41 protein-coding genes, 1 pseudogene and 1 other annotated feature are annotated in these 47,987 nt (G+C 37.3%); of the genes and pseudogenes, 41 read left to right on the top strand and 1 reads right to left on the bottom strand.

What is annotated here, in order from left to right; all coding sequences use genetic code 11:
* Positions 1-329 precede the first annotated feature (329 nt).
* Positions 330-539, top strand: a binding site (T-box leader).
* A gap of 124 nt (positions 540-663) precedes the next feature.
* The 31 genes and pseudogenes from C8C76_RS10440 to C8C76_RS10290 all read left to right on the top strand — a co-directional run bounded on the left by C8C76_RS10440 (position 664) and on the right by C8C76_RS10290 (position 36,456).
* Entirely contained in the window at positions 664-1,878 is a 1,215-nt protein-coding gene (locus C8C76_RS10440) for an argininosuccinate synthase (RefSeq protein WP_108141393.1), read from the top strand.
* Complete coding sequence (argH, locus tag C8C76_RS10435; RefSeq protein WP_108141391.1) at positions 1,879-3,285, top strand: argininosuccinate lyase; 1,407 nt, start codon at positions 1,879-1,881, stop codon at positions 3,283-3,285.
* 138 nt (positions 3,286-3,423) lie between these two features.
* Entirely contained in the window at positions 3,424-4,650 is a 1,227-nt protein-coding gene (locus C8C76_RS10430; protein WP_258222477.1) for a M48 family metallopeptidase, read from the top strand.
* A 24-nt stretch (positions 4,651-4,674) separates the two neighbouring features.
* Complete coding sequence (locus C8C76_RS10425; RefSeq protein WP_181248195.1) at positions 4,675-5,220, top strand: ECF transporter S component; 546 nt, start codon at positions 4,675-4,677, stop codon at positions 5,218-5,220.
* Between the two features lie 52 nt (positions 5,221-5,272).
* Entirely contained in the window at positions 5,273-6,121 is an 849-nt protein-coding gene (locus C8C76_RS10420; RefSeq protein ID WP_108141385.1) for a PfkB family carbohydrate kinase, read from the top strand.
* 132 nt (positions 6,122-6,253) lie between these two features.
* Positions 6,254-7,309 carry an HD-GYP domain-containing protein gene (locus tag C8C76_RS10415; RefSeq protein WP_108141383.1) on the top strand — a complete coding sequence of 352 codons (1,056 nt, stop codon included), beginning with the start codon at positions 6,254-6,256 and terminating at the stop codon, positions 7,307-7,309.
* 225 nt (positions 7,310-7,534) lie between these two features.
* Positions 7,535-9,730, top strand: a complete 2,196-nt coding sequence (locus C8C76_RS10410; RefSeq protein ID WP_108141381.1) for a cell division FtsA domain-containing protein — start codon at positions 7,535-7,537, stop codon at positions 9,728-9,730.
* 95 nt (positions 9,731-9,825) lie between these two features.
* A complete protein-coding gene (locus C8C76_RS10405; RefSeq protein ID WP_108141379.1) occupies positions 9,826-10,809 on the top strand; it encodes a type I phosphomannose isomerase catalytic subunit in 984 nt (327 codons plus the stop codon).
* A 67-nt stretch (positions 10,810-10,876) separates the two neighbouring features.
* Positions 10,877-11,515 carry a hypothetical protein gene (locus tag C8C76_RS10400; RefSeq protein ID WP_108141400.1) on the top strand — a complete coding sequence of 213 codons (639 nt, stop codon included), beginning with the start codon at positions 10,877-10,879 and terminating at the stop codon, positions 11,513-11,515.
* 34 nt (positions 11,516-11,549) lie between these two features.
* Positions 11,550-12,326, top strand: coding sequence for an IclR family transcriptional regulator (locus tag C8C76_RS10395; RefSeq protein ID WP_108141377.1), 777 nt, complete (start codon positions 11,550-11,552; stop codon positions 12,324-12,326).
* Between the two features lie 124 nt (positions 12,327-12,450).
* The gene (locus C8C76_RS10390; RefSeq protein WP_219909383.1) at positions 12,451-13,491 is read left to right on the top strand and encodes an acyl-CoA dehydratase activase-related protein; all 1,041 of its coding nucleotides are present in this window, start codon (positions 12,451-12,453) and stop codon (positions 13,489-13,491) included.
* Positions 13,492-13,498: 7 nt separating this feature from the next.
* Positions 13,499-14,584: an acyl-CoA dehydratase activase-related protein gene (locus C8C76_RS10385; RefSeq protein WP_108141375.1), complete on the top strand. Its 1,086-nt coding sequence runs from the start codon at positions 13,499-13,501 to the stop codon at positions 14,582-14,584.
* Positions 14,585-15,550: pseudogene (locus C8C76_RS10380) on the top strand (acyl-CoA dehydratase activase); the annotation flags it as partial.
* A gap of 284 nt (positions 15,551-15,834) precedes the next feature.
* Positions 15,835-17,226, top strand: coding sequence for a class II fumarate hydratase (gene fumC / locus C8C76_RS10375; protein WP_108141371.1), 1,392 nt, complete (start codon positions 15,835-15,837; stop codon positions 17,224-17,226).
* 496 nt (positions 17,227-17,722) lie between these two features.
* The gene (locus C8C76_RS10370; RefSeq protein WP_108141369.1) at positions 17,723-19,012 is read left to right on the top strand and encodes an HD-GYP domain-containing protein; all 1,290 of its coding nucleotides are present in this window, start codon (positions 17,723-17,725) and stop codon (positions 19,010-19,012) included.
* 31 nt (positions 19,013-19,043) lie between these two features.
* On the top strand, positions 19,044-19,664 hold the full coding sequence (locus tag C8C76_RS10365) for a hypothetical protein (RefSeq protein ID WP_108141396.1): 621 nt from the start codon (positions 19,044-19,046) through the stop codon (positions 19,662-19,664).
* 23 nt (positions 19,665-19,687) lie between these two features.
* On the top strand, positions 19,688-20,515 hold the full coding sequence (locus C8C76_RS10360) for a DUF6544 family protein (protein WP_181248194.1): 828 nt from the start codon (positions 19,688-19,690) through the stop codon (positions 20,513-20,515).
* Between the two features lie 218 nt (positions 20,516-20,733).
* Positions 20,734-21,906 carry an FprA family A-type flavoprotein gene (locus tag C8C76_RS10355; RefSeq protein ID WP_108141365.1) on the top strand — a complete coding sequence of 391 codons (1,173 nt, stop codon included), beginning with the start codon at positions 20,734-20,736 and terminating at the stop codon, positions 21,904-21,906.
* Between the two features lie 214 nt (positions 21,907-22,120).
* Entirely contained in the window at positions 22,121-23,260 is a 1,140-nt protein-coding gene (locus tag C8C76_RS10350; protein WP_108141363.1) for an aminotransferase class V-fold PLP-dependent enzyme, read from the top strand.
* 67 nt (positions 23,261-23,327) lie between these two features.
* Entirely contained in the window at positions 23,328-23,927 is a 600-nt protein-coding gene (gene yedF / locus C8C76_RS10345; RefSeq protein ID WP_108141361.1) for a sulfurtransferase-like selenium metabolism protein YedF, read from the top strand.
* Between the two features lie 75 nt (positions 23,928-24,002).
* Positions 24,003-25,043, top strand: coding sequence for a selenide, water dikinase SelD (gene selD, locus C8C76_RS10340; RefSeq protein ID WP_108141359.1), 1,041 nt, complete (start codon positions 24,003-24,005; stop codon positions 25,041-25,043).
* The gene (locus C8C76_RS10335; protein ID WP_108141357.1) at positions 25,034-25,306 is read left to right on the top strand and encodes a DUF3343 domain-containing protein; all 273 of its coding nucleotides are present in this window, start codon (positions 25,034-25,036) and stop codon (positions 25,304-25,306) included. The genes selD and C8C76_RS10335 overlap by 10 nt, the downstream gene beginning before the upstream one ends.
* Before the next feature lie 126 nt (positions 25,307-25,432).
* Positions 25,433-26,881: an NAD(P)/FAD-dependent oxidoreductase gene (locus tag C8C76_RS10330; protein WP_108141355.1), complete on the top strand. Its 1,449-nt coding sequence runs from the start codon at positions 25,433-25,435 to the stop codon at positions 26,879-26,881.
* A gap of 116 nt (positions 26,882-26,997) precedes the next feature.
* Positions 26,998-27,336 (top strand): hypothetical protein, encoded by a 339-nt coding sequence (locus tag C8C76_RS10325; protein ID WP_108141353.1) that lies wholly within the window; start codon positions 26,998-27,000, stop codon positions 27,334-27,336.
* Positions 27,337-27,567: 231 nt separating this feature from the next.
* Positions 27,568-28,137 (top strand): TetR/AcrR family transcriptional regulator, encoded by a 570-nt coding sequence (locus C8C76_RS10320; protein ID WP_108141351.1) that lies wholly within the window; start codon positions 27,568-27,570, stop codon positions 28,135-28,137.
* Between the two features lie 259 nt (positions 28,138-28,396).
* Positions 28,397-28,714 (top strand): cupin domain-containing protein, encoded by a 318-nt coding sequence (locus tag C8C76_RS10315; protein WP_108141349.1) that lies wholly within the window; start codon positions 28,397-28,399, stop codon positions 28,712-28,714.
* Between the two features lie 119 nt (positions 28,715-28,833).
* The gene (locus tag C8C76_RS10310; protein WP_181248193.1) at positions 28,834-31,164 is read left to right on the top strand and encodes an efflux RND transporter permease subunit; all 2,331 of its coding nucleotides are present in this window, start codon (positions 28,834-28,836) and stop codon (positions 31,162-31,164) included.
* Positions 31,154-31,936, top strand: a complete 783-nt coding sequence (locus C8C76_RS10305; protein ID WP_166637111.1) for an outer membrane lipoprotein-sorting protein — start codon at positions 31,154-31,156, stop codon at positions 31,934-31,936. The genes C8C76_RS10310 and C8C76_RS10305 overlap by 11 nt, the downstream gene beginning before the upstream one ends.
* Positions 31,937-32,083: 147 nt before the next feature.
* Complete coding sequence (locus C8C76_RS10300) at positions 32,084-33,373, top strand: IS110 family transposase (RefSeq protein WP_108141343.1); 1,290 nt, start codon at positions 32,084-32,086, stop codon at positions 33,371-33,373.
* A 437-nt stretch (positions 33,374-33,810) separates the two neighbouring features.
* Positions 33,811-34,959, top strand: coding sequence for a hypothetical protein (locus tag C8C76_RS10295; protein ID WP_108141341.1), 1,149 nt, complete (start codon positions 33,811-33,813; stop codon positions 34,957-34,959).
* A gap of 150 nt (positions 34,960-35,109) precedes the next feature.
* Entirely contained in the window at positions 35,110-36,456 is a 1,347-nt protein-coding gene (locus C8C76_RS10290) for an alpha-glucosidase/alpha-galactosidase (protein WP_108141339.1), read from the top strand.
* A gap of 107 nt (positions 36,457-36,563) precedes the next feature.
* Here the strand turns inward: C8C76_RS10290 and C8C76_RS10285 are convergent, their stop codons facing one another.
* Entirely contained in the window at positions 36,564-37,379 is an 816-nt protein-coding gene (locus C8C76_RS10285) for an aldo/keto reductase (protein ID WP_108141337.1), read from the bottom strand.
* A 239-nt stretch (positions 37,380-37,618) separates the two neighbouring features.
* Between C8C76_RS10285 and argC the strand changes: the two genes are divergently transcribed.
* The 10 genes from argC to C8C76_RS10235 all read left to right on the top strand — a co-directional run bounded on the left by argC (position 37,619) and on the right by C8C76_RS10235 (position 47,858).
* Positions 37,619-38,716, top strand: a complete 1,098-nt coding sequence (gene argC / locus C8C76_RS10280) for an N-acetyl-gamma-glutamyl-phosphate reductase (RefSeq protein WP_108141335.1) — start codon at positions 37,619-37,621, stop codon at positions 38,714-38,716.
* 99 nt (positions 38,717-38,815) lie between these two features.
* Positions 38,816-39,685, top strand: coding sequence for an acetylglutamate kinase (gene argB / locus C8C76_RS10275; protein ID WP_108141333.1), 870 nt, complete (start codon positions 38,816-38,818; stop codon positions 39,683-39,685).
* Between the two features lie 99 nt (positions 39,686-39,784).
* Positions 39,785-40,981 carry an aspartate aminotransferase family protein gene (locus C8C76_RS10270; protein ID WP_108141331.1) on the top strand — a complete coding sequence of 399 codons (1,197 nt, stop codon included), beginning with the start codon at positions 39,785-39,787 and terminating at the stop codon, positions 40,979-40,981.
* 161 nt (positions 40,982-41,142) lie between these two features.
* Entirely contained in the window at positions 41,143-43,047 is a 1,905-nt protein-coding gene (locus tag C8C76_RS10265; RefSeq protein ID WP_108141329.1) for an SEC-C metal-binding domain-containing protein, read from the top strand.
* A gap of 153 nt (positions 43,048-43,200) precedes the next feature.
* Positions 43,201-43,752 carry an ECF transporter S component gene (locus C8C76_RS10260; RefSeq protein ID WP_108141327.1) on the top strand — a complete coding sequence of 184 codons (552 nt, stop codon included), beginning with the start codon at positions 43,201-43,203 and terminating at the stop codon, positions 43,750-43,752.
* Positions 43,753-43,956: 204 nt separating this feature from the next.
* Positions 43,957-44,694, top strand: coding sequence for a hypothetical protein (locus C8C76_RS10255; RefSeq protein WP_108141325.1), 738 nt, complete (start codon positions 43,957-43,959; stop codon positions 44,692-44,694).
* A gap of 2 nt (positions 44,695-44,696) precedes the next feature.
* Positions 44,697-45,275, top strand: a complete 579-nt coding sequence (locus C8C76_RS10250) for a hypothetical protein (RefSeq protein WP_243733920.1) — start codon at positions 44,697-44,699, stop codon at positions 45,273-45,275.
* 251 nt (positions 45,276-45,526) lie between these two features.
* Entirely contained in the window at positions 45,527-46,129 is a 603-nt protein-coding gene (locus C8C76_RS10245; protein ID WP_108141323.1) for an HAD family hydrolase, read from the top strand.
* Between the two features lie 5 nt (positions 46,130-46,134).
* Positions 46,135-46,791, top strand: coding sequence for a DUF47 domain-containing protein (locus tag C8C76_RS10240; RefSeq protein ID WP_108141321.1), 657 nt, complete (start codon positions 46,135-46,137; stop codon positions 46,789-46,791).
* 23 nt (positions 46,792-46,814) lie between these two features.
* On the top strand, positions 46,815-47,858 hold the full coding sequence (locus tag C8C76_RS10235; protein WP_108141319.1) for an inorganic phosphate transporter: 1,044 nt from the start codon (positions 46,815-46,817) through the stop codon (positions 47,856-47,858).
* Positions 47,859-47,987: the final 129 nt, after the last annotated feature.

The following is a 47,987-nucleotide window of genomic DNA, read 5'->3' as shown; positions in this document are numbered from 1 at the left end:
AATTTCAAACTGCATTCATGCTAATTTTTAATTTTGCATTACCATTAATGTTAATATATGCCATTTGTATTACCCACACTAAATAGCGAAGAGCCTATCAGAAAATATTACCAGAGACAATGATACTAGTAATTGTTATTGCTTTATAGATATAGTATTTTCAAATACCAAGTATAGTGATTAAGATTAGATTATGATAAATAATTCACTATAACCAGGTCCAAAACGACGAGGTCCAAAAAGGTGATTTTGGACCTGGTTCAATAAAATATCACAAAATCTCTTGCAATCAGCAATTAAATACTATATAATACTTAAAAATAAACATAAATAAACCTGTGAGCAGAAGAGTAAGAATTTTTGTGGAGTCAGCGAATCGAGGATGGTGAGAGCTCGAGCGAAACCTGGTTCTGAAGCGCATCTGTGAGGTTTTTTTCTGAACTCAGTAGGAAAAAACGTAGAACTGCGTTAAATTAGCTGAAAGTGGATAATTATTTTATCAAGCAGAGTGGTACCACGGATATTAACCTGTCTCTATTATATGGAGGCGGGTTTTTGTAGTTTTTAGCAGCTTTTTTGCTGAAAATATATTTAAAGAAAATTGTTGGTCTGATTTGTTGAGGATTGAAAAGAGAGCAGAAAATCTAAGGAGGAATATTTAAAATGGCAGAAAAAGAAATTAAGAAAATTTTGTTGGCGTATTCAGGTGGACTTGATACTTCAGTGGCGATTAAGTGGCTGCAGGACAAATATGATGCAGAAATTATTACTTATACCGCTCATTTAGGCCAGCCTCAGGACTGGGATGCAGTTGAGGAGAAGGCTCTGGCAACAGGTGCTTCTAAGGCTTATATTGATGATATTAGAGAAGAGTTTATTACCGATTATGTTTACCCTGCACTTAAAGTAAACGCAATGTATCAGGAGAAGTATCCCCTGGCAACAGCACTGGCTCGGCCGCTGATTTCTAAGAGAATGGTAGAAATCGCAAAAAAAGAGGGAGTAGATGCTTTAGCTCACGGCTGTACAGGTAAGGGTAATGACCAGGTTCGTTTTGAAGTTTCCTTTAAAGCTCTGGCTCCAGAAATGGAAATTATCGCACCTTTAAGAGACTGGGAATTTGTTTCCAGAGATGCAGAGATTGAATATGCAGAAGCAAATGGAATTCCGGTTAAGGCAACCAAAGACAGTCCCTACAGTATCGACCAGAACTTATGGGGAATCAGTATTGAATGTGGAGTGCTTGAAGATCCCTGGGCTGAGCCACCTGCAGATGCCTATCAGTGGACTAAAGATGTAGATGATACTCCAGATCAGCCGAAATATATTACAATTGATTTTGAAAAAGGTGTTCCTGTAGCAATTGACGGAGAAAAAATGTCCCCAATTGACCTGGTAGAAAAGTTGAATGCAGTTGGTTCTGAATACGGAGTCGGCAGAATCGATATGTTAGAAGACAGACTGGTTGGAATTAAATCCAGAGAGATTTATGAAGCACCAGCCGGTGAAATCTTAATTACTGCTCACAAAGCTTTAGAAGATTTAACTTTGGACCGCGATACCAAAAATTACAAAGCTGAAATGTCAGCTAAATACGCTGAATTAACTTATAACGGCCTCTGGTTCTCACCATTAAGAGATGCTTTAGATGCCTTTGTTGATAAATCTCAGGAAACAGTAACCGGAACAGTTAAAGTTAAGCTTTACAAAGCAAACTGTACCCTGGCAGGTAGAAAATCGGAGTATTCATTATATGATCACGGACTGGCTACCTATGATGAAAGTGATAATTTTGATCATAAATCAGCTCCCGGATTTATCAACCTCTGGGCTTTACCCTTACAGGTAGCAAATCAGAAAAAGAGAGAAGAGAAGTAGATGGCAAAAAGTAAATTATGGGGAGGAAGATTTGAGGCAAATACATCTGAGCTGATGGATCAATTTAATGCTTCTCTTCCTTTTGATATAAATTTAATGGAATATGATATAGAGGGCAGCTTAGCCCATGTTAAAATGCTGGGTAAACAGGAGATTTTAACTGCTGCCGAGGTGGAAAAAATAACTGAAGGCTTAAAGGATGTCAAAAAAGATCTTGAAGCTGAATTAGAAGCGGGAACTTTTGATTTTAAGGAAGCCGAGGATATTCACAGTCTGGTGGAAGCCCGACTGACTGCTAAAATTGGTGCAGTCGGAGGTAAACTCCATACTGGCCGCAGCCGGAATGATCAGGTTGCAGTTGATATGAGGCTTTACTTAAGAGATCAGACCGAACAGATAATGGAAATGATTCTTAAGTTTATGCAGGTGCTGCTTGAGCTGGCAGAAGAGCATGCAGAAACTGTAATGCCCGGTTACACTCACCTGCAGCGGGCTCAGGCTTTAACCTTTGGTCATCACCTGCTTGCCTATTATTTTAAGTTAAAGCGGGACTATCAGCGTTTTCAGGATGCTCTAAAAAGAATCAATGTCTCACCATTGGGTTCTGGAGCTCTGGCCGGCAGCTCATTTAATTTAGACCGTGATTTTACGGCTCAGGAGCTTGGCTTTGAGCGGGCCTGCGAAAATTCAATGGATGGAGTCAGTGATCGGGATTTTGTGCTGGAATTTCTTTCTGTTGCTTCGAATCTGATGCTGCATTTGAGCCGCTTAAGTGAAGAAGTGATCCTCTGGAATTCAAAAGAATTTTCCTTTATCGAGCTTGCCGACCAGTACACAACCGGCAGTTCAATTATGCCGCAGAAGAAAAATCCGGATCTGGCCGAACTGGTTAGAGGTAAAACTGGACGGGTTATCGGCAGCTTAAATCAGCTGCTGCTGACCATTAAAGGACTGCCGCTGGCTTATAATAAGGACCTCCAGGAAGATAAAGAAGGTCTTTTTGATAGTGTTGATACACTTCAGGTGATTTTAGAATTATATCCGGAAATGTTAAAGACTATGACAGTCAAAAAAGAAGCGATGCAGCAGGCTGCAGCTACAGGATTTTTAAATGCAACCGAGCTGGCTGATTTTCTGGCTGAAAATGGTATTCCCTTCCGTCAGGCTCATCAAATTGTCGGAGAGGCTGTTTTATTTGCCTCCCAGAAGCAGAAAGAGCTCGATCAGCTTGGGCAGCCGGAATGGGAAGAAATTTTAGGAGACTACCTTAAGGTTGATGCAGATAAATTAAAAGAAAAGTTAGCTGTCAAAGCTGCAGTTAATTCGCATGCAACTAAGGGTGGTCCGGCATTCGAGGAAAGTAAACGAGTTATCAAAGAAGAAAGAAAGTTTTTAGCTCAGAAATAAAAATAGTTAAATAGAAAATTATTCAAAAATAGCCTCTGATTTAGTGAGCAAAATAATTCTAAATTAGGGGTTTTATTTTTGCCGAAAAAGTATTACAATAGATATATAAGTAAACTACTAAAGATTGGAGGGTTTAAAGTGAGAAAATCAAATTTTGCTTTAGATAAAGTTTTGACAGTAATTTTAACAGTCTTTTTAATTAGTATCATTAGTATTTCAACTGTTTCAGCTTTTTCTGATTATGAAAAAGATGTAGCTGAGAGATTATATAAAGATTTAGATGAGGAATATAGAATTACAGAATTTAGAGCTGGCAGTCTGGAGTATGAAACTCTTAAAAGATTAGAGGCAAATGTGGTAGCAGATAAATTTAAGGATGAGGAATTTAAGGTCCACCATATTGACGATCAGACGATTAATGCCTATTATATAGGTGATGGTAATATAATGCTTTTTGAGGGACTGCTGCAGAAATTAAGCACCGAAAATCAACTGGCTGGTCTGATTGCACATGAGATGGGACATGCTGTAGAAGAACATCTAACTGAGGATTTAGAACGAAACCTGGGGCTATCACTATTAAATCTGCTTTTCAATCATTTTACAGATAATGATTACCAGACAATGACCAATGTTGCTCAAAATTTAATTGCCAATGGTTATTCCAGAGAACAGGAGCAGGAATCAGATATCTATGCGGTCGACTTAATGATGCGCAGTGGTTATGATCCCAAGGGATTAATTGAGCTGATGCAGATTTTTAAAGAAAACAGTAATAATTTTAAGCTCTTAGAATTCACTCAGACTCATCCAATTCCGGAAAGTAGAATTGAATATCTCAAGGAATACATTGCTCAGCAGAAGTCAAAAAAGGCTGCTGAAGATAATAATCGAGAAGGCAGTGATCAGGGCTTAACCATGCCTGAGAGAAACGAGTTTAGTCACTTTGAAAACAGTTTGATTTCCTTTTCCTATCCAAAAAACTGGAATTTAAATGAAGCGAGGGTTTTAAAACAGGAGGTCAAATTTAAATATCAGCTGAGTGCTGAAAACTTAAATGCAGAAATCTATTTTGAAGATTTGAGTGCCAAAAACTTTATGGAAACGGCTCGCAAACAGTTTAATTATGCTGCCATCGAGGCTGAAGAAAATGGCTATCAGGTGGAAAAACGAACTATTGCAGATGATCAGCTTGATATTTATCAGCTGCAGTTAAACCGCAGTCAGGAATATAAGCTTGATTATTTTATTAGTCAGAAAGATCAGCAGCAGCTTTTAAAATTGAGTTTTGAACCTGGTGCTGAAAATAGGGCTGAACAGCGTCAGCTAATAGAAAAACTGATTGAAAGTATTCAATTTAAATAATATATAAAATTTGGAGTGGTCACTTTGAAAAATAAAACAAGAAAGTTAGTCTGGGCAAGTTTTTTATTAATTCTGGGTCTGATTTTACCGCGGCTGGTTAATCTGGCTGGAAGTCCAACTCTGGGAAATTTAATTTCTCCGATGCATATTCCGGTATTTTTAACAGCTCTAATTTTAGGACCCTTTTACGGAACTTTAATCGGTTTTATTACCCCGCTGTTCAGCACTCTGCTTTTTGCAATGCCGCCAGTGATGCCGCCGATTACCTTTCTCATGGCTTTTGAACTGGCAGCCTTTGGTTTAGTTGCTGGCTATCTTTATTCTAATAAATCTCAAAATATGTATTTGAGTTTAATTGCTGCTATGATTTTGGGACGTTTTGTTTATGGACTGGCGTTAATAGCTGTTGGACCAATCTTTGATTTTAATCCGCCTTTTATTCCTTTTATGCAGGGGGCATTTGTAACTGGAATTCCAGGAATCGTTATTCAGCTGGTAGTTATTCCATTAATTGTTGAAAAGATCAAACCGATTAAGGAATTTGCAGAGTTTAATAGGAAGGTTAAATAAGTTTAGGCTGAATAATTTCAACTAAAACAATCAAAACTGAGGAGGAATAATTATGCAGTATGATATATTTTCTGTAGGTGATAATATAGCAGACTATTACCCGGAGGAAAAGAGAGTTTATGCCGGGGGAGGCGCCTACAATACGGCTGTGATCGCCAAACGACTGGGTGCTAAAGCAGCTTATTATGGAGTTTTTGGGACAGATAAGAATGCTAAATTTTTATATGAAACTTTAAAAAAAGAAAAGGTTGCCTATCCTGTTAATGATATTAGAAAAGGAAGGAATGCACTTTCAATTGTCCGCCGTCAGGGTTCGGAAGCGGTTATTGAGGCTGTTGACAAGGGAGTATATAAAAATTTAAAAATCAATAAAAATGTGCTGGAGATTATCAAAAATTCTAAAATTGTCCACAGTAATATTTATTCCTATTTTGAAAATTACCTACCAAAGCTGCACTATAAGACTAAACTGTCATTTGATTTTTCTTACCTCAGAAACAGGGAATATATTGAGGATATTATCCCCAGAGTAGATATTGCTTTTTTCTCAGAAAGTAAGAGTCAGGAGGACCCGGAAGCCTTTTTAGACTGGCTTTCTCAGTTTGAGCTTGAGGCTGTTATTTTAACCCTGGGTGAAGACGGGGTTCTGATGCAGCTTGGAGAAGAAATAATTAGAGAAAAGTCCCTGCCTGTTGAAGCAGTTGATACTCTGGGCGCAGGTGATGCCTTAACAGCAGCTTTTTTAACTTCTCTGGCAAAAAACGAAAAAGATTATCATCAAGCTCTGGCTGAAGGATTGAAAACAGCTGCTAAATACTGTAAAATAAGAGGAGCTCTGGGGGTTTCTGAGTCGAGAGAAGAGGAGCAGATAATCCATAAAAATGTTCACCAGAAAAAATAATATCTGTTTAATAGTTAAAATAAATTAATTAAGCTTTATTTTAGCAATTTAAGAGGGATTAAACAATTTTTATAGAAAATATATTTTAGGGAAAATTATTTTAACTATTTTGGGGAAAGGATTATATAGTATATGCGCTTAGTCTTAACAGAAAATCTAAAAGAAGATATGGAATTAGCCAAACCAATTTATGAAAATGGAAATATACTACTAAATAAAGGTGTTAATAATTTATATAAATATAAAAGTAAGCTGCTAGAGCTGGGGATAAAACATCTTTACATTGAAGATAGGTATTCATATGATATTGAAATCAATGATGCAATTAAAGACAGCACCAGGCGCACCGGAAAGAAAATAGTTACCAATACCTTTGACAGGATCAAAAATGGTTTTATAGATTTAAATACTAATGACTTAAAGAATGTTGTTGAAGATATTACTGATGAGCTGGTTCTAAATGAGGATGTTTTATTAAATCTAGTAAGTCTAAAAAGCACCAGTGATTATACTTATGAGCATTCAGTAAATGTTAGTGTGGTCTGTATAGCCCTCGGTAAAATGCTCGGTTACAGTAAAAGTGAGCTTTTTAAACTTGGAATGGGAGGGATGCTGCATGATATTGGTAAGACTCTTATTCCTGAGGAAATTTTAAACAAGCCGGCTAAATTAACAGATCATGAGTTTGAAATAATAAAAAATCATCCGGAGTTAGGATTTAACTACCTGCAGCAGATTGAGTCAATTAGTCCCCTGTCAAGAATAGTTGTTTACTCACATCACGAGCGGGTTGACGGTTCCGGCTACCCTAGAGGGCTTAAAGGTGATGAGATCCACGAATTTGCCCGGGTAGCTGCTATTGCTGATGTTTTTGATGCCTTAACCAGTGATCGAGTTTACAGAGATAGATGGCCGACCTATAAAGCAGCTGAGTATATTATGAACCATACAGAACAGCTCTTTGATTATCAACTGGTTAAAAAGTTTTTGCCTCAGGTTTCTTTTTATCCCAATGGTTCGGAAGTGATTTTAAGCAGTGGGCATCGGGCGGTAGTCAGAACTCAGAATGTAGGGTTTCCGACCAGACCGGTTCTCAGATTAATCGAAGATGATGAAGGTAATGAGCTGGATAAGGAACTGGATCTTTTAAAGCACATGAATATTGTAATTACTAAGGTGATTGTTTAATATATTTTCTAATAAAATACTTTGGTTTAAATAAAAATTTAATCCGATTTTTTAAGCTATCTTTCTAAGTTGATTGGGAAGATAGTTTTCTTTATTTAAGCAGCTTCAGATGATTTTTCTTCGATTAATTTAAAGGGATATCTACCTGAATATAGAATATAATTAGCAGGTAGGAAAATTAAATTTACTTATTTTTATTAAATGTTTACAGGGAGGAATATCTTTATGACCAGTGAGATTACCTTTGCTCTGGATATTGGCACCAGAACAATTGTTGGAATTTTAATAAAAGAAACTGAAACTGGCTATCAAATTGTTAATTCTGCTGTGCGAGAACATCAGACCAGAGCAATGCTTGATGGTCAAATACATAATGTGGCCCGGGTGGCAGAAGCTGTGGCCGAAGTAAAAAAGGAACTGGAAGAAAAATCCGGGCTGACTTTAAAAAATGTGGCCATTGCAGCTGCGGGAAGAGCTCTAAAAACAGTAACTAAAAGCCATAATATTGAGCTGGAAAGAAGCAGATATATAGAAGAAGAAGATCTCAAAACTCTGGAATTAAAAACTATTCAGAAGGCTCAGGCTGAGCTCAAAAACGATCAGCAGCAGGAGCAGGCTTATCAAAGTCAGGGGCTGGAAACTAAGAAAAATAAAATTAAGGCAGTAGATTACCACTTTGTTGGCTATACAGTCCGCAAATACAGGCTGGACGGAATGGAACTGGGTCATCTTTTAGGACAGCGGGGTAAAAATATGGAAGTTGAACTTGTTGCTACCTTTTTGCCCAGAATTGTTATTGATTCTCTGCTTTCTGTAATTAACAGAGTTGGTCTGGAAGTTGAACACCTGACTCTGGAGCCAATTGCTGCTTCTCAGGTAGTAATTCCAGAGGCGATGAGTAATTTCAATCTGGCTCTGGTTGATATAGGAGCCGGTACTTCTGATATTGCGATTACTAGGAGTGGTTCTATTTCAGGTTATGCGATGGTACCGGTGGCCGGTGATGAGATAACAGAGATTATCTCAGAAAAGTTTTTAATTGATTATAATAATGCAGAAAAGGTAAAATGCAGTCTCTTAGAAGATGAAGTTTTAGCAGTCAAAACTATTTTGGGTGAGAGTCTGGAATTAAATAAAGATGAGGTTCTGGCTGCAGTTGAAGAACAGCTGGAGCAGCTGAGCAGCTCGATTGCAGAAAGTATTCTTGAAATCAATTCTGCACCTCCACAGGCTGTGATTTTTATTGGTGGTGGAAGTCTGACACCAGGGCTGAAGGAAAAGTTTGCTGAAAAAATTGATATAATTGAAAGCAGAATTGGAATCAGAAAAAGAGAAGACTTAAATAATATTGAAGGAGAGATAAGCGGGATCAACACTACCCAGACTTTAACTCCACTTGGGATTGCAGTCAGCACCAGGGAAACACAGAGTAAGGCAGTTTTTATTGAGGTAGAGGTAAATGGAGATCGAATTAATCTGCTTACTCTCTCCCAACCAACAGTTGCCGATACACTGCTGGCAGCTGATATCGAAATGGAGCAGCTCAGTCCTCGACCGGGAATGGGACTTACTGCGACAGTTAATGGTGAGCTTAAGACTGTCAAAGGTGAGCTGGGAACTGCGGCTAAGATTCTGCTTAATCAGGAAGAGGCGAAACTGAAGCAGCGGGTAACAAATGGTGACCGAATCAGTTTTAAAGCCGGCAGACCCGGCCAAAATGCTGAAGCAGAGATTAAGGATGTTATCCCGGCTGCAGATTTGTGCAGCTATCAGATCTATTTAAACGGCACTAAAAATAAAGTTGGGACCAGAGTTTTTCAGAATGGCAGTCTGGTAAATTTAGACCAGGATTTAGTTGACGGAGCTGAGATTGAATATACAGTTCCAGAGACTGTAAGGGATGCCCTGGCCCAGCTGCTGGAATTACCTGCTGGTAGTTTTAAAAATGAAAGCATAAAATATAATTTCAACGGTAGAGAAGAGGAAGCAGTAATCTCTCGTTATTCTGTGACTACAGCTGAAGGCAAAAAAGTTGATCTTGATCGTCCTTTAGAAGCTGGTTTAAAACTTCAGATTGAAGAAAAAGAAGACGAGAGTCTGACTATCAGGAATTTACTGCGGAAAAAAGGTAATCAGGAAATTGATTTTTATTTCAACGGCAGTGAACTGAGTGTTCCCAACCAGCGCTGGGAAGTAGAGGTTAATGGAGAAAGTGTAGATTTAACTTACAAAATTCAGGCTGGAGATCAGATCAGAGCTTTTTCGCGCACTTTAACTGTTGAAGGAGTATTTGATTATATTAATTATGGGATCTCAAAGCAGCTGCAGCAGAAAATGCAGTTGATTTTAAATGGTGAACCTGTTAATCTTTCTGCAAAGATAAATGATGGTGATAAATTAAAAGTTAAACTGAATGCTTAAATAAAGCAGGGCTAAACTGTTTGTTTATAATAATTATTTATGTTTTTAGACTTAAACATTAATATTTTTTAAATATAGATTGGGAGGAATAATATATGTTTTATCCGCTAAAATTTGATCACAAATATATAGAAAAAATCTGGGGAGGAACGAAACTTCAAAATTATAGAGATGATCTGCCAGAGGTAGATGGTCAGATTGGAGAAAGCTGGGATGTTTCTGCTCAGGAAGCAGGAATGAGTATTGTTCAAAATGGAAAGCTTGCCGGAAAAACCCTAAAAGAATTAACAGCAATGTATCCACAGCAGATTCTGGGTGAGGAAATAGAGGCAGAGGAATTTCCGCTTTTATTAAAAATCCTTGATGCACAGGCTCAGCTTTCAATTCAGGTTCATCCAGATGATGAGTATGCTGCTAAATACCCGGGTGAGGCTGGTAAAACAGAAGCCTGGTATGTAATTGATGCTGATGAAGATTCTTATTTAGTAATTGGAACTGAAGACTGCTCAGAAAGTGAATTCAAAAAAGCAGTCCAGAATGATGAGATTAATCAGTATGTTAAAAAGATTAAAGTTGAAAAAGGCGATGTCTTTTTTATTAAGGCCGGGCTGCTCCATGCGATAGGAGCTGGAATTATGCTGGCCGAAATTCAGCAGAGCAGTGATACAACTTACAGAGTTTATGATTACGGCCGCGGCAGGGAACTGCACCTGTCAAAGGCAATGGATGTTATTGATTTTAAATTAAGTTCAGAAAAGAGAAAGGGTCTTAAAGTCTGTGGTGATGATTATGATTACAGCTATTTCTGTTTGAATGATAAATTTGCCCTTGATATTATCGATGTAAAGAAAGCCTATCGGGATCAGGGTGATCAGCAGAGATTTTATATCCTGACAGTAGTCGAAGGATCAGGCAAACTAATCTATGGTGATCAGGAGCTTGAATTAGATGAAATTGAAAGTGTGCTGATTCCAGCTTATTCCGAAGAATTTAGAATCGAGGGTAATTTAAAATTAATGAAAAGTTATGTCCCTGATCTAGAAAAAAACCAGGATCAGATTTTATCAATTATTGAGTAAATGCTATTTTGTTAAGTTGATTTATTCTAGCAGGAAAAGATTTATCTAAATAATGAAAGGAAATTTTATGGATCAGGAAAAGATACAGCTTTATCTGACACGATTTTTTCTCTTTTTGCTTTTTGCCGCAGTAGTTGGTAATTTTATAGCTGAAAACTGGCTTAACCTTTTTACTTCAGTACTGGCAATTATTTTGATCTATCTACCATCTTACTTAACTGATAAGAATTATCTGCAGATTCCTACCGGTCTTCAGTTCATTATCATCGTTTTCATATTTGCTTCAATGTATCTGGGGGAACAGCGAGAGTTTTATTACCGCTTCTGGTGGTGGGATAGTATGCTGCATCTGATTTATGGGATGGGCATGGGTTTTATTGGCTTTGTAATGGTCTATGTTTTAAATAAAAATGAAAATATTGATGTGGTTTTAAGTCCAATTTTTGTAGCAGTTTTTGCTTTTTCATTTGCAGTAACTATTGGTGTTTTCTGGGAGATTTTTGAATTCTGGATGGATACTATTTTTGGCTTAAATATGCAGAAATCAGGTCTTGTCGACACCATGTTTGATCTGATGGAAGACTGTGCTGGTGCTTTGATCACCTCAACTATTGGCTATTTTTATATTAAAACTAAAAGGCCGTCACGGTTTCAGAGATATTTGAGCGAGGTATTAGAGAAGAACAGCAAATTTTTCAAAAAATAAACTATTGTATTTTGAGATTAGAAAGGAATGAATCATGGCTTCTAAAAAACCAAACCAGTTAATAAAGTCGCTTGATAGAGCACTTGATATTTTGGAATTAATAGTAGGAAAAGAGAATGGAATGGGAGTAACTGAAATCAGTCGGGAGCTGGATATTCACAAGAGCACAGTTTACAGGCTTTTGGATACTCTTAAATTTAGGGGTTATCTGGAAAAGAATGAAGATAACCATAAATATATTGCAGGGATTAATTTATTTGAATTAAGTTCCAAAGTTTTAAATGATATTGACAGTAGAATCAGAGTGCGCCCCTATTTAGAAGAATTGATGCAGAAAACTAAAGAAACCATTCACCTTGGGATTTTGGATTCTGGAGAGGTTATTTATCTGGATAAGGTTGAGAGCACGGCCACAATTCGCATGTATTCTCAGGTTGGAAAAAGAGTTCCGGCTCATTCGACCAGTCTGGGTAAGGCAATTATGGCTCACCTGCCTGAAAAAAAGGTGAGGGAGATCTTAGAGGAAAAAGGAATGGAAAAAAATACTGAAAATACTATTACCAGTGTTGAAGAATTTTTAAGCCATTTAAAAAAGGTAAAAAAGCAGGGTTATGCAGTTGATGATGAGGAGCAGGAAGAAGACATTCGCTGTATTGCTGGCCCGATTTTTAATCATCGGGGAGAGGTTGTGGCGGCTTTTAGTATTTCAGCGCCAATAACCAGAATGACAGAAAGCCGAATGAATGAACTGGCAAAATTGGTGGTCGAATATTCACAAAAAATGTCCAGATCCCTGGGATATAGTAATTAGATTAAAAAGAGCTATTTTAATTGATGGCTCTGATTGTATTTAATTGGCTTGAAATTATTTAATAATTGCTATAAAATATTTATAAATTATAAATAATTCTCAACAGAGATTCTGGAGGTTAAATATGAAAAATATAAAAATAGGAATACCCAGAGCTCTACTTTATTATTATTATTTTCCTTTCTGGCTTAAACTTTTTTCGGAACTGAAGCTGAAGGTTGTAATTTCAGATAAGACCTCAAGGGATTTGTTAGACAGGGGGGTAAAAAAATCATTATCTGAGATTTGTGTGCCAATTAAGGTGATGATTGGTCATGTGTTAAATTTAGACAAAAAAGAAGTTGATTACATTTTCCTGCCTCGATTTAGAACTATTAGAGAAGATGTAGTCTTATGCCCCAAGTTTTTAGGGCTGCCGGATATGATCAGACATTCTCTACCTTCTTTGAAGGCGGAAGTGATTGCAGATATCATTGAAGCTGAAAGTGATGATATTTCTCAATTTTCCAATCACAAAAAACTGGCAGAAGAGCTCAAAATTCCTAAAAAAGAGATGGAGACTGCTCTCAAAAAAGCAGCAGAGTTCTGGCAGCGGTACAGAAATTTACTTTATAAAGGTTATTTAGTTGATGATTTTTTAGGAGTAGAAAAAATTGAGGTGCTGGAAAAACTTATTTCAAAATTTGAAAATAGTTCAAAACTGCCTCAGAGTCAAAAAGAGGAACTGAATTCTTCTACAACTGAGGAAGTTGTTGATATTGCTCTGATTGGTTATGTCTATGATGTTTATGATCAGTACATAAATATGGATATCACTAATAAACTTAAGGAAATGGGAGTGCGGGTTCATACTTTTTCTATGGTCAGAGAAGATATTATTGAAAAGGAGCTTGCTGAGCTGAGAAAGCCCATGTTCTGGGAATTTACCAATAAGCTTTACGGAGCAGCCGAGCATTATTTTAAGAAGCAGGAAATAGATGGAGTGATTCATCTTACTGCCTTTGGTTGTGGGCCGGATTCGATGCTGGGGCAGATTCTCGAAATTGATGCTAAAGATTATGACAAAGCTTTTATGACCTTAAGAATTGATGAACAGACTGGAGAAAGCCATATTATTACCAGAATTGAAGCTTTTATTGATTTACTCAGATTAAAAAAGGAGTAGTAAAAAGATGAGATTATCCTTTCCTTATATGGGGCCAACAATTGTCTATAAAAAGCTTTTTGAATTACTGGGTCATGATGTTGTTATGCCGCCAAAACCAAATAAAGAGATTATTGATCTGGGAGTAAAACACAGCCCTGAGTTTGCCTGTTTTCCTTTTAAAGTGATAACAGGCATTTATTTAAAGCTGATGGAAAAAGATGTGGATACTCTGGTGACCAGCGGCGGACATGGTCCCTGTCGTGCTGGCTATTATGGTGAAGTACATAAAAAAATTCTTAGAGATTTAGGTTATGATCAGGTAGAAATTATTGTGATTGATTCTCCGCGTGATGATTACCGCTACTTTTATGAGATTGTAAAAAAGCTTAAGGGCAGCAGTTCCTGGCTGCAGGTGGCCCGGACAATTAAAATTGTTTATGAGCTGACTAAAGCATTAGATGAAGTAGAAAAGCAGGTAGAAGTTTTAAGAGCATATAATGAGAATGGAGTTATCAATAGAATCTGGCTGGATGCTCAGGAAGAATTTTATCAGATTAAATCCGCCAGGGATATTGAAAAAACTAAAAATAAATATTTAACTAAACTAAATGAATTTAAAGATTCAATTCCTGCTGAAGAAGATCGCTATCGAATAGGCATTATTGGAGAAATTTATGTGGTCCTGGAGCAGTCAATCAACAATCAGATTGAGGAAAAAGTCAATTACTTTGGTTTTGAAGTTGAGCGCTCCCAGTATTTAACTGACTGGATTAGAGAAAATGCCTTTCCTTTTACCGGTAAAGAGCTTGAGGAGATAGAAAAAAAGGGAGAAGAATTTATAGAGATTGAAATTGGGGGTCATGCCCGGGGTAATATCGGACATGCTATTGATTTTAAGGAGAGAGGATTTGATGGGATTATTCATCTTAAACCCTTTGGCTGTCTGCCGGAGCTTGTTTCACAGAGTGTAATTGACGACCTTTCTGAAAAATATGAGATTCCAGTCTTAACAATTTCTATCGATGAGCAGACCGCTGATGCAAATGTACTAACCCGAGTAGAAGCATTTTTGGATATGATCAAAGAAAAAGATATGAGGGAGGTCATGTAGATGCAAAATCTTTACCTGGGAGTAGATATTGGTTCAGTTAGTATAAATATTGTTGCAGTAGATGAAGATAACCGGCTTGTTTTTAAGCTTTATACCCGCAACTCAGGTAGTCCAATTGATCTGGTTAAAGAAGGACTTAAAGATTTTAAGGACGAAGTTGATTTAGCTAATTATGAAATCAGTGGAGTTGGAGTTACCGGGAGTGGCAGACAGTTAATTGCTTATGTTCTCGGAGCTGATACAGTTAAAAATGAAATAACTGCTCATGCCAGAGCCTCAACCTATTATTATCCTGATGCCGGAACTATTTTTGAAATTGGTGGTCAGGATTCTAAATTAATAATTGTAGAAGATGGAATTGCGGTTGACTTTGCCATGAATACTGTCTGTGCAGCTGGAACCGGATCTTTTCTGGACCATCAGGCAGAAAGACTGGGAATTCAGATTGAAGAATTTGGCAGCCTGGCTCTGGAGGCAGAGCGGGATGTTAGGATTGCCGGCCGCTGTACTGTTTTTGCTGAATCTGATATGATTTCAAAACAGCAGTATGGCTTTACCAAACCAGAAATTATTAAAGGTTTATCGGAAGCACTGGTCAGAAATTATATGAATAACCTGGTTAGAAATAGAGTCTTAGAGGGTAAATTTATTTTTCAGGGCGGAGTTGCAGCCAATATCGGTATCAAATCTGCTTTTGAAGAAGAGATTGAAGCTGAAGTAATTGTTCCTGAACATCATGATGTAATGGGTGCGATTGGAATTGCAATGCTGGCTAAAAGAGATATTAAGCGTAGTGGAGAGAAAACAAATTTTAGAGGTTTTGATTTAACTGAGGAAAAATTTGAAACTATAAGTTTTGAATGTGAGGACTGTGCAAATAACTGTGAAGTGATTAAAGTTATTGCAGATGGAAGGGTTATTGCAGTAACTGGTGACCGCTGTGGCAAGTGGGCAGCTTCTCTAATTACTGCTCAAAATCCGGCTGCTGCTGATATGAAAGAAAGTTCTCAAAAGCAGGAAGCCGAAGCTGAAGAAGAAACAAATTTATATAAGGTAGACCCGGAAAAGGAAAAGCAGGTAATGCGTGAGTTAGAAGAGCTGGAGCTGGAAGATGAGAAAAAAGAAGAGGAAAAGGCAGCTGAAGAAGCAGAAATTGCTCAGAAATCAGAAGCAGCTGATAGTGACGAAAAAGATGATAATGTTTATGTTTAAGTCTTATGTTTAAGTCAAAAATTTAAATGAGGTGTTTTATGGAATACAGAATTGAGAAGGATAGTTTGGGGGAAGTAAAAGTACCGGCTGATAAACTTTATGGAGCACAGACAGCAAGGGCTGTAGAGAATTTTCCAATTGGTGAAGAAAAAATGCCGCTAGAAATAATTCGAGCTTATGGGATTGTCAAAAAGGCGGCTGTGCTGGCCAACCATGAGCAGGGATTGATCAGTAGAGAAAAAAGAGATTATGTTTTAAGGGCAGCTGAGGAATTAATAGCTGGGGAACTGGATCAGCATTTTCCCATTTCTCTCTGGCAGACCGGTTCCGGTACTCAGACCAATATGAATGTCAATGAGGTGCTGGCAAATAGAATTTCAGAGCTGGCAGGAGAAGAGCCGGGAAGTAAAAAGCCAGTTCATCCCAATGATGATGTTAATATGTCTCAGTCATCTAATGATACTTTTCCAACTGCGATGGCCCTGGCGGCTGTCGGCAGAGTGGAAGACTTTTTGCTTCCGATTTTTGAAGATTTGAAGGAAGTGCTGGCAGAGAAGGCGGAAAAATATGCCGATTTGGTTAAGGTGGGGAGAACCCACCTGATGGATGCAACCCCAATTACACTGGGACAGGAGTTTGCAGCTTATGCCTCTCAGCTAAGCGATATTACTCAGATGCTCAAAGATAGTCTTAAATATTTAAAAAAACTGCCTCTGGGAGGAACCGCTGTTGGTACGGGTTTAAATACCAAAGCAGGCTTTGCCGAAAAAGCAGTTAAGTATATTAATCTGGAAACAGAAAATAATTATGTGGCTGCTGAAAACAAATCTGCCGGAATTGCAGCTCATGATAGTTTTGTTAATTTGAGTGGGGTTTTAAAAACAGCAGCTTCTTTTTTAATGAAGCTGGCCAATGATACCCGCTGGCTGGCCTCCGGTCCCCGCTGTGGTGTCGGTGAGATTAATATTCCTAAAAATGAGCCCGGCAGTTCAATAATGCCGGGAAAAGTAAATCCAACTCAGGCAGAAGCCTTATTTCAGGCGTCAGCTCAGGTAATGGCCAATGATACAGCTGTTAATCTTGGTGGAGGCAGCGGCAATTTTCAGCTCAATGTTGCTAAACCTCTAATTATTTACAATATACTGCAGTCAATCAGACTGCTCGGTGATGCTGTCAGTTCCTACAATCAGCGCTGTTTAAAAGGAATTGAAGCCAATAAAGATCAGATCGAGTCCTATCTGGAGAGCTGTTTAATGCTGGTTACTGCATTGAACCCGGTAATTGGCTATGATAAAGCAGCAGAGATTGCTCAGAAGGCCTTTAGAGAGGATTCAAGCCTAAAAGAAGCTGCAGTAAGTCTTGGCTATTTAACTGCCGAGGAATTCGAAAAACACGTGGATCCTAAAAAGATGACCGAACCGAATCTTTAAAACGTACACGCACCGTGAACCACCCGATTTATGTCGAAATATGTAACCCGCGCTGAATTAGTAATTTTTATTAAAATAAAAGTAGTAAGCTGATAGGTTCTGAGAATTTTTCTCAGGACTTTTTCTTTTGGAATATACTATAATATTATAAAAATTAATGGTAATCCTTATTAATAAAGCTATTAAAGCACTTTTTTTGCTCTAAAAAAGAGGACTTCTGCCAATAATATTGAATTATATTAAAGAGTAATCTGGCAGCAGAGAGAGACTAGCTTAAATAAAATGAGCCGAGCTTACCTTCGTAAATGAGCTTAGAAATACAAATAACGAAGGGAGCTGAATCTTAATGAAAAAGTTTTATGTTGCTATCACAACAGCTTTAATTACATTTGGTACAGCTATTTCTGTATTAGCTGAAACCAGTCACTGGAGATAAAATAGTGGTTAAAATTTTTATTCTGCTGCCGGATATTTAAAAAGAATGTGAGGGTTCATAATGAAGAAAAAACTAAAAATTTATCTTGCTTTTATTTTTATAATAACTATCTCACTTGGATTAAGTTTAGCATTTATATATATTAAAGATTTCAATTTGGGTGAAATTATATTTTTAATTATTTCTTTACTGGTAGTTAATAATATGAGTATGTTTTTTAATTCTTTAACAGAAATTAATACTTCTATGAATCTTCCCATAGTAATTATTGGCTTTATGTTTTTAAATCCCTTCTGGACAGCTATTTTGTCAGCAATTGGCTCAATTGAATTTAGATTGTTGAAAAGAAACTTTGTCTGGTATAAGTTTCTGTTTAATAGATTTGTTTTATTTTTAGCTGCAGCTTCTGGAGCATTTTCATTTAAACTGGCAAGGCCACTTTTAGATAGTGGATCTTTCCCTTTTTTATCAATTTTACTGGCAAGTATTATTTATTTTATAATCAATAACACTTTAGTTTATATAGTTATTAGGATTGCAGAAAATGATGTAAATAATCTTTCATTAATTAGTTATTTTAGAGAACTTTCGAAAAATTTAATTACATCTTATTTTGTAGGTCTTATTTTATTAGCCTCTTATTTTTATTTTGGAAAGATATTATTTGCTCTTGTAATAATTTTATTATTTATAATTAAAGATTTTTTCTATTCTCGACTACAACAACTGAACTCCTATACTCAAATAATCGAAAGTTTCTTAAAAGTAATTGACTCAAAAGACCATTATACTGAAGGTCACTGTGAACGAGTGGCTAAATATACATATCATCTATGTGATGAAATGGATTTATCATGGGCTAAATCAGAAAAAATAATAAGTGTTGCTAAAATTCATGACATAGGTAAAATTTATGTTGACGATGATATTTTGCGAAGTTCAGATAAATTAAGCGAACAGGAATATCAAGAAATTAAAAGACATACAGAATATGGATATCAACTTTTAAAGGATATAGATATTTTGAATAAAGAATTAGATGTAATTAAATACCACCATGAACGCTGGGACGGTAGAGGATACCCTGAAGGTCTGAAAGGAAAAGAAATCCCGGTAGGAGCCAGGATTTTAACGGCCTGTGATTCACTGGATGTAATGATTACCGGCAGAACATATAAACCGCCGATGACCAAAGAAGAAATCATTGAGGAATTTAAAAAATGCGCCGGGGGACAGTTCGATCCGGAAATTGCCGAGAAAATGATTAAATTAATCAGAGATGGATATTTTGATGATAAATTTAAAAGTGAAGAAAAAATCAGGAAATTAGAGTTGTCGCTTGAATATTAAACCGAAAAAGTTAAAAAGGGGAGAGCTGAATATGAATACAGAAATAAAAAAATTGATTCAGGAACTTGAAGGGGTAGTCTCCTGTAATTTAACAGGTGCAGATCAGATAGACGAAATCCACATTATAGCTGATAAGAAAAGAGATCCTAAAAGGATTGTTAGAGATGTTGAAACAGTCTGTCTGGTGCACAAAGATTTTAAAATAGACCATAAAAAGATCAGTATTGCCAGGATCGACAGTAATTTTGCAGAGGCTGCTGACACATTTTCCAGCGAAAGAATAGAACTGGTTTCAATTTATACTGAAAATAATCGCTCCCGCTGTAATGTGGAAATGAAAATCAATGGGCAGGAAATCAAAGAAAGTTTTGAAGCTCAAATTGGAGAAAGCATAGAAAAATTGATTGGAAGATCTGTTTTAACTATTTTAAATAAATATTTAGATTTTAAGCTGCAGCTTATTGTTGATGATATTTTTACGATCAAAGGCAAAGAGGAGCTGGTAATTGCTGAAATTTCAATGTATAACCCCGAAAACAATTTAAAACAGGAAAAATTAGTTGGAGCTGTTCATGTAAATAATAATATTTCCTTAGCAATTGCAAAGGCCTGTTTAAAAGCCGTTAATAGAAAGATCTGTTATTTTATCTAAAATAATAAATAGAGGTGATTATCTTGCTAAAAAAAATATTGATTCTAGTACTTTTAATAATAATTTCATTCTCAATATATACAGTATTGGCCAATCTCTATCTTGACCGCCAGTATGAGCAGGATGTCAGCTCTATGCAGAGACGATATACACTCAGTGATAATCTTTCGATTCCAAATCCAAATAGTATTTCTATTCCTTCTTCCTTAAGAAGATATATTCAGGCCAGTATTCCGGATCACAGAAATTTATCAACTTATGTTAATCTCAATTATTCTGGCAAATACCGTAAGGATAAATATGGTGAGATGTTTGATTTTAAAGTCAAATCATTTTACAATTTAAAAAACGAGGAGTTTGTCAGTGAGTGGTTTATTGATGAAAATCGGGTTACTTTTAATAAATTGCGAGAGGTATCGATTGGAGATAAACAGATTTATGAATTCAAATATATGGGAATTAAAAATAATCAGGAAGTTTACGGACAGAGTGCTCTACCTTTTCTAAAGAGCCGGATGATTATTGATGCAGTTTATTTTCCTTATTATTATTTAGCAAGCGGCAGTATAGATTATAGATACATGAGCAATAACCGGACACTTCTGGAGTTGAATACTACTTCTGGAAAACTTAATTATGTTCTTGATTTTAATGAACAGGGAAAATTAATTTCTATTACGACTGATGAATTTAATTTCGATGGAAACAGAGTTAGCCTCAAAGCTTATTATGATGATTATATAGATTATCAAAATTATAATCTGCCGGCTTCAATAACTGTGGAAATTGAAAATAACTTTGATAAATATGTTTTATATGAAGCCAATCTAGATAGTGTTACCTATAGATAAATAAAAAATAATTCTAATGCCTTTTGATTTGAATTTAAATCAGGGCATTTTTTCTGTGACATAGCTCACAGAACTAATAAAATAAAAGGCATATAATAAACTTGACAAAAGAAGTCGGAATTAATATAATATGTATTGACAGGCTAATTCTGTCTGTACATATTTATAATTATTATAATAACTTTCAAAAAGTATAAGAATATAAGGAGGAGTTTTAAATGTTTAGAAAAGTTAAAGATGATATTTACAGTGTGGGAATTATTGACTGGCACCGCAAGTTGTTTGATGAGTTGATTCCTCTACCTGATGGTACAAGTTATAACTCGTATTTTGTTAAAGGTGAAGAAAAGAATGCAATTATTGATACAGTAGAGCCTGATTTTGTTCAAGACTTTTTAGATAATTTAGATGATCTCGGGGTGGAAAAAATAGATTACATTATTTCCAACCATGCCGAGCAGGACCATTCAGGGTCTATTCCTCATTTATTAGAGAAGTTTCCGGAAGCTGAGGTTTTAAGTTCCAAAAAAGCAAAGCCAATGCTTTTAGACCTGCTTGATCTTGATTCTGATCAGATTAGAGTAGTTGAAGATGGTGAGACTGTTGATTTGGGTGGCCGCACCTTAGAGTTTATTGATACTCCCTGGGTTCACTGGCCTGAAACCATGTCAACCTATCTGCAGGAAGAAAATATTTTATTCCCCTGTGATTTCTTTGGCTCTCACCTGGCAACCAGTGATCTATTTGTAGAAGATCATAGTGAGGTTTATAAGGCTGCCAAAAGATATTATGCTGAGATTATGATGCCTTTTAGAATGATTATCAAAAAGAATCTGGCTAAATTAGAAGACTATGAGATTGACATGATTGCTCCCAGCCACGGTCCTATTTATGATAATCCAGAAATGATTTTAGAAGCCTATCAGGAATGGGTTAGTGATGAGGTTAAGCCAGAAGTTGTAGTGCCCTATGTTTCAATGCACGGCAGTACTGATGATTTAATAAAATACTTTATCAGTCGGTTGATTGATGAGGGAATTAAAGTTAAACCCTTTAATCTGGCCGATGTTGATTTAGGTGATCTGGCAATTTCACTTGTCGATGCATCAACTGTAATCTTTGGTTCTCCAACCGTTTTAACCGGACCACATCCATCTGCAGTATATGCAGCTTATCTGGCCAATGTCTTAAAGCCAAAAACCCGTTATGCTTCGATTATTGGTTCTTACGGCTGGGCAGGCAGAATGACTGATAAGCTCTTAGAGCTAATGCCTAACTTAAAGGTAGAACTCTATGATCCAGTTGTTGCAAAAGGCCACGGGGCAGAAGAGGATTATCAGGAAATTGACCGTCTGGTAGAAGAAGTAAAAGCTGACCTGGAAAATCTTTAGAAAATATAAATAAAGTTCGCTTTAATTGAATAATCTCCAAGAGAAGGCTCCTGTCTTAGCGCAGGGGCTTTTTTATGTTCATTTATGTTCACGCACCGGGTGCGTGAACATAAATGAACATTTTCAGTCAGATAGCTAAATTTAAATAAAGGTTTTTCAGGCTATAAAAAGAATTAATTATTTAAGACAGTTTTTAAAAGGCGGTGTAAATTTAATGATATATTTTAATAATGCTGCTACCAGCTGGCCCAAACCGGAGTCTGTTTATCAGGCGGTGGACACATTTTTTAGAAACTCAGGCATGAATCCCGGTCGTTCAGGTTCTGGGAAAAGTATGGATGCAGCCAGAAAGGTTTTTGCAGGCAGGGAAGAAGTGGCTGATTTTTTTGGAGTTAATGATTCTGCTCATATAGTTTTCAATTCTGGAGCAACTGAATCTTTAAATACTGTAATTAAGGGTGTTTTAAAAAGAGGAGATCATGTTATAACTTCAAAGATGGAACATAACTCGGTGCTGAGACCGCTGGAGCGCTTAAAAATTGAGAAAGCAATTGAAGTAGATTACATAGATATAGACCCGGAAAGTGCAGAAATTGATTATCAGGGAATCATAAATGCTGTTAAAGATAATACCCGTTTAATTGTAATTTCTCATGCCTCCAATGTTCTGGGGACAGTTAATGATCTTAAAAAAATTGGAGAAATAGCTGCTGCAGAAAAAATATTGTTTTTAGTTGATGCAGCCCAGACAGCGGGAGTGATTCCTATTGATGTGGAGGAGCTGAAAATTGATTTTCTAGCAGTCCCGGGCCACAAGTCATTATTTGGACCACCAGGAGTTGGTGCTTTATATGTTAGAGATCCCAAGTCTATGCTGCCTTTAAAAGAAGGTGGAACCGGAACAAATTCCTTAAGCATTACTCAACCTGAAATAATGCCGGATTATCTGGAGGCAGGAACCCTTAATACACCTGGAATAATTGGTCTGGCGGCAGGAATTAAGTTTATCAAAAATGAAGGCCTTGCCAGGATTCATCAACGGGAGATGACTCTGCTTGAGCGGCTGATTGCCGGTTTAACTGATCTACCTGAGATAAAACTTTACGGAAAAAAAGAGACTAAAAATAGAACAGCTGTGACAGCATTTAATCATCAGGGTTTGAGCTCCAACCAACTGGCCTTTAAACTGCAGCAGGAATATGATATTCAGCTGCGGGGCGGCCTGCACTGTGCTCCTTTATTACATCAGAGTCTGGGCACAGATAAAACTGGAATGCTGAGGCTCAGCCCCGGTTATTTTAATACTGAAGCCGAGGTAGATAAATTTTTAAATATAATAGAAACGATTAAGTAATTTAATTTACTTTAAATAATTAACAGATCAAATTTAAAAATCCAAATTCTAACTGGAGGAATTAAAAATGAAAGAAATAGATGCACGTGGTTTAGCCTGCCCCAAGCCGGTTGTGCTGACCAAAAAAGCGATGGCTGATAATGATGAAATTTTAACTGTAGTTGATAATAGAACTGCTTCGGAAAATGTTGCTAAACTGGCTCGTAAAATGAAGGCAGAAGTTACGATTGTAGAAGAAGCTGAAGATTACTTTAAAATTATGATTAAAAAAACTGCCGCTGATAAAGTAGAGGATAAAGCTGGTGCAGCTGTCGGCTCTGAGTCTGAATCTCAGCAGGGAAAAGTTTATTTAGTAGCCTCTGATACCTTAGGTGAAGGGGATGAGGAGCTTGGTAAAATTTTGATTAAGGGTTTTCTTTCAACTCTACTAGATATTAAGCCCCAGCCTAAAAAAGTAATTTTCTTAAATGCCGGAGTTAAGCTGGCTGTTTTAGAAAAGGATGTGACTGCTGTTTTAGCTGATTTAGAAGCAGCAGGGGTTAAAATCCTACTCTGTGGAACCTGCCTGGATTATTACAATTTAAGTGATCAGGTTGAAGTTGGAGAGGTCAGCAACATGTATGAAATTGTTGACAGCCTCAACAGCAGCAGTACTGTCAGAGTTTAATTTGCTATTTTCTTTCATTAATTATATATTTATAGATGTAGATTTAAAGAAATAGTAAAGAAAGTTGGTGATATTATGTCTCAGATCAAATTAACTGATTACAGCAAAACTTCTGGTTGAGCAGCCAAGATGGGCCCTAAGGCTCTGGCGCAGGTTCTGCGTCGCGTTAATTTTCCGGCTGATCCGGAAAAACTTTTAATCGGTCTTGATAAGGCTGATGATGCTGCTGTCTACAGTCTAACAGATGAGATAGCTTTGATTCAGACGCTTGATTTCTTTACCCCGGTAGTGGATGATCCCTATCTATTTGGACAGATTGCTGCTGCTAATGCCTTAAGTGATGTTTATGCAATGGGCGGCCAGCCTATTTTAGCAATGAATATAGTTGGTTTTCCTTCCTGTCTGGAAGCAGAAATTCTTTCGCAGATTCTGCAGGGAGGTGCTGATAAAGTTAAAGAAGCAGGTGCCAGCTTATGTGGCGGTCACACCGTTGTTGATGAAGAGCCCAAATATGGACTTTCGGTAACCGGGACTGTCCATCCAGATAATTTACTCAGCAACTCCGGTATAAAAGAAGGTGATCTCATTCTTTTAACAAAGCCGCTGGGAACTGGAGTTATGGTTTCAGCAATTAAGGGTGGTTTCACTAAAAGTGATGAAAATAATCCGGCAGTAAAATCAATGTTAACATTAAATAATACTGCTTTAAAATATTTTGACCAGTATCAGATCAATGCCTGTACAGATGTAACCGGTTTTGGTTTGATTGGACATCTGCTTGAGATGTCAGAAAACAGCAGTCTGGAAATCACAATTGAGGCTCCAGAGATTCCAATTTTTGAAGGAGTAAGAGATTTTGCGGAATCCGGACTTTTACCCGCAGGTGCCTATAAAAATAGAGATAATTATGAGGGATTTGTCAGTGAGAGCGGAAAAAGAGACCAGACTCTTTATGAATTAATGTATGATCCGCAGACCTCAGGTGGCCTTTTAATTTCAGTTGCCAAAGAAGATGCAGCTGAGCTTTTAATTGATCTCTACGGAGAAGGTCTGGATGTTGCTGTGATTGCGAAAGCTAAAAAAGGTCAAAAAGGAGTTAAAATAGAATGGGAGTAAAGCAGGATAAGTTGATTTTATTTCAGTCGACTCATCATTCAATCAAGGCTGAAAAAGTTTTTATGGATAATGATTTACTTTACAGGATGGCAGCTGTACCACCGGAGATATCTACCGACTGTGGTTCGGCAATAGCTGTTCCCGCTGAACTGGAAGCACTGAAAGAACTGCTTGAGCAGAATGATATTTTAGTTGAAGCAGTTTATGAAGTAAGTGAAAATAAAAGTGGGAAAAAATATAGAAAGATTTACAGTGCAAAATAATTGAAAAGGCTTTTCTCGAATTTTAAAATTGTGGGAAAAGCCTTTTTAGACTAAATAGCGGTCAGTTAAGACCATAAATTTTCGAAATATTTAAAATAAAGTTTCAGAAATTAAGGAGGGTCTTAAATGTATGATGTTGCTGTTATAGGAGCGGGTGTGGTTGGTTCGGCAATAGCAAGAGAGTTATCTAAATATCAGCTTGAGCTAACACTGATTGAAAAAGAATCGGATGTTTCCACCGGTGCTTCCAAGGCCAATACAGGAATTGTCCACGGCGGTTATGTTGCTAAAGCAGGAACCTTAAAAGGAGAACTCTGTATAAAGGGAAATTCAATGTATCAAAAACTGAACGAAGAGCTTAATTTTGGCTACAAAAAAACAGGTGGTCTGGTGCTGGCTTTTGATGAAGAAGATGAAAAAACACTGGAAAAAATTTACCAGAATGCCTTAAAAGTCGGCCAGCCGGAAGAGGAGATAGAAATTATCGATGGTGATCGGATTAAAGAAATTGAGCCTCATGTCAGTGATCAGGTTCAGGCAGCCTTTTATTGTAAGAATATTGGAGTCACCTCTCCCTATGAATTTACCATTGCCCTGGCAGAAAATGCTGTTGATAACGGAGTCGATTTAAAGCTGGAATCAGAAGTTATAAACATTGAAAAGGATAACGGATATTTTGAAGTAGAAACAGTAAACGAAAAAATTAAAAGCCGCTATCTGATTAATGCAGCTGGAATTTATGCTGACCGGATTGCATCAATGCTTAATACTGATGATTTTGAAATTTATCCAATGCGGGGAGAATATGTGGTATTTAGTAAAAGTCAATCTCACTTAGTTAATTCAGTTATTTTTCAGGCACCAAACCCTAAAACTAAAGGAGTAGTAGCCACAACAACCACCCACGGCAATTTTATGATCGGGCCCAATGCGGAAGAAATAGATAAAAAGAATGATGTCAGCACTACTTTTAAGGAAATTAAATATATCATTGACCAGGCCCGCCGTTCAGTACCGGATTTTGATACCAACAGGATGCTGAGAACCTTTGCCGGGCTGAGACCTAAAAGCACCAGAGGAGATTTTATAATCGAAGAGACAGAGCATAAAGGTTTCATTCAGGCAGCAGGAATTGACTCACCCGGTCTAACCTCTTCACCAGCTATTGCAAAAAAGCTAGTTAATATTTTAAAAGATTCAGGACTTAAGCTGAATAAGAAAGATGATTTTAATCCCCAGCGACCAGCCATTGTGGTGGAAAAAGATGAAGATTTCGCCGGTGAAATAGACCATCAGGAGCCGAAAAAGAATATTATCTGCCGCTGTGAAACGGTGACTGAAGCTGAAATCCTGGATGCCTTGAGCCGTTCGATTCCAATCAAAACAACTGATGCTGTTAAAAGAAGAACCTGGGCCAAAACCGGAGAGTGTCAGGCAAACTTCTGTGAAAGCAGAATTAAAAAGATAATCAGCCGGGAATTAAATATTCCAGTGGAAGAAGTGAAAAATCGGGATGAAGATTATGTGCCGGAGCGCCTTGATGTTTATGAGCTCAAAAAGAAGCTGAATTCTTAGCTTCAGATTTTAAATAAAAAAATATATAGAATTTATAAAAAAATTACAAATAACTGTTAAATCAAATTCTATTTTGTGATATTATGTGAATAATATTACAAAAGGAGATGGTGAGTTTGAAATTTTTTGATTTAGATGAGTATCTAGAAAAGGATGAAAAATGTAATATTTTTAGTTATGAAGAAAAACATTCAATGCGAATTGTCCAATTTTTTGAAGGTGATTTTATGCCCCCCAGGCCCTTTATAGGTGAATCAATTATGTTCTTAATGGAAGGAAAAATCAGCTATAAAATTAATAGAAAAGATTATATAATGAAGAAAAATCAAATTATTGTTTTCAATGATGATCTAGTTTCTTTGACTGCTAAAGAAGACTGTTTACTGCTCTTTATCCGAATTAACGGTGAAGAAGAAAAAGAATTTTATTCTATGAAAAAGTCACAAACAATGTAAATAGTTTATGATTTTTTATTGAAATTGTACAAAAAGACTGCACTGCGAAAAGTCAATTTCGGGTATTTTATCAGGAGGACACCCCTGTCATAATAGGAATTATACAATTTGGAAATTGATGATTAAGACTTTTCGCAGTGTAACATAGAATAATTTTAAATTAAGTGGCTTGACAAAGAAATTTTATAGTGCTATAATATGAATGAACACTCATTCAAGGAGTTGATAAAAGTGGCTCAGGAAACTAAAGATAGAATTAGAAAGGCAGCAGTAGAAATCATTTCTCAGGAAGGTTTTTTCAACACGAGAATGCAGGATATAGCTGATCAGGCAGGTCTGGCAGTTGGAACTATTTATAATTATTTTTCCAGTAAGGATAAGGTTCTGGCCTATATTTTTAAAGCAGAGATGAAAAGAAGAATGGAAATTATGTCAGAGCTAAAGGAAAAAAAGCTTTCAACCAAAGAATTCTTAAAAGAATTTTTAAATAGACATTTTTCAGTTTTAATTGAGAATCCTCACCTCGGCAGGGTGCTTGTTCGTGAAAAAGACTTTTCCCGGGGCGAAAAAAGTGATCAGATAAAAGATCATATGAATTCTTTAATTAAAATGCTGGAAAAACTTTTTCAGGCTGGTGTTCAAAAGGGAGAAGTTAAAGAGATCAACACTCATTTAATGGCAGTCTATTTCTTTGGCTCGATGCAGGGAGTTATCGAATATTCGTTAACTCAACCGGAGATGCAGCTTTTAGAGGAGGCGCCTGACTTTATTTTAGAGCGGATTGACCATATTTTTAATTGATTTAAGAAAAGTAGTTAGCAGAAGGGTGATAAAGGTGTCCACTCCAGTTTATATTGCGGTTTTATTTGTTTTAGCAGTTGCACTATATGTTAGAAAAAAGAAATAAGTTAATTTTAAAAAATTAACTTTGTGTGAGCTGTATCACTGCATTAAATAAAGCAAAGTACTATACTTATATTAGTGAATGAGCAATCATTCATATTAGAGATTTATAATATATGTCAATAAAATTATTTATTAAACGAAAGGAATGATTTTTGTGGAAATTATTAAGTTGAGTGAGTTAGAGGGGACAAAGAACAAAAGAGGAGTAATTGCAAAAGCTGTTTTAAAAAATGATAATGCTCAGGTGATGAACTTAATTTTGTCTGAAGGCGATATTGTACCTGCTCATCAGGTTCCGGTAGATGTGTTTTTCTACATTAAAGAGGGTAAAGGAACTTTAAGAATTGGAGATGAAGCAAGTGTAGTTGAAGCAGGAACAGTTGTGACCTGTCCTCCAAATACAGAGATGGAATTAAAAGCTGATCAGGGTGAAAAATTTGAAGTCTTAAATGTAAAAACACCTTCACTTTAAAAAATAATACCGGCTGTGTAAGCAGCTGGTTTCTTAATAAAATTTTATGAATGAATACTCATTCATAAATTAAGTGTTAGATTAGATAAAGAGAAATGATTAAGAAAAGAGGGGTAATCATGATTGATAAAATAACAGACTGGGTGCTGAAATTTCCAAAAACAGTTTTAATCATAATTTTAATAATCACTGCATTTTTTACTTTCCAGATCTATGATAATGCTCGCTTAGAGACGAACCTGGATAAATATAAGCCGGATGATCATCCAGAATTTGTGGCCAGCGAAGAGTACGAGGATTTATTTGGGATCAATGATGCAGTAATTGTAGCGGTGGAGAATAATAGTAATCCAAATGGTGTCTATAATGCGGAGACATTGAAAATGATTGATCAAATATCTCTAGCACTGGAAAAATTGCCGGAAGTAGCAAAAGGGGATGTCAAGAGTCTGACTACAGCTGATAACATTAAGGGAAGTGAATTTGGTCTGGAAGTTGATCCCTTCTATCAAAAGTTACCGAAAAGTCAGGCTGAAATAGATCAGCTGCGGGAAGATGTAGAAGCCAATAAGATGGTTGGCGGTCGGATTGTAGCCGAAGATGGCAGTTCTGCCTTAATAATGGCTGAATTAAAAGCTGGAGAAATAGACAGGCTGGAGCTCTATCAAAAAGTTCAGGAGATTGTTAAGCCCTACAGAAGCGGCAGTGCAAAGATCTATATTGCAGGACAGCCCGTAGTTGAAGGAACTTTAGCTCATCTAATGCCTCAGGATATGCAGAAGATGATTCCAATTGTTATCTTTATTATCCTCTTTGTCTTATTTTTAACCCTGCACAGCTTTAAAAGCACACTGCTGACCATGCTGGTGGTTTTATTCAGCACAATCTGGGCTTTTGGACTGATGTCCTATTTAGGAATTCCAATTTATGCAGTTTCGACCATGATTCCTGTAATGCTGATTGCACTGGGAGTTGCAGACGGGATTCATCTTTTAAGTCATTTAAATCAGGAAATTAAAGCCCGGCCGGAAAGAGATAAACTTGAGTTAATTAAGGATATGCAGCAGCAGCTCTGGAAACCGGTGGTGATGACTTCAATTACTACTGCAGCAGGATTTCTATCATTATTAACTTCAGATGTTCTGCCGATCAGGTATTTTGGTTTATTTACAGCAGTTGGTGTAATTTCTGCCATGTTCTTTTCTCTGATAATGATTCCGGCTGGTTTGAAAGTGCTGGGTCTGCCAAATCTTAAAATAAAAAAGAAAGAGCAGCAGGCTGCTGACAGGAAATTTTTTCACAAGTTATCTCAGTTTGTACGGACAAGACGCAGAGCTGTAGTAATCATAACAATCATCCTTACGATTATAGCGGCCTATGGTGCCAGCAATATTTGGATTGACTCCAGTATGCTGAATAAATTTACTGAGGACGAGGAAATCTCACAGGCAGATAATTTTATCAATCAGAACTTTGGCGGTACAACTCAGCTGAATTTAATCTTTAAAGCAGAAGAGAATGATACATTTAAAGAACCAGAATATTTAAAAGATGTCTGGGAACTGCAGAATCAGCTGGAAGAACGTGAATTAATAGGTACAACCTACAGTTTAAATGATTATCTCCGCCGGATTAACAAGGTGATGAACGAAGATCAGGAAGAGTTTAACCGGGTTCCTGATTCCAGGGACTTAGTTGCTCAGTATTTACTTTTATATTCAATGTCAGGTGATCCGGAAGATTTAGACAGGCTGATTGATTATGACTACAGGCAGCTGCATGTACAGCTTAGTTTAAAAACAGATCGGACTCAGGAGATTAAAAGTATTATTGCTGAAATTGAAGACTTTGCTGCTAATTCATCTTTAAAGGAATTTGAAGTTGAATTTGCCGGCTCGGCCTATACAAATATGATTTTTAGTGGTCTAATTTTAGAAGGTCAGGTTTTAAGTCTGGCAATTTCCTTAGTAGGTGTTTTCTTACTGCTCAGTCTGCTCTTTAAAAGTTTTGCAGCCGGTTTGATCGGAGTGCTGCCAATTGCAGTTACAGCAGTCGTCAACTTTGGTCTGATGGGAGGCCTGGGAGTTTCTTTAAACACAACTACAGCCTTAATTTCCAGTATCGCAGTTGGAATGGGAATTGACTATGCAATTCACCTGCTTTCCCGCTATCAGTATTATGGAATTAGAGGCTTTAATAAGGCGGAAACTGCAGATAAAGCAATTAACCTCTCCGGAAGAGCGATTACCTTTAATGCAGTTGTTGTGATTGCAGGATTTATGGTCTTAACCTTCTCTGAGTTTCCTCCCAATAGAGAACTCGGCTGGTTAGTTTCAACAGCTTTATTTGTTAGTCTGATTGGAACCCTGACTCTGGCAGTTGCTTTAATTGATATCATGGAACCTAAATTTATTTTCAATAAGAGAAAGGATGATCAAAATGAGGAATAAAATAATAATTACAGTTGCTGTACTGGTAGCTTTAATGGCAGTTTTTGGGACAGTTTCGGCTGCTGAGCTAAGTGGAGAAGAAATCATGGAAAAAGTATATAGTCGTGAAACTGGAGACAGCAGAACTTCTAATCTCGAGATGATTTTAATTAACAGCCGTGGTGCTGAGCGAGTGAGAGAGATTAAACAGTATGAGAAGGACTTTGGCGAGGTTGAAAAGAAAATAATGTTCTTTATTTCTCCGGCAGATGTGCGCAACACCTCCTTTATGAACTGGAGCTATGATTCAGAGCAGAGTGATGACCAGTGGATTTTTCTGCCTGCTTTAAATAAGGTAAAGAGAATTTCTTCTGAAAACAAGAGTGATTATTTTATGGGCTCAGATTTTACCTATGATGACCTGGGAGATAGAACACTAGCCGAAGATGAGCACAATTTAATTGGAGAAGATACAATTGATGGTAAAGAAGTTTATGTGGTAGAAAATATTCCGGTTGCTGAAGACGATTTATACAGCAGAACAGTAACTTATGTCTGGCAGGATAACTGGATTGGTCTTAAAAAAGAGTTTTATGATCAGGAAGGCGAACTGCTCAAAGTCTTAACTGTTAATCAGCTTGAAGAAATAGATGGAATTCTAACCATTGTGGATAATGAAATGCATAATCTGCAGAGTGACCACCGGACAATTTTAAGAACCAGTGAAGTTGAATATAACACTGAAGTTGATGAGAACTTATTTAGTGAAAGAATGATGAGGCGCGGGATATAAATATAGATAAATACGTAATAGCTTAGATTTAAAGAGGAGCATTCCTGTAATGAATAAAAATCAGTATCGACAAAAAAATACCCCCTTGGTATAATACGGAGTATCAGAGGTCATTCTGATCTCTAAAAAACCAAGGAGGTATCTAATATGAATTATACTCAAAATGAAAAGATTATGCAAGTAAAAGTTTCAACACTGGTAGTTGGGGTGGATATCGCAAAGAACAAACATGCTGCTCGATTCTTTGATTTTAGAGGTATAGAATATGATAAGGCAATCTTTTTTGAAAATAATGAAGCAGGTTTTAAAAAACTTCTAAACTGGATTTCAAAAGTAAGTGAGAAGGAAAATAAAACTAGTGTAATAGTTGGTATGGAGCCTACAGGACATTACTGGTTACCCTTAGAAGAATATCTAAGAAGAAAAACAGATTTTTTGAGGGTAGTGGTAAATCCAGCTCATGTTAAAAAGAGTAAGTCTCTTGATGATAACTCACCAACTAAAACAGACAGAAAAGATGCTAAAGTCATAGCTAAACTGGTAATAGATGGCAGATATTCTGTGCCACATATGCCAGAAAAAGAGTATGCAGATCTAAGAGTAGCAATGACTCACAGGGAAAGACTGGTTAAAGATATTATAAACCTTTCAAATAAGATTCAGCAGCTGATAGACAAATATTTTCCTGAATATCAAACTGTTTTTAAAAAATGGAGTGGAAAAGCTTCAGTTGCAATTTTAAAAGAACTTTTTTTACCTTATTTAATACTTGAAAAAACTGATGAAGAAATAGTTGGGATTTTCAAAAAAGGTGCTAATAGAGGTGTGGGTATTAGAAGAGCCAGAAAGCTCAAAAAAGCAGCTTTAAACTCAATTGGTATTAAAGAAGGTGGAGAATTCACCCGGTATGAATTAAGGAATTTACTTGAGCAGTATGAGCTTTTAAACGACCAGAAAGAACTGCTTGAAGAAAAAGTAGAAAAGTTATTTAACAGTATGGAAGAAGCTAAATATATGGAGTCAGTAAAGGGTGTAGGTATAATTACAGTGGCTGGTTTTATTGCAGAAGTTGGGGATATAAATGATTATGATCATCCCAAACAGATACAGAAACTTGCAGGTTTAAACTTAAAAGAACACAGTTCAGGTAAGCATCTTGGTCAAACCAGGATAACTAAAAGAGGAAGACCCAGATTACGGGCATTACTGTACAGAGTAATGCTGCCGATACTGGCTAAAAATCAGGAGTTTAGACAGCTGCATGAATACTATACTACTCAGAGGGATAATCCTTTAAAACCAAAGCAGTCAATGATAGCCCTGGCCTGTAAACTGATTAGAATATTTTTTGCACTTGGTCAAAAACATGTTATGTATGATGGTGAAAAGTTGATGAACGATATTGATAGAAATTTAGATTTACAGGAAGTAGCTTAAACATTAATTGTATTGTTTTTAATGAGTTGATAAGTTTATTGATTTAAGAAAGATTATTTAAAGTTGAGTAATAGAACTTTGAAAGAGGAAGACTGGATTAGCCGGAAATTATTTATTCCATTAGGGCTTAACAGAAGTTAAGACCCCGTCGAGGAGCAGAGCCGGCCTCCACCCATGGGAAGGTAGAACGAAGGAATGTTGGGACATAGATCCTGGGAGATATGGGAGGTAAGACCACCATGGTCTTGTGGAGATCCAAAGCGACCATAGAGGAATTTTTTAGAAAAAAGTTAGATTTTTAATCAGGTCGACTCTATATTTCCATAAATTAATATTTATGTCTTAAGTTTCTACTTTTCTAATTCAAAGAAATATGAAAAACTGCGAATAAGCGAGTATTAAAGAGATAACTTTAATTTAAAGAGGGAGGTTTAATTATGAAGTTTTTAAAAAGCGAAAGATCATTTTCTTTAACACTGATAATATGCCTGGCTGCTGCAGCTCTGCTATTTAGCAGCTCTTTAGCCGGGGCAGCTTATATCAGTCATAAAGTAACGGGTTATACTACTTATGATCTGGAAAATAGTTCTGAACTATATTCATATTTGGAATATGATCTTAAGCTTGAACAGCGTTTGGAGAAGGGACAGTTTGTTTTAAATCCAAAATTACAGATAAATACACTTGAAGAAGAATTAGAGCTTGAGCTTTATGAAGGATATTTAGATTATTATTTTTCCAATGCAGATTTGAGAATCGGACGCCAGATTATTAGCTGGGGCAAGGCTGATGGCCTGACAGTAACTAATTTAATTAATGATCAGAGCAGAGTTCAGCGTCCCTTTGTTAATCCAGATGATCGCTTTCTCGGCAGTGATGCCTTTAAATTAGATTATTATACTGATAGTGGAACTCTGGAGGCAGTTATATCCCTACCTCCCCGAGATTCTGATTTAGATGCCGATCAATCAGGCTTTGGTCTCCGTTATTCAGTACTTGGGATGGGTTCTGATTATGAAATCAGTGCCGGCTCATTTCCCCAGTACAATCCTATGCTGGAAGTATATAATCGGGTAACCGGCAGCAGCGAAGCTCTCTACAGAGACCAGAATTTCATCGGCGGCAGTTTTTCTAATGACCTGGGAAAATTTGTTTTAAAAGGAGAAGGAGCTTACTTTTTTAACCGCGACTATCTGCAGCAGACAGAGAAGGGTCCACAGATTGTAGAAAATAATGAGCTGGAACTTTTAGTGGGCATCGATTATTATCTGGGAGATTATTTAATAGCTCTGCAGGCAAAAGAAGGAATCCTAATCGATGAGCCAAATAATCTTGTCCGGGACAAAACAAAAGGTGAATATTCTTTATTGGTGCAGAGATCTTTTATGAGGGATAACTTAAATCTTGAAAACTGGCTGATTTATAGAGAAATGCCGGAACTGCCGAATATGGAAGATACTCTTCTCTGGCGGCCGCGCTTAAGTTATGATTATTCTGATCAGCTGACTCTTTCTACCGGACTTGATCATGTAATTGATGGACCTGAAAAAAGCGAGATCTTTGCTCAGATAGAATATACATTTTAATGAAATTAATATTATGTCCAGTCCTGATTGGTTAATGCTCTCGGGACTGGAATTTTTATTTTATTTTAAAATCTTCTAAATTATATTTATCTGGCAGCAGGAGTTTAATATCTGACAGCTAAATAATAATCTTAGAAGGAGACTGATAAAATGCGAAAAATAACATTTATTGGTGCAGGAAGTATTGTCTTTGCAAAAAACTTACTAACAGATATATTATCTGTGCCAGAACTGAGAGATACAAAGATTTCACTGATGGATATTGATCCTGAAAGACTGGCAATGACAGAAAAACTTGCTGCTCGAATTGTAGAAGAAAATGATTTTCCAACAGTGATTGAAGCAACTACTGATCGCAGAGAAGCACTTAAAGATGCTGATTATGTAATTTCTATGATTCAGGTTGGAGGACTTGAAGCATATGAAATGGATATTGAAATCCCCAGAAAGTATGGGGTTAATCAGGCAGTTGGTGACACATTAGGGCCTGGGGGAGTTTTCAGAGGCTTAAGAACTATACCAGTTTATTTAGAGATTGCCAGAGATATGGAAGAACTCTGTCCGGAGGCTTTATTTTTGAATTATGTTAATCCGATGGCCATTAACTGCTGGGCTTTAAATAAAGCGACTGATATTAAAAATGTTGGACTCTGCCACAGTGTTCAGGGAACCGCAGCTGAAATCTGTGAATACATAGATCTTCCTTATGAAGATATCAATTATCTATCTGCTGGGATTAATCATATGGCCTGGTATTTAAAATTTGAAAAAGACGGTAAAGACCTTTATCCTCAAATTAAAGCAAAATATGATGATCCTGATGTTTATAAACATGATGTGACTAAATTTGAGTTTCTAAAACATTTCGGTTATTTTGTAACCGAATCAACTATTCATATGTCAGAATATGTACCCTATTTTAGAAAAAATAAAGACTGGATCAGTAATATTCACAGAATGCAGCGAGAACAGCCCGAAAATTCTTATGGGGGAGACATTGGCTGGACTACAGAAGATGAATCCGGAGCTTATCTCCATGTCTGTCAGGTGAGGAATGAAAGCTATCTGGAGGATATGGAAGAATTAATTAATTCGGAAATAAAAATGGAGCGCAGTAATGAATATGGCTCCCACATAATTGAAGCAATGGAGACAGGGAGAGAAACTGTAATTCACGGTAATATTCAAAATGACGGACAGATTACTAATCTACCTCAGGGTTCAGTAGTTGAAGTACCCTGTCTGGTTAATAAGAATGGCATCCAGCCAACTTATGTAGGTGATCTTCCAACCCAGCTGGCAGCATTAAACAGAACCAACATTAATGTTCAGGAACTGGCAGTAGAAGGAGCGCTAACAGGAGATAAAGAAAAAATCTATCAGGCAGTTATGATGGATCCACTAACTGCAGCTGTTTTAGATATGGATCAGATTAGAGAAATGGTCGATGAAATGTTTGCAGCTCAAAGAGAATGGCTGCCTAATTTTGAGATATAGATTTATCAGCTTATTATAATTGAATAATATTTTTAAATAAAAAATCCCCACTAAAAAAGCTAAGCTAAAATTATTAGCCAGAATAGTGGGGATTGAAATTTATATTTTTAATCAAAATCAGGATAGCCGGGATCAATCAGGCGGTTATTCTGATCCAAAAGCTCCATCTCTCTGGCTGCATCAACCGGGAAATCCCAGTCAAAAACTTCTAAATTATTTTTAAGATGAGCTTCAGAACTTGCTTTTGGTATAGCAACAATATTTTTCTCAATCAGCCACCTTAAAGCCAGCTGTGCAGGAGATTTATCGTATTTTTTTCCCAGTGATTTTAAAACACTATTTTCAAATACTTCTCCCTGGGCCAGCGGACTGTAGGCGGTGAGTATAATATCATTTTTGAAAGCAAAGTCCAAAAGATCTTTTTGATAAAGTGTCGGATGAAATTCTACCTGATTGACTGTTATCAGATCTGGATAAGCAGCTAAGGCCTCTTTCAGCAGGGGAATAGTAAAGTTGCTGACCCCAACATTTTTAACTTTGCCGGCTTCTTTTAATTCTTTCATCGCTTTAAGAGATTCTTCAACTGAAATCTCAGGACTTGGCCAGTGAATTAAGAGTAAATCAAAATATTCCAGCTCCAGCTCTGAAAGCAGTCTATCAGCAGTCTTTTTCAGCTGCTTATTCTCTAAATCTTCACTCTGGATTTTAGAAGTAATAAATAGCTCGTCGCGGCTGAGAACAGATTTATTTAGTGCCTCAGCAACAGCCCTGTGATTTCCATACATATCAGCAGTGTCTATATGTCGATAACCCAGCTCGAGGGCTTTTTTTACTACTTCAGTACACTGCTTTCCGCGCAGGCCAGAAGTTCCGAGTCCAAGAGCAGGAATGTGGTTACCATTTTTAAGCTCAAATTCTTTCATATCTCTCACCCTTTCTGATTATGTTTCCAAGTTATATTAATTATAAAATATTTAAATTAGTGCGGCTATTAATTGTTTAACATCAAATTTGTTCTTTAATTAGACAAATAGCTTGATTCAAATACTTTAATGCGATAAAATAAGCCAAAGATATCATTTGTTTATAGTATTTATTTTAGTTAAAGATAGAAGTCGCAGAATGGAAATAAGATGATTTTGAGAAGTAGAGGAGTGAGTAGATGAAAAAAGTTAGTATAGTAGGTGCAACAGGTTATGTGGGCATAGAATTGATGCGGCTGCTGCACGAGCATCCAGAAGTTGAAATTAAGGATTTAGTTTCCAAAAGTAGTTCCGGTCGAATGCTGGTTGATATTTATCCTCAGTTTAGAGGTTCAAAACTGGCTGAGAAAAAATTGATTCCCCTGACTGACTTTGAGGTTGAAGCGAGTGATTTAGTTTTTACAGCTCTGCCCCACGGCGTATCGCAGAATATTGTGGGAGAGCTTTATGGAAAAGGAACGAAAATAATTGATCTCAGTGGTGATTTTCGCTACCACGATTTAGATATTTACGAAAAGTGGTATGGAGTTGAGCACAAGTTTCCTGAGCTGGCAGCTGAAGCAGCTTACGGGCTGGTGGAATTAAACCGCCAGCAGATTAAAAAGGCAGATTTAGTTGCCAATCCGGGCTGTTATGTAACCGCCTCTCTGCTTGGACTGCTGCCGCTGATTGATTTCAAAAAAATTAATCCAGCTTCAATTATTGTTGATGCAAAATCCGGAGTCAGTGGTGCCGGCCGCAGTTTGAAGGAAAATTTACTTTTTACTGAGACCCATAATTCAATGAAGGCCTACAGCCCTGGAACTCACCGCCATGGTTCAGAAATTGAATATATTTTGAGCCAGTATCTGGAGGGAGCATACAGTGGTGATAATTCAGCTGAATCTGAAGCTGAAGCGAAAGCTTTAAAAACTAAGGCTGAAGTTTTATTTACCCCTCATTTAATACCAATCAAGCGGGGGATTCTGGCCACAATTTATCTGGAGCTGAAAGAGGAAAGTTCTCAGGCGGAAATCAGAGAGCTCTATCGCAAACAGTATGAGGATGAATACTTTATCCAGCTGCTGGCTGAGGAGCTGCCGGAGATTAAAAATGTAGCCGGCTCAAATTTTGCCCAGATTGGCTTTAGATATGATGAGCGGACAAAGCGGCTGATTATTGTTTCTGCAATAGATAATATGCTCAAAGGAGCAGCCGGTCAGGCGGTACAGAATATGAACTTGGTTTTTGACCTGCCCGAGTCTACAGGGCTTGAGGCAACAGCTTTATTCCCTTAAAATAAGCTGGCTGGATAACGGGCTTTATTGTCAGAGTATTTTCAACTGGCAGAGGCTGGAGATGATTTTAGATTTTAAAGCAGCAAGGAGGAGAGTACAATAGAAGAATTAATTAAAAAGGCAAATGTGTTAATTGAAGCTTTACCCTATTTTAAAGACTTTTTTGGCAAGACTTTTGTGATAAAGTATGGGGGCAGCATTATGGCTGATCCGGAGCTAAAGGAAAAATTAATTGAAGATATTACCCTTTTAAAATATGTGGGGATTAACCCGGTGATTGTGCATGGAGGTGGGCCGGCGATTAATAAGACGCTGGACCGCTTAAATATTGAAGCCAATTTTATCGACGGACTTCGGGTAACTGATAAGGAAACAATGGAGATTGTAGAGATGGTTTTATCAGCCCAGATTAATAAGGAGATAGTAGCCCTGATTAATAAAATGCAGGCGAAGGCTGTTGGAGTTTCCGGTAAGGATGGCAATTTGATTAAAGCTAAGAAAAAGGAGTTCAGTGATCCGGCCAAGGATTTAGGTTTTGTTGGTGAAGTGGAAGAGATTAATCCAGAACTGATTGAAAAGCTGATTGAAGATGGCTATATTCCGGTAATTGCTCCAGTCGGAGTTAATGAAGCCGGTGAAGGATTAAATATCAATGCTGACAGTGTGGCAGGAGAGCTGGCAGCTGCCTTAAAGGCAGAAAAATTAATCTATCTGACCGATGTTAATGGGATTCGCTATGATGCAGAAGATCCGGAGAGCAGAGTCTCCCAGCTTAAATTTTCGGAGATTAAGCAGTGGATTGCCGATGGTAAAATTCAGGGAGGAATGCTGCCCAAAGTTGAAGGCTGTATGCAGGCTGTGGAAAGTGGTGTGATCAGAACTCACATTTTAAATGGGCTGGTTGCTCATCCGCTGCTATTGGAGATCTTTACCGACCAGGGTGTTGGAACTATGATTTTAAAGGATTAGCAGGAGCTGCAGGAATTTCTCAGAAAATTACTGCCAGCTCCAGTGATTAAATTTGATTTAAATTGATTATTTCTATTAAGCGAAGGGAGAATTGATAAGATGGAAATAGAAGAAATTGTTGAGATGGACGAGAAGCATTTTATGAATGTTTACAGCGGCAGATACCCACTTTATGTGGAAAAGGCTGAGGGAATTAAATTATACAGTAAGGACGGCAAAGTTTATCGTGATTTTCTGGCAGGAATCGGGGTCAATGCTCTAGGTTACAGCAATCAGCGCTTTAAAGAGGCTTTAAAAGATCAGATTGATAAGATTATTCACTGTTCCAACCTTTACTACATAGAGCCTCAGGCTGAGCTGGAGAAAAAGCTCTGCCAGAATTCCTGTTATGACCGGGTCTTTTTTGCCAACAGTGGTTCCGAGGCCAATGAGGGTGCTTTAAAACTGGCCCGCAAGTATTTTAAGAAAAAAGGGACTAATAAGTTCGAAACGATCACGGCTGATAAATCTTTTCACGGGCGGACAATGTCAACTGTTACAGCAACCGGACAGGATAAATACAAAAAACCATTTACTCCCCTGCCGGAAGGATTTTCGACTGTCCCCTTTAATGACCTGGAAGCTCTAAAAGAGGCAGTAACTGAGAAAACAGCTGCCATTATGCTGGAGCCAGTCCAGGGAGAGGGTGGAATCTACCCGGCTGCAAAGGAGTATTTGGAAGGAGTACGCGAGCTCTGTGATCAAGAGGATATCCTTTTGATTTTTGATGAGGTCCAGTGTGGAATGGGCAGAACCGGTGAGCTTTTTGCCTACCAGAACTATGGAGTTGAAGCTGACATTATTTCACTGGCCAAAGCCTTAGGTGGCGGAGTTCCGATAGGAGCTTTTATGGCCAAAGAGGAAGTTGCAGCTGCCTTTGAGCCAGGTGACCACGGCACAACCTTTGGCGGTAATCCGCTGGCAACCAGAGCCGCCTCTGAGGTAATGGATATTATGCTGGAGCCCGGCTTTTTAGATTCAGTTAAGGAAAAAGGCGCTTATCTCAGATCTGAGCTGGATAAACTGGTGGCTGAAAATGATAATTTAGTTGAAACCAGAGGTAAGGGATTGATGCTGGCTTTAGAAGTTGGCGGTAGTTTATCAGCCAAAGAAATTACCAACCAGCTCTTTGAGCGTGGCTTTTTAGTGAATGCGGTTAAAGAAACTACCCTGCGTTTTTTACCACCACTGGTTGTAGAAAAAGAAGATATGGATTTACTGGTTAAAAATATTGAAGAAATAATTAGAGCTGAGTAGTGATTTATTTACTTTAAATTATATTCAGCATCTGCTATAATTAAAGGTGAAATAAATTTAAATAAAACTGATTGAGCTCCAGAAGCTTTTTAGCTTGATGGAGCTCTATTAATGTTAAAAATATTAGTTCAGAATAAGATAAGAGAAAGGTAGGGAATTAAATGGATAAAAGACTAAAAGGTTTAAAAGAGAGTATAGCTAAAAGAAGAGAAAAAGATACAGTTCGCTCCTACAGTATTGGACGGAATGAACCTTGTCCCTGCGGCAGTGGCAAGAAATTCAAAAAATGCTGTGCCCGCAATAATCCGGAGAAAAGTGTGGAGGAATATTTTGAGGCAATTAAAAATGCAGAAAATGAGGAAGAGGTACTAAATCTGCTTAAAGATGCGGTCAAAAATTATCCGCTTGAACACAGATTTTTACTGCCCCTGATTGTTTACAGCCTGCAGAGCAATAATTATCAGGAGGCCGGCAGATATTTACGTCACGCCTGGCAGCTGATGGGAACAGATCTGGATGAAGCCTTCATTTCTCCTCTGGTAAACATTATGCTGGATCAGGAAGAAATTGATGAAGCAGAAGCGCTTGTGCGTCAGGCCCTGGAGGATAAGGGAGAAAGCATTCCGCTCTTAATTGCTCTGGCCGAGGTTTACAAAAAGGGTCAGAACTTTCAGCGGGTTAATGACATTATTGAGCGGGCAATGCAGATTGATGCCGAAAATTTACAGCTGATTGTTTTCCGCCTGGAAACTTTAATGGATTTAGATGATGTAGTTAGTGCGTTGAGTCTTTTTGAAAAATATTATGATCAGCTCAAAGAATACAAGCACATGCGGGTAATTTCATTTTTAGATGATTTTATTAAGGAAAGATTTAACCTTAAGGGAAATAAGAAGCTGAAGCAGAAAGAGGCTCTCTCCCGGGCAGCGAAAATTTTTAATGTCTTTCAGCAGCTTGATAATTTAAAAATGAGTAAAGCTGAAACTGAAGGCCGCAAGTTGCTGGCTGAAATTAAGGAGCTGGCACCTAAAAATTCCCAGATTGCTCTCGATATCCTCTCCCGTTATTTAGCGGCAGAGCTTTATCAGGATTTTGCTGATTTTGCGGAAGAACTGGAAGCTGAACATATGAAGAACCCGGATTTTCTGCGACTTCTATTCCTGGCTGATTATCAGCAGGGGAATTTAAAAGCAGCTGAAGAAAAAATTAAGACTGCTTTTACTATCGAAAAAAGTAGAAAAGATGGGCATTTTCACAACTGGCAGGTTGCCTCTGACTACCTGAGATTTTTAGTAGATCACGGTGAGCAGGAGGACCTGGCTGATTTTGTCAGTGAATTTGCAGAGCTTATAGATGATGAGAAAAATCTGCTGGCCAGTTTAATGATGCTGATTGAAAATGAAGAGACCAGAAATTATCAAAAAACACTGCTTGAGAGTTTGTTAAACTTAATTGATGCTGCTAAGATTGATCAGATCAGCAAAAAAGATATTTACAATAACCGCCTGTTTATCAGTCTAGCTGCTCTGGATGGAGATGAGACTATCTATGACCAGGGGCGGGAAATGACTACCGAAGAATTAAAATCTGTGATAGCCGAAGTCGAAGCAGCAGGTGTTGAGACTCCTGCTTTAAGTTATGCCAGATTGAGACTTTTAAAATATCAGTCAGAACTGCAGGAGGATCGAAAAGAAGAACTGGTGGCCCGGGTTAAAGAAGCTGAGATAGAAAGCTATTTTGATACAGTTGCCTATTATGAGACCATTTTAAGATTTGGCGATCCGGCACCAATTCTGACCGAAATACCCCACGGCAAATTCTTAGATGATGAGTATCTGGATTTCTACCGTTTAATTGCAGCTTTAAAACTCAACTATTATGAAATGGGAACCGAGCTCTTCCACCGCCAGTTAATGCGGGAAAGCAAGCGGAATAAGGTGATGAGCTATTTGGTCAGACTGCTGCGTTACTTTAAAGAAGATAAGCTGATTGAACACTTTAAGGCAATGGAAGTTGATGAAGTAATTATCAACTATCTAAAGAAACTGACTGAAAAGAGAAATTAAATAGAAAGCGGACTTTAGGAAAAAATTCTTAAAAACACTTGTTATTCAGTTAGATAATTATTATAATATAGCTATAACAGCCGGGGCGGAATCTTATTTTTAAGAGCTGCACCCATTAAGAGCTGTTAAATACAATAAGTTTAGTCCACCTGGATCAATGGACTGGGATGGGAGGAAAAGAAAATAAAACTCAAAACAAGACAGATCGTGATTGCTGGTATGCTGGGAGCTATTTCTATTATTTTAGGTGCTACAGGACTGGGATTAATCCCCTGGCCGAGTGCAGCCGGACATGCAACAATAATGCACCTGCCTGCTATTTTAGGTGGGATTATTGAGGGACCGATTGTCGGCCTTTTGATTGGTTTGATCTTTGGTATCTTTAGTTTTATCAGAGCAACCAATCCAATTTTTGCCGACCCACTGATTGCAGTTTTACCAAGACTTTTTATTGGAGTAGCAGCTTATTATGCCTACCGCTCCACTAAAAATTTCAATCAGAGTACTTCTTTAATTCTGGCAGGAGCAGTTGGTACTATTGTCAACACAGCTGGAGTCTTAATTTTGGCTGTAGTTAGAGGTTATTTACCGGCAAGTGCCGCCTGGGCAGTAGCTTTTACCAATGGAATTCCGGAGATAATAGTCGCTGCCGTGTTTTCACTGATTATCGGTAAGGCACTGATTAACTTTCAAAAAAATAGTTAAGTTAAAAAGACTGAGGCAGCTGCTTCAGTCTTTTTTGCGGCGTGATATATTGAACCAGGTCCAAAACGCCCGTTTTGGACCTGGTTATAATGAATGATTTCACAAATAACTGTTTTTTGACTTCATTACTCCGGATAATGTATAATATATTATATAGATCAGGAGTAATTCAACTCCGATTTAGGCTTGAGAGGAGGAGTTAAAATGAAAGATAAGCAGAGAATTAAAGAAGTGCTGGAAAATACTGAAATACTGCTTGAACCAGACGATTTAATTTCTACAGAACATGATACAACTCTCCACTATTATGTACTCAGCAAGCCATATTATCTGGATGAATTTCCGGAGGAAGGACCAGAAACCAAGGTGAGAGAAGGAAAAATCACCTGGGAAAAGCCAAAATTGTTAACTCCGGATTATATGATAAATATGAGTGGGTTTAGTGGTGAAGCAAAGAAGGCTATGCAGATCATTGCTCGCGAAAACCCCGATCTGGCCGGACTGCTTTATAAGATGAATTATAGAAAACAATCAATTAGTACCTTTACTATCAGCAGAGAAATTGAGGCTGCTGAAGCTGAAATAAGAGACGATATAGATGAAGAAGATGATAATTTAACTGTAATTATCAAAGGAGTAGATGAGCTCTGGGATGTTTCTTTGATGAAATTTATCCAGACTCTAATGTTAAAGAGTGCTTATAAATCTCAGCTTCCTGACTATGAGGAAAAGGGATTTTTGAGCACAGATGATAAAGGCTATTCTGTAGTTACCAGAAATCTCGAAGGACTGCCAATAGCAGCCAGTGAAGAGATCGAAAAAATGTTTGAGATGGTTAAAAATGGTGAGGAAGATCCTTCAAAATTAAAGAAGGAGCTTGATCGCTGGGGAGTTTTTAATGCATATCAGGATAGATTTTTTGATCTTTTTAGGGAGGACTGATAATGATGAAAAGTGCTTATGAAATTGCAATGGAAAGAGCGGATGAAGTTTATGGAACAAATGATAAGGATCATAATTCTCTAGAAATTAGAGAAGAACTGAAAGAAATTATGGCTCCATTTTTTAAAGAAGAGATGGATGCTGAAGGTTTATGGCATAAGCTGGAAGATAAAGAGGATGCTTATTTAAAAGAAGCACAGCTGATGTTGATTGAATCAATTGGGCTCCGCAACTCTTCTGAACAGATAAAAAGGCGTAAAGAAGCTGTAGTGGCTGTTGAATCACTTAAAGAAAGTGGAAATACCAGTTTTTTTGAGAAACAGTTTACCCAGGCACAGAGCCTGCAGCAGCAGTATCAGACTCAAAAGAAACAGCTTGATGAGCAGGTAAAACAGCACTTAGAACAGGCTCAGGGACAGGGGCAGAATCCACTGGCTGCCGCTCAGGGTGGTAATGACGGTCAGAACGGCATGAATGCTCAGATGAGACAGCAGCTGGCCCAGAAGGTATCAGAGTTTCAGGAAGGATACAATAAGCGTTTTAATAAGTTAATCGATAAAATGAAAGCTGAAATTGAGTAAGAGGCGAAAAAATTTAACTATCATTTAAAAATAAAGCTAAAAATTAAATAAAAATTTAAAAATCCGGCCTTTGAGTCGGGTTTTTTTGCTTTAAAAGCTAAAAATAAACAGGAAAAGATTAATTAAGCTAGAATAATATATTAAGAAACAAATATAGGCACCTGGTACTTGTAAATATTTACCAAAAAGCTGTTGTTTAAATAAGGAAAATATTTACAAGTACTCGGTACCATCAAGATGGAGGCTAAATAATGATTAAAAACATAGTATTTGATCTGGGAAATGTGCTGCTGGATTTTGATCCGGAAAGTTATCTGGATGAACTTGGCTACAGTGATGATTTAAAGTCCCAGCTGATAAACGAAATTTTTGAAACCGAGGAGTGGCTGCAGCTTGACCGGGGAACTATCAGCCAGAAGCAGGCTGTAGAAAAATGGCAGCAGCGAAATCCAGAGCTGGCCGAAGAGATTGCAGAGGTAATGGCTGAATGGGAAAAGATTTTAACACTCAAGAAAGACAGCCTGGAAATCTTAAAATCAACAGCCGAAAAAAATTATAATCTATATATATTATCAAATTTTCATCAGCTGGCATTTGATTATATCAGCAGCAAATATGATTTCTTTAAATACTTTGATGGTCGGGTGATTTCTGCCGATGTTAATTTAATCAAACCAGAAGCAGAGATTTATGATCATTTACTTAATAAATTTAATTTAAAAGCTGAAGAAACTCTTTTTATAGATGACTCGAAAGCCAATATCGAGGCAGCCTTAAAAAAGGGAATCAGGGTAATACATTTTAAAGACGCTGAGAGTCTGGATGAGGAGTTAAAATTATATCTTAAGGAGTGAAGCTGATGCCTCATATATTATTTGGCCGTTCCAAAGAACTGGAGATTGAAATTACAGAATATTTAGACCTTGTTAACCAGGGGGCCCTGACATTTAAAAGAGATTTAAAGAGGTATGTTCAAAAAGATTTTGAGCTTTTTGAAGAATCACTGACTGACATTAAAAAAATTGAAAATAATGCTGATGAACATCAAAAGGACATTAAATATAAGTTGTATAAATATATGCTGATTCCGGAATCAAGGGCCGATGTTTTAAATATTATTGAAGAGATTGATACGATAACTGATCTGGCCAAGGAAGTGATTTATGAAATTTCGATAGAAAAGCCGGTAATTCCAGCGGGATTAGAAAGTGATTTTTTGGAGCTGGTTGAAAATAGCGCAGAGGCAGTTGACATGCTGGTTAAATGTGTGCGGGCATTTTTTGAAGAAATTTCGCAGGTTAATGATTATGTCAATAAGGTTCATTTTTATGAACATCAGGCAGATAAAAATGAAGAAAGGTTAAAAAGAAAAATATTTTCCGATCAGTGTGAGGAAATAGAAATTGCCTATAAGCTTCAGCTCAGATATTTTATTGAGGAGATTGCCGCTTTGTCTGATCAGGCCGAAATGGTCAGTGAGGATGTTTCTGTAGCAGCTGTAAAAAGAAGAATTTAAATCAGTAAATGGTGGTGTGAAAAATGATTGAAGTTATTATCTATCTGTCAAGCGGCCTCTTTTTAGGCTGGTCTTTAGGTGCCAATGATGCAGCCAATATTTTTGGAACTGCAGTTGGCAGTAAAATGGTCAAATTTTCAACAGCTGCTCTGATTATGACAATTTTTGTAATTCTGGGTTCAGTTGTTAGTGGGGCAGGAGCATCTCATACCCTTGGAGCTCTGGGACAGGTAGGCACACTGCCGGCAGCTTTTGTAGTGGCTTTTGCAGCAGCAGTTGCAGTGTCCTGGATGACAAAATTAAGTCTGCCGGTTTCTACTTCACACTCGATTGTAGGAGGGATAATTGGCTGGAACCTTTATTCTGGTTATGCCACTGATCTGAGTGTGCTGAGAGAAATTGTAGGAGCCTGGATATTTTCACCGGTTCTTTCGGCTTTTTTTGCTGTTGTTTTATATTTCGCTTTTAGGAAATGGCTGAATAATGCCAGAGTTCATCTGCTGCAGCTCGATTTTTATACCCGCTGGGGATTATTGATTGTTGGTGCTTTTGGAGCCTATTCTCTGGGAGCTAATAATATTGCCAATGTAATGGGAGTCTTTACCGGTATTATGGAGATTCCGGCTTATAATCTCAGTATTTTTAGCTTCAGTGGAGCTCAGCAGCTTTTTCTGCTGGGAGGGATTGCAATTTCCGTTGGGGTAGTAACTTATTCTAAACGTGTGATGCTTACTGTTGGCTCAAATATTATGGATATTTCTCCAATTGGAGCTTTTATTGTTGTGCTGGCGAGCTCGACTACACTTTTTGTCTTTGCTTCAGCAGGTCTCAAAGATTTTTTAATAATGCTTGGTCTTCCTTCCTTTCCACTGGTTCCTGTATCAAGTTCTCAGGCAGTAGTGGGCGCAGTACTGGGGCTGGGGCTGGCAAAAGGTGGGCGCAATATTAATTTTAAGCTGCTGGGTAAAATTGGAGTTGGCTGGATACTAACCCCGATTACAGCGGCAGTTATTTCGTTTATTTTATTATTTTTTATGCAGAATGTTTTTATCAGATCAGTCGTTTAAAAACTGAAAAATAAACTGCTGAGTTTAATTTTAATTTAACTTGAATTCGGCAAGTAAAAATACCGAATCCAGTTATGATAGTCTTTAAACAGTAAATCTAGTTCAAATTTTTTTGAATAAAAAAATAGA

The organism is Halanaerobium saccharolyticum (assembly GCF_003053565.1).
In the GTDB taxonomy this organism is placed as follows: Bacteria; Bacillota; Halanaerobiia; order Halanaerobiales; family Halanaerobiaceae; genus Halanaerobium; species Halanaerobium saccharolyticum_B.
This window is presented reverse-complemented; position numbering and strand designations above follow the sequence as displayed.

Coding starts and splice junctions, on each gene's coding strand:
- C8C76_RS10440 (WP_108141393.1), top strand. CDS start 664: ATGGCAGAAAAAGAAATTAAGAAAATTTTGTTGGCGTATTCAGGTGGA.
- argH (WP_108141391.1), top strand. CDS start 1,879: ATGGCAAAAAGTAAATTATGGGGAGGAAGATTTGAGGCAAATACATCT.
- C8C76_RS10420 (WP_108141385.1), top strand. CDS start 5,273: ATGCAGTATGATATATTTTCTGTAGGTGATAATATAGCAGACTATTAC.
- C8C76_RS10415 (WP_108141383.1), top strand. CDS start 6,254: ATGCGCTTAGTCTTAACAGAAAATCTAAAAGAAGATATGGAATTAGCC.
- C8C76_RS10410 (WP_108141381.1), top strand. CDS start 7,535: ATGACCAGTGAGATTACCTTTGCTCTGGATATTGGCACCAGAACAATT.
- C8C76_RS10405 (WP_108141379.1), top strand. CDS start 9,826: ATGTTTTATCCGCTAAAATTTGATCACAAATATATAGAAAAAATCTGG.
- C8C76_RS10400 (WP_108141400.1), top strand. CDS start 10,877: ATGGATCAGGAAAAGATACAGCTTTATCTGACACGATTTTTTCTCTTT.
- C8C76_RS10395 (WP_108141377.1), top strand. CDS start 11,550: ATGGCTTCTAAAAAACCAAACCAGTTAATAAAGTCGCTTGATAGAGCA.
- C8C76_RS10390 (WP_219909383.1), top strand. CDS start 12,451: ATGAAAAATATAAAAATAGGAATACCCAGAGCTCTACTTTATTATTAT.
- C8C76_RS10385 (WP_108141375.1), top strand. CDS start 13,499: ATGAGATTATCCTTTCCTTATATGGGGCCAACAATTGTCTATAAAAAG.
- fumC (WP_108141371.1), top strand. CDS start 15,835: ATGGAATACAGAATTGAGAAGGATAGTTTGGGGGAAGTAAAAGTACCG.
- C8C76_RS10370 (WP_108141369.1), top strand. CDS start 17,723: ATGAAGAAAAAACTAAAAATTTATCTTGCTTTTATTTTTATAATAACT.
- C8C76_RS10365 (WP_108141396.1), top strand. CDS start 19,044: ATGAATACAGAAATAAAAAAATTGATTCAGGAACTTGAAGGGGTAGTC.
- C8C76_RS10355 (WP_108141365.1), top strand. CDS start 20,734: ATGTTTAGAAAAGTTAAAGATGATATTTACAGTGTGGGAATTATTGAC.
- C8C76_RS10350 (WP_108141363.1), top strand. CDS start 22,121: ATGATATATTTTAATAATGCTGCTACCAGCTGGCCCAAACCGGAGTCT.
- yedF (WP_108141361.1), top strand. CDS start 23,328: ATGAAAGAAATAGATGCACGTGGTTTAGCCTGCCCCAAGCCGGTTGTG.
- C8C76_RS10335 (WP_108141357.1), top strand. CDS start 25,034: ATGGGAGTAAAGCAGGATAAGTTGATTTTATTTCAGTCGACTCATCAT.
- C8C76_RS10330 (WP_108141355.1), top strand. CDS start 25,433: ATGTATGATGTTGCTGTTATAGGAGCGGGTGTGGTTGGTTCGGCAATA.
- C8C76_RS10310 (WP_181248193.1), top strand. CDS start 28,834: ATGATTGATAAAATAACAGACTGGGTGCTGAAATTTCCAAAAACAGTT.
- C8C76_RS10305 (WP_166637111.1), top strand. CDS start 31,154: ATGAGGAATAAAATAATAATTACAGTTGCTGTACTGGTAGCTTTAATG.
- C8C76_RS10300 (WP_108141343.1), top strand. CDS start 32,084: ATGAATTATACTCAAAATGAAAAGATTATGCAAGTAAAAGTTTCAACA.
- C8C76_RS10295 (WP_108141341.1), top strand. CDS start 33,811: ATGAAGTTTTTAAAAAGCGAAAGATCATTTTCTTTAACACTGATAATA.
- C8C76_RS10290 (WP_108141339.1), top strand. CDS start 35,110: ATGCGAAAAATAACATTTATTGGTGCAGGAAGTATTGTCTTTGCAAAA.
- C8C76_RS10285 (WP_108141337.1), bottom strand. CDS start 37,379: ATGAAAGAATTTGAGCTTAAAAATGGTAACCACATTCCTGCTCTTGGA.
- argC (WP_108141335.1), top strand. CDS start 37,619: ATGAAAAAAGTTAGTATAGTAGGTGCAACAGGTTATGTGGGCATAGAA.
- C8C76_RS10270 (WP_108141331.1), top strand. CDS start 39,785: ATGGAAATAGAAGAAATTGTTGAGATGGACGAGAAGCATTTTATGAAT.
- C8C76_RS10265 (WP_108141329.1), top strand. CDS start 41,143: ATGGATAAAAGACTAAAAGGTTTAAAAGAGAGTATAGCTAAAAGAAGA.
- C8C76_RS10255 (WP_108141325.1), top strand. CDS start 43,957: ATGAAAGATAAGCAGAGAATTAAAGAAGTGCTGGAAAATACTGAAATA.
- C8C76_RS10250 (WP_243733920.1), top strand. CDS start 44,697: ATGATGAAAAGTGCTTATGAAATTGCAATGGAAAGAGCGGATGAAGTT.
- C8C76_RS10245 (WP_108141323.1), top strand. CDS start 45,527: ATGATTAAAAACATAGTATTTGATCTGGGAAATGTGCTGCTGGATTTT.
- C8C76_RS10240 (WP_108141321.1), top strand. CDS start 46,135: ATGCCTCATATATTATTTGGCCGTTCCAAAGAACTGGAGATTGAAATT.
- C8C76_RS10235 (WP_108141319.1), top strand. CDS start 46,815: ATGATTGAAGTTATTATCTATCTGTCAAGCGGCCTCTTTTTAGGCTGG.